The organism is Micromonospora sp. NPDC005707 (genome assembly GCF_040631005.1).
Classification (GTDB): Bacteria; Actinomycetota; Actinomycetes; order Mycobacteriales; family Micromonosporaceae; genus Micromonospora.
On the sequence record NZ_JBEXYR010000003.1, the window covers coordinates 366,822 to 423,047 of the forward strand.

The following is a 56,226-nucleotide window of genomic DNA, read 5'->3' on the forward strand; positions in this document are numbered from 1 at the left end:
CGAGTTCCTGGACACCCCGGTCCGGCAGCTCTCCCTGGGCCAGCGGATGCGCGGCGAGTTGACCGCCGCCCTGCTGCACGGCCCCGAGGTGCTCTTCCTGGACGAGCCGACCATCGGGCTGGACGTGGTGAGCAAGCAGGCGGTCCGCGGCTTCCTGGCGGAGCTGGGCCGGGCCGGCGACACCACGCTGGTGCTCACCACCCACGACCTGGCCGACATCGAGCGGCTCTGCCGGCGCCTGGTGGTGATCGACCACGGGCGGGTGGTGCACGACGGGTCGATCGCCGCCCTGCACAGCCGGTACGGCTCCCGCCGGATGGTGGTCGCCGAGCTGGACGCCGCGCTGCCCGCGCCGCCGGTGCTGCCGGGTGCGCCGGTGCAGCGGGTGGAGGCGGACGGGCGCCGGCTGGTCTTCGCGTTGGAGTCGGCCAGCGTCGCCGAGGTGGTGGCCGGGCTGGCCGGCCTCGCCACGCTGCGGGACATCTCGATCGTGGAGCCGGACATCGAGGAGGTCGTGGCGCGGCTCTACCGCGCGCCGGCCGAGGTGGGCTGAGCGCCCGCGCTCACGGGTGTTCCATGACGAGCACGGCGAAGGTGCCGGGGGCCAGTGCCTCGTACCGGTGCGGGGTGTCGCCGGGGAAGGTGGCGTAGTCGCCCGGCCCCAGCTCGACCAGGTCGGTCTCGGGGCCGACGCGCATCCGCCCGGCGGCGACCACGACGTGCTCGACGCTGCGCGGGGTGTGCGCCTCGGCGAGCCGTACCGCCCCGGGTTCCAGCTCCATCACGTAGACGTCCCGCCGGGTGTGCGGCGCGCCGGCGGCGAGCAGGGTGGCCGAGAAGTCGGCGTGTTCGGAGCGGATCCGGGGCCCCTCGCCGGCCCGCACCACCCGGACGGCGGCGGTGGGCGGTTCGACAAGGCGGCTGAACGGCACGCCCAGCGCCACGCCGAGGGCCCAGAGCGTCTCCACGCTGGGATTGCCGGCCCCGGACTCCAGCTGCGACAGGGTGGACTTGGCGATGCCGGCGCGGCGGGCCAGCTCGGTCAGCGACAGGCCCGCCCGGTCGCGCTCGCGGCGCAGGGCGGCCGCGATCGTGGCGAGCGGGGGAGCGGGGTCGATCGCCATGTGTTCGCTCCAACGGTCGGTTTGTTCGGTTTGACGAACGCGGGTCCTTGCGTTCAGGATAATGGACCATGCGTACGGCATATCGAACGGGCGACGCCCGGGTGCTCCGCGACGTCGCCGCCATCGGCGCGGCGATGCTCGCCGTGGGCGCTTCCTTCGGTGCCGTGGCCGTGGCCGCCGGCCTGCCCGCCTGGGCCACCCTCGCCATGTCGGTGCTGGTCTACGCCGGCGGCGCCCAGTTCATGGCCGTGGGCCTGATCGCGGCCGGCAGCCCGCTCGCGGCGGTCCTCGCCGGCCTGCTCCTCAACGCCCGGCACCTGCCGTTCGGCCTGGCCCTCGGCGGCGCACTGGGCTCCCGGCGCCGGCAGCGATTGCTCGGCAGCCACCTGATGACCGACGAGGCGACCGCGTTCGCGCTGGCCCGCCCGGCCGGGCCGGGGCGGCGGCGGGCGTTCTGGCTCGCCGGGGTGCTGCTCTTCCTGGCCTGGAACGCCGGCACCGGCCTCGGCGTGCTGGCCGGCGGCGCGGTCGGCGACCCGGCCGCCCTGGGGCTCGACGCCGCCTTCCCGGCCGGGCTGGCCGCCCTGCTGCTGCCCAGCCTGCGCGACCGGGAGACCCGCCGGGTGGCGCTCACCGGCGCCGGGCTGGCCGTGCTTGCCACCCCGCTGCTGCCGGCCGGGCTGCCGGTGCTGCTCGCACTCGCCGCGCTGGTCCTGCCCCTGCTGGGCCGCCGGCGGTCGACCGGCGGGCCGGGCGACCCGGGTGCCGCACCGGACGATCCCGGCGGCGGATCGGCGGACGGCGACGGGGCCGGACGGGTCGTGCGGGCCGGGGAGGTCCCGTGCTGATCGCCGTGATCCTCGCCCTGGCTGCCGGCACCTACGGCTTCCGCGTCGCCGGCGTGCTGCTGCGCGACCGGCTGGACCTGCCCGACTGGTCCCGCCAACTGCTGCCGGTCGGCGCCGCCGCGCTGCTGGCCGCGCTCGCCGCCACCGCGACGCTGACCGAGGCCGGCGGCTTCGCCGGCTACGCCCGGCCCGCGGGCGTGCTGGTCGGCCTGCTGCTCGCCTGGCGCCGGGCGCCCTTCGTGCTGATCGTGGTCGCGGCGGCGGGCACCACCGCGCTGCTGCGCCTGCTCGGAGTGGCCTGACGACGACATCGGCCCCTCCCCGCCGAGGCGGGAAGGGGCCGACTCCGGGCGGGCCCGGTCAGATCTTGTCGCCGACGTTCACCCGGGGCGCGGGGGCGCGCATCTTGCGGAACGTGATCGACCGCATGATCGCGTAGAAGTAGAGCGAGCCGAGCCGCTCGGTGCTCTTGGGGTAGCGCTCGCGGACCAGCTTCTTGATCTTCCGCGCGATCAGCACCGAGTCGACCACCACACCGAGCGCCAGCGCGCCCCACAGCACGTTCGACAGCAGCCGGACGATCGGCGGCATGGCCTGGTTGGAGCCGAGCAGCACGATCAGCGCGCCGCCGAAGAACCAGGTGCCCACCGTACGCCGGGAGTCGACCACGTTGCGGGCCAGCAGCCGCTCCGGGCCCCGGTCGCGCGGGCCGCCCTCGCGCCGGAACTCGGCCGCGGACTCGGCGCGCGCCGCGCGGCGCTGCTCCCGGGCCTCCTCCTTGGTCAGCGGCTTCGCGGGCCCGGCGGGGCGCCGGCCGGCGGCCGGGCGCTTCGGGGTCTCGCGCCCCTTGGCGGGCGTGTAGCCCCGCGACTGGGCGGCGGCGGACGCCTCGTCGGTCGTCACCGGGGTGACGGACTCCTCGACGAGGTCGGTGGGCTTACGGCGAAACAGCGACGGCACGCCGGCAAGGGTAGCCAACCAGCCGCGCCCGGTGCACATCGCGGGTGCACCGGGCGCGGTAAGTCGGGTGTGACCTCAGGGACGCTCGACGTGCGCGCCCAGGTCCGCCAGCTTGGCCTCGAAGTCCTCGTAGCCCCGGTTGATCAGGTCGACGCCGTAGACCCGGGAGGTGCCCTCGGCGGCCAGGGCCGCGATCAGGTGGCTGAAACCGGCCCGCAGGTCGGGGATCACCAGGTCGGCCGCGTGCAGCTTGCTCGGGCCGGCGATCACCGCGGAGTGCTTGAAGTTGCGGCGGCCGAAGCGGCACGGGGTGCCGCCCAGGCAGTCCCGGTAGACCTGGATGTTGGCGCCCATCGAGTTCAGCGCCTCGGTGTAGCCGAGCCGCTGCTCGTAGACCGTCTCGTGGACGATCGACAGGCCACGGGCCTGGGTCAGCGCCACGACGAGGGGCTGCTGCCAGTCGGTCATGAACCCGGGGTGCACGTCGGTCTCCAGCGCCACCGCGTTCAACTCGCCGCCCGGGTGCCAGAACCGGATGCCGCCCTCCTGGCCCGGCCCGCCGCCGCGCGGCGGGCGGAGGTCGGTCACCTCGTACTCGCCGCCGACCGAGCGGAAGATGTTCAGGAAGGTCATCATGTCGGCCTGCTGGGCGCCGAGCACCTCGACGTGCCCCCGGGTGGCCAGCGCGGCCGCCGCCCAGCTCGCCGCCTCGATCCGGTCCGGGATCGGCCGGTGGGTGTAGCCGCTGAGCCGCTTCACACCCTGGATCTCGATCACCCGGTCGGTGTGCACCTTGATGATCGCGCCCATCTTCTGCAGCACGCAGATCAGGTCGATGATCTCGGGCTCCACCGCCGCGTTGCGCAGCTCGGTGACGCCCTCGGCCATCACCGCGGTGAGCAGCACCTGCTCGGTGGCGCCCACGCTCGGGTAGGGCAGGGCGAACTTGGTGCCGTGCAGCCCGTTCGGCGCCGACAGGTGCAGCCCCTCCGGGGTCTTCTCCACGGTCGCGCCGAACTCGCGCAGCGCCTGGAGGTGGAAGTCGATCGGGCGCGGGCCGATGTGGCAGCCGCCCAGGTCGGGGATGAAGGCGTGACCGAGCCGGTGCAGCAGCGGGCCGCAGAACAGGATAGGGATCCGGCTGGAACCGGCGTGCACATTGATCTGGTCGGTGCTGGCGCTCTCGACGTTGGACGGGTCGAAGACCAGCTCACCGTCCTCCTCGCCGTCGCTGACCTTGACGCCGTGCAGGCCGAGAAGCCCGCGGACGACCTCCACGTCGCGGATCCGGGGCACGTCGAACAGCCGGCTGGGGGTGTCGCCCAGCAGGGCGGCGACCATCGCCTTGGACACGAGGTTCTTCGCGCCGCGCACGCGGATCCGCCCTTCGAGCGGAGTGCCTCCGTGTACGACCAGGACGTCGTCGGTCAACGCAACCTCCAGCGCGTTGGTGCTGCCGTGTAGATGAGTCAGGTGCACGATCTGCATCGCTACCCGAAAGGCGGCCCGGTCAAAACGGTCCGCGTGCATCGTCGCCCCGGCAGCATAGCCCTCCGTGACGAGAATGGAATCGGTCACATCACCAGCGAGGGCACGAACCGGGGATTCCGGTGCGTTTCCGTACCAGTGATGTGACCGAGGGTGATCAGGCGCCCGGAAGGGCGAGCATCTGGTCCAGCGCGGCCCGGGCGTGTCCGGCGGTGTCCGGGTCCACGGTGATCTGGTTGACCACCCGGCCGGCGACCAGCTCCTCCAGTGCCCAGACCAGGTGCGGCAGGTCGATCCGGTTCATCGTCGAGCAGTAGCAGACCGCGCGGTCGAGGAACATGATCTGCTTGTCCGGGTGGGCCAGCGCCAGCCGGCGGACCAGGTTCAGCTCGGTGCCGACCGCCCACGCCGAGCCGGCCGGGGCCGCCTCGATGGTCTTGATGATGTATTCGGTCGAGCCCACCTGGTCGGCGGCGTTGACGACCTCGTGCCGGCACTCCGGGTGGACCAGCACGTTGACCCCCGGCACCCGCTCGCGCACGTCGTTGACGCTGTCGAGGGTGAAGCGGCCGTGCACCGAGCAGTGCCCCCGCCACAGGATCATCTTGGCGTCGCGCAGCTGCTCCGGGGTGAGCCCGCCGTTCGGCTTGTGCGGGTCGTAGAGCACGCAGTCGTCCAGCGAGAAGCCCATCTCCAGGACGGCGGTGTTGCGGCCCAGGTGCTGGTCGGGGAGGAAGAGCACCTTCTGCCCCTGCGCGAACGCCCAGTCCAGCGCGCGCTTCGCGTTGGACGAGGTGCAGACCACGCCGCCGTTCCGGCCGACGAAGCCCTTGATGTCCGCCGAGGAGTTCATGTAGGTCACCGGGACGGTGTCCGCCGCGACGCCCAGCTCGGTCAGCACGTCCCAGGCGGTCTCGACTTGCGACAGCACCGCCATGTCGGCCATCGAGCAGCCGGCGGCGAGGTCGGGCAGGATCACCTTCTGGCGGTCCGAGGTGAGGATGTCGGCGCTCTCCGCCATGAAGTGGACACCGCAGAAGACGATGTACTCCGCGTCGGGGCGGGCCGCCGCCTCCCGCGCCAGCTTGAACGAGTCGCCGGTCACGTCGGCGAACTGGATCACCTCGTCGCGCTGGTAGTGGTGGCCCAGCACGAAGACCTTCGTGCCGAGCGCGGCCTTCGCCGCGGCCGCCCGGGCCACCAGGTCCGGGTCGCTCGGCGCGGGCAGGTCACCCGGACACTCCACGCCACGCTCGGTGGCGGGGTCGCTGCCGCGGCCGAGGAGCAGCAGCGCAGTGGCGGTGTTGGAGGGCTCAACCCAGGTCGAAGTCACGCCCCCATGGTCCCACAGCGGGGCGGCCGTGCGGCCGCCACGGATGTGGCCTGCCACACTGCTGGGCATGCGCGTGCTGCTCTGCCCGGACAAGTTCGCCGGCACGCTGCCGGCCCCGGAGGTGGCCGCCGCGGTGGCCGAGGGCTGGCGGGAGGTCGCCCCGACCGACGAGCTGCTGATCCGGCCGCTGGCAGACGGCGGCCCGGGGTTCGTGGCGGTGCTCGGCGAGGCGCTCGGCGGCCGGCGGCTGCCGGTGCCCACCGTCGACCCGCTCGGCCGGCCCGCCACCGGTGAGATCCTGCTCACCGACGACGGCGTGGCCTACCTGGAGAGCGCGCAGGCGTGCGGGCTGCACCTGCTCTCCGCCGCCGAGCGGGATCCCAAGGCGACCACCTCCTACGGGCTCGGCCTGCTGGTCGCGGCCGCGGTGGAGGCCGGGGCGGCGACCGTGGTGATCGGCCTGGGCGGTTCGGCCACCAACGACGGCGGCGCCGGCATGCTCACCCCGCTCGGCATCACCCCGCTGGACGGGGCCGGCCGGGCCCTGCCGTACGGCGGGGCGGCCCTCGCCGCGGTGACCGCGCTCGACGGCGCGCCCCGGCTCCGCGGCGCGGCGCTGGTCGCCGCCACCGACGTCGACAACCCGCTGCTCGGGCTGCACGGCGCCAGCAACGTGTACGGCCCGCAGAAGGGCGCCACCCGCGAGGACGTGCTGCTGCTCGACGCCGCGCTGGAGCGCTGGGCGGCGGTGCTGGAGAAGGGCCTGCCGGGCTGCCCGTCCGGGCTCGGCGCGCTGCCGGGCGGCGGCGCGGCCGGCGGCCTCGGCGCGGCGGTCCTCGCGCTCGGCGGCCGATGCGAGTCCGGCATCGGCCTGGTCACCCGGGCCATCGGCCTGGACGCCGCGCTGGACGCCGTCGACCTGGTGATCACCGGCGAGGGCTCCTTCGACCACCAGTCGCTGCGCGGCAAGGTGGTCGCCGGGGTGGCCGGGGCGGCCCGCGACCGGGGGGTGCCCTGCGTGGTGCTGGCCGGCCGGGTGAGCACCGGGCGGCGGGAGGCCGCCGCGGCCGGCGTCACCGAGGCGCACAGCCTGGTCGAGCACTTCGGCGGGGAGGAGCGCGGGGGAGTGGAGGCGGCGATGGGCCGCCCGGCGGAGGGCCTGCGCGCGCTCGGGGCCCGCCTGGCCCGCCAGTGGAGCCGCTGAGTCCGCCCTGGCCTGCGGCGCGGCTCACGCGGCGCGGCTCGTGCCACCGGAGGTGCCGCCCGCCCGGGCGGCGTACGATCGGATCTGGACCACACCGGGAATCATTGGCGGACGCGCGGCGTTGGCCAGTGCGTCCGGACCCCATACCGCGCAGGGAGACTTCCACGTGACCACGCCAGCGCAGACCGAGTCGACCGAGGCCAAGGCCCCCAGCACCGTCGTCCTCACCGACGTCGCGGCGCAGAAGGTCAAGGCCCTGATCGAGCAGGAAGGCCGTGACGACCTGCGGCTCCGGGTCGCCGTGCAGCCGGGCGGCTGCTCCGGCCTGCGGTACCAGCTGTTCTTCGACGAGCGGTCGCTCGACGGTGACGTCGTCACCGACTTCGGCGGTGTCGAGGTCGTCGTCGACCGGATGAGCGCCCCCTACCTGGCCGGCGCCACCATCGACTTCGCCGACCGGATCGACGCCCAGGGCTTCACCATCGACAACCCGAACGCCGGCAGCTCCTGCGCCTGCGGCGACTCGTTCAGCTGAGTCGACGGGGCCGACGACGCCTGCCTGACGGCGGGACCATCCCTCCTGGGGTGGTCCCGCCGTTTTGTCGTGCCGTCCGGGTGTCCGGGCGGTGACGTCGGGGCGTGCGGGGGACGACCGGTTGTCGACCGACCCCGTCCGGCCGGGCGGGGCGACCGGTAGGCTGACCCGCGCCGTGCTCCCGACCACGAGGGTTGACATGAAGATCGCCGTGACCGGCTCGATCGCGACCGACCACCTGATGAGCTTCCCCGGTCGCTTCGCCGACCAGCTCATCGCCGACCAGCTGGACAAGGTCTCGCTGTCCTTCCTCGTCGACGAGCTGGTGCTCCGGCGCGGCGGCACCGCCGCGAACATCGCCTTCGGCATGGCCCAGCTCGGGCTGCGCCCGGTGCTGCTCGGCGCGGTCGGCGCGGACTTCGCCGACTACCGGTCCTGGCTGGAGCGGCACGGCGTCGACTGCGACTCGGTGCACGTCAGCGAGATCGCGCACACGGCCCGCTTCGTCTGCACCACCGACACCGACATGTGCCAGATCGCGTCGTTCTACGCGGGCGCGATGAGCGAGGCCCGCAACATCGAGCTGGCCCCGGTGGCGCAGCGGCTCGGCGGCCTCGACCTGGTGCTGGTCAGCGCCAACGACCCGGCCGCGATGATCCGGCACTCGGCGGAGTGCCGGGAGCGCGGCTACTCCTTCGTGGCCGACCCCTCGCAGCAGCTCGCCCGGATGGACGGCGCGGACGTCCTCGGCCTGGTCGACGGCGCCGACTACCTCATGACCAACGAGTACGAGAAGTCGCTGCTGCAGAGCAAGGCCGGGCTGACCGACGCCCAGCTGCTGGACCGGGTGAAGGTGCGGGTCACCACGCTGGGCAAGCAGGGCGTGGAGATCGCCGGGCGCGATCTCGGCACCATCCACGTGCCGATCGCCCGGGAGATCCAGGCGGTCGACCCGACCGGCGTCGGCGACGGCTTCCGGGCCGGCTTCTTCGCCGCGCTCAACTGGGGGGTCAGCCTGGAGCGCGCCGCCCAGGTCGGCTGCCTGCTCGCCACGCTGGTGCTGGAGAACTTCGGCGGCCAGGAGTACGAGGTCCGCCGGGACCTGTTCGTCAAGCGGCTCGCCGAGTCGTACGGCGACGCGGCCGCCGAGGACGTCCGCCCGCACCTGCAGTGACCGCCCTTCCGGGGATCCTCGCCCACCTCCGCTGAGCCGTGGGTCAGTGGCTGCGGCGCACGTCGTAGCCGGGCCCGTCCGGGTGCGCGGCCACGAACTCCTGGCCGCGCATCCGGCACCAGGCCGGGATGTCCACGGCCGCGGCGGGGTCGTCGGCGAGCACCCGGATGACCGCGCCGACCGGCAGGTCGGGCAGCCGGCGGGCGAGATTGATCACGGGCAGGGGGCAGCGCTGGCCCCGGCAGTCGAGCACCTCGTCCGGCTCGCTCACAGCCCGGTCACCCCCGCCTCGGCGCGCAGGCCGGCGACGATGCCGGGCAGCTCGGCCAGGAACCGGTCGACGTCGGCCTCGGTGGTGTCCCGGTGCAGCGACACCCGGACGTTGCCGTGCGACAGCACCCCCATGGCCTCCAGCACGTGCGACGGCCGCAACGTCGAGGACGTGCACGAGGAGCCGGACGACACGGCGAAGCCCCGCCGGTCCAGCGCGTGCAGCAGCGCCTCGCCGTCCACGTAGAGGCAGGAGAAGGTGACCAGGTGGGGGAGGCGGTCCACCGGGTCGCCGACCACCTCCACGTCCGGCACCTCGGCCGCCACCCGGGCGCGGATCCGGTCGACCAGCGGCCCGAGCCGGGCCGCCTCGGTCGCCGCGTCGGCCGCCGCCGCGCGCAGGCTCGCCGCCGCGGCCACCACCGCCGGCAGGTTCACCACCCCCGGGGTACGCCCCGACTCCCGCTCGTCGGCCGGGAACGGCGACTCCCAGCGGGTGCCCTTGCGCACGACGAGCAGGCCCACCCCGGGCGGCCCGCCCCACTTGTGCGCGCTGGCGCTCAGCACCGACCAGCCGGCCGGCAGCGGCGCCCGGCCGGCCAGCTGCGCCGCGTCGACGTACAGCGGCACCCCCGCCTCGGCGCAGAGCTCCGCCGCCGCGGGCACCGGCTGCACCGTGCCCACCTCGTGGCTCGCCCCGATCAGGGCGGCCAGGGCCACGCCGGGGGCGGCCACCGCCGCCGCCCAGGCGTCCAGGTCCACCCGGCCGAGCCGGTCCACGGGTACGCCCACCGCGTCGCCCCCGTCCGCCACGTGCCGCTCCGCGGCGTGCAGGACCGCCGAGTGCTCGATCGCCGAGTGCACCAGGGCCGCCCCGGCCCGGCGCCGCCCCGACAGGCCACCGAGCACGGCGGCGTGCGCGGCCGCCGTACCGCTGGGGGTGAAGGAGAGTTCGTCGGCGCGGACGCCGAGGGTCTGCGCGGCGGCCTCGCGGGCGGCGTCGAGGAGCTGGCGGGCCCGGCGGGCCTGGCCGTAGAGCTTGGCGGGGTCCGCCCACCCGTCGTCGAGCGCGGCCAGCAGCGCCTGCCGCGCGACCGGGTGCAGCGGGGCGGCGGTGGCCGCGTCCAGGTAGACCGGGGATGCGCTCACGAAGGTCCACGCTATCGCCCCGGTACGCCCAAGATCCCCCCGATGGGGGCGGACAGTGACCCCAAGACGGTCAGGCCCGCCATGGTCGAGTAATCTGCGACCGTCGGTGACGCCTTTGCCGTCGGTGTCGAGCGAAACAATCACCGCGGCGCGCTAGGGAGGCAGGACCAGGTGGTCGCAAGGAGTTCGGAGGTACGGCCGTCGGCCGTACGGCACAGCGCTTCCTCGGGGGCCGGCGGGGGCCGGCGGCGTGGTGCTGGTCGACTCGCCGGGCTCGGTCTCGGTGGAGCCGCGCTGCTGGTTCTGCTCACCGGCTGCGACGTCGGCAAGACGTTCGGCGGGTTCGGGTGGCCGCAGGGCGGCATCACGCCCGAGTCGCACCGGATGTACGACCTGTGGATCGCGTCCTGCATCGCGGCCCTCGCGGTCGGCGTGTTCGTGTGGGGCCTGATCTTCTGGTGCGTGATCCGCTACCGGAAGCGCGGCAACGAGCTGCCGGTGCAGACCCGCTACAACCTGCCGATGGAGTTCCTCTACACCATCGCGCCGATCCTCGTGGTGTCCGTGCTCTTCTACTACACCGCGGTGGTGCAGACCGACGTGGTGAAGGAGTCGAAGAACCCCGACGTCACCGTCGAGGTCGTCGCCTTCAAGTGGAACTGGCAGTTCAACTACCGCGACGGCCAGGGCCGCGACGCCAACACCGTCGCCTCGGTGCTGGGCACCAGCGAGGTCATCCCGGTGCTGGTCCTGCCGAGCGGCAAGTCGATCCGGTTCGAGGAGCAGTCCCGCGACGTCGTCCACTCCTTCTGGGTGCCGGAGCTGCTGTTCAAGCGTGACGTCATGCCGGGCAACGTGCGCAACACCTTCGAGGTCTCCAGCCTGGACCAGGAGGGCCACTTCGTCGGCCGCTGCGCCGAGCTGTGCGGCAGCTACCACGCCTTCATGAACTTCGAGCTGCGGGTCGTCTCGCCGGAGAAGTACGAGCAGTTCCTGGCGGCCAAGAAGGCCGGCAAGTCGACCCAGGAGGCGCTCCAGGCGATCGGTGAAGACCCGTACGCCACCGAAACCAAGCCGTTCAAGACGCGGCGCAACACGGCCAACTTCAACCCGTCCGACGCGACGGCCGGCGCGGGAAGCTGAGGGGTCCGGCATGAAGACCGAGTGGAAGATCTTCCTCATCATCGCGACGTTCCTCCTCGGCGCGGCGATTCTCTACGGCGCCTGGACGTACGGCGAGGGCGGCCGGGTCGAGTGGGTCGGCACCGTGGCGCTGCTGCTGTCCTTCCTGCTCTGCTCGATGTGCGGCGGCTTCTTCTGGTTCGTTTCGCGCCGCATCGACCTGCGTCCCGAGGACCGGGCGGACGGCGAGATCGCCGACGGCGCGGGCGAGATCGGCTTCTTCAGCCCGGGCAGCTACTGGCCGTTCGGCCTGGCCCTGGCCGCCGCGATCGCCGGTCTCGGGCTGGTCTTCTGGCAGTTCTGGCTGATCGGCCTGGGCCTCGTGACGGTCGTCTTCGCGGCCTGCGGCCTGCTCTTCGAGTACTACTCCGGCACCCGCCGCACCGCCGAGCACTGACCCGAACATCAGCGGAAGGCCCGCGCCCCCTCCGGGGCCGCGGGCCTTCCGCTTTCCCGCCCGTCACTCGCCCGCCACGTCTCTTGTCGCCCGCGCCGAACCTCACGATCGCCCGATGGCCAGCCCCGCCGAGCCGTTGGTCGAGCCGTTGGTGACGTCAGCTCGAAAGGCGCGCGAGCGCCACAGGCGGTCGACCGCCTCCCATTCAGTGCCTACGAACTTGATGTCGTAGGTGAATCACCACCGCACCGCTGTGGGCAGGCCGGCTGAGTCGTTCACCTCGTCAAGTTCGTAGTGGCTTCTGCGCCATGACGGGGCAGGCCCCGATGCTGCTAGGAACTTGATGTCGTTGGTGAATCACCGCCGCGCCGCTGTGGGCGGGCCGGGTGAGTCATTCAGGTCATCAAGTTCGTAGCGGCTCCTGCGCCATGACGGGGCAGGCCCCGACGCCGCTAGCAACTTGATGTCGTTGGTGAATCACCACCGCGCCGCTGTGGGCGGGCCGGGTGAGTCGTTCGCGTCATCAAGTTCGTAGTGGCTCCTGCGCCATGACCGGGCAGGCCCGGACGCCGCGAATCGCACGCCCGGGGCCTGCCGGATCGGCGGGTTGCTGTTCGCGGGCCGCCGCACGAGCGGTCAGTGACGAAGATCCGCCAACATGTTGTCGTCGACCAGACCGTGCGCGGGACTGGTGGAGCCTAAGTGTCAACGGACGCTGAGCTGACGGCCCGTCCGGCGTGGCGGTTGCGCCCGGCGCGCAGCGGGACCAGTACCTGCCGTTCTGGGTGATCCGGGACCAGTTGGCGGAGTGGGATTCGTCGGGTGCTGTCCGGTGCGGGGTCGGCCCGGGAGGCGGCAGAGCGGCCAGGCGGCGCGGCGGTCGGGCGGCGCGGCGGTCAGGCGGCCTGGCGGCGCGGCGGTCAGGCAGCCTGGCGGTCAGGCGGCGCGGCGGTCGGGCCGGCGGGTGTGGTGCCGCGGCGGTTGCCCAGGCGCGGGGCGCGGAAGGCGAAGGTGGCGATGAGCACAGCCGCTCCGCAGCCGGTGCAGACCAGCTCGGGGCAGTCGGCGCCGTGCCCGTCGACGCAGGGGGGCGCCTCGAACGCCACGACGCCCTCGCAGGTGTCGCAGTAGAGCTCGCGGTCCGACACGGGCGTCTCCTCTCGTTCCGGTGCCCGCCGGGAACCGGCGGCGCCATCGGCGGAAAACGGAAAATTACTCCCGTGTAGTTTGGCACGCCGGTCCGACAGAACCCGGACAGCACCCGGGCTCAGAGCGTGCCGGCCACCTCGAGCCAGCGCTCCAGGGCACCGGCCGCCGCGCCCGAGTCGACCGACTCGGTCGCCCGGACCAGGCCGGCGCGCAGCGCCTCGTGCAGGTCGCCGTCGAGCGGGCCCTGCGTGGCCAGCGCGACGGCGGCGTTCACCAGAACGGCGTCGCGGACCGGGCCGGTCTCGCCGGCCAGCAGCCGCCGGACGACACCCGCGTTGTACGCGGCGTCACCGCCGCGCAGGTCGGCCAGGGTGGCCCGGGGTACCCCGAGCTCCGGCGCGTCGAGCAGCGCCTCCCTGACAACCCCCTGCTGCGCCACCCAGACGCGGGTCGGCGCGCCGGTGCTGAACTCGTCCAGCCCGTCCTCGCCGCGCATGACGATCACCGAGTCGCCGCGGGCGGCGAAGACGGCCGCCATCACCGGGGCCATCCGCGGGTCGAAGCAGCCCACCGCGCCGGCCCGGGGACGGGCGGGGTTGGTCAGCGGGCCGAGGAAGTTGAACGCGGTGGGCACGCCGATCTCGCGGCGGACCGGGCCGGTGTGCCGCATCCCGGGGTGGAACCGGGCGGCGAAGCAGAAGCCGATGCCGGCCTCGGTCACGCAGCGCGCCACCTGTTCCGGGTCGAGATCCAGCGGGACGCCCAGGTATTCCAGCACGTCGGCCGTGCCGCACGAGGAGGAGGCGGCCCGGTTGCCGTGCTTGACCACGCGGACACCGGCCCCGGCGACCACCAGCGCGGCCATCGTGGAGATGTTCACCGTGTGGGCGAGGTCGCCGCCGGTGCCCACCACGTCCAGCGCGGCGGCCCGGATCTCCTCGGGGAGCGCCACCGGGACCGCCCGGGTCAGCATCGCCTCGACCAGGCCGCCCAGCTCGGCGGGCGTCTCGCCCTTGGTGCGCAGGGCCACGGCGAAGCCGGCGATCTGGGCCGGCGTGGCCGAGCCGGCCATGATCTCGCCCATCGCCCAGGCCGTGTCGGCGGTGGAGAGCTCCTCGCCGCGCAGCAGCGCGTTGAGCAGAAGCGGCCAGGTCCGTTCGCCCATGGCGGGCCTCCCGAGCGGGCGTGAGAGCGGGTGTGGCGTTCCGAGGCGCCGGTACCACGGCCGCGTCGCCGTGGCGCCGGGACGACGGCTCCGGGCCGCGGCGTCAGACGCGCCGGGGCGGGAGCCGTCGCGGGGTGGCTCAGGCCGCGGCGTGGGTGCGCCGCAGCAGCTCGGCGACGGTGGTGCCGGCGGTCACCGGGTCGAGCGGGTGGGTCAGCGTGGCGTCGACCTCGGCGTACGCGGCGAGCCAGCGGTCGGCGGCGCGGGCCAGCACCACGCAGGTCGGCGGGGCGTCGTCGCGGTCGTCCTTGATCTGGCGGGCGATGCCGAGGCCGCCGCCGGGGCTCGCCTCGCCGTCGAGCAGCAGCAGGTCGATCTCGTAGTCGTCGACCAGCCGGACGCAACCGTCGTAGTCGGCGGCCTCGACGAACTCGATCTCGATTCCGGGGGCGGGCCGGGTGCCGACGGCGAGTCGCATCCGGTCCCGGACCTTCGGGTCGTCGCTGTAGAGCAGGACGGTGCAAAGACGATCGCTCATCGTGACGTGACTCCCACCTCGTAGCTGCCCGCTGATCGTAGCGGGCGTCACATCCGTACCGGATGGGTGGTCAGGCGCTCGCTTCCGCGGCGCGCTGGCGGGCCTCCTGGCGGTCCAGCTCGCGGTCCAGCCGGCGGGCCTCCCGCTCGGACTGCTTGATCCACTGGACGACCAGCACGGCCAGCATGGTGACGCTGACGAACTCGCCGCCGGCCCACAGCACGCCACCGGCGACGACCTGGTCGTTGAACGGGTCCGACCAGCTCAGGTGCAGCGACGGGTACCAGTCGCCGCCGAGCAGCGTGGTGCTCTGCATGATCGTGAGCCCGAGCACGGTGTGGAACGGCACGGAGAGCAGCATGAGCAGCGCCCGCGCCGGGTACGGCCAGCGCCCGGGCAGCGGGTCCAGGCCGAGCAGCGGCCAGAAGAACACGCAGCCGGTCATGATGAAGTGCGCGTGCACGAGTTCGTGCGCCCACTCGTGCCGGAGGGTGATCTCGTAGAGGCCGGTGAAGTAGAGGGCGAACGGGTTCACCACGAAGATGGCGAACGCCACCAGCGGGAAGCTGTAGACCCGGGCGACCCGGCTGTGCACGATCGCCAGGAGCCGCTTGCGCGGGCGCACCGGCAGGGTGCGCAGGGCGAGCGTCACCGGGGCGCCGAGCGCCAGGAAGATCGGTGCGATCATGGACAGCACCATGTGCTGGATCATGTGCACCGACAGCAGGGCGGTGTCGTAGGCGCCCAGCCCGCTGACGGTGACCGCGGCGATGCCGCCGAGGCCCGGGAAGAGGAAGCTGACGGTACGCACCACCGGCCAGCGGTCGCCCCGCAGCCGCAGCCGGTACACCCCGTAGAGGTAGAGACCGGCGGCGAGCACGAGGCCGAGGGTGAGCCAGCTGTCCAGCCGGGTCTCGGTCAGGACGCGGGCCACGGTGAACGGCGGCGGGACGGCCTCGCCCCCCGCCGCGAGTGTCGCCGGAGCCACCGAGGTGGCGGCGAAGATCGGATCGACATGCAGCACGCTTTTCAGCGTAGGTCAGGCGAAGCGGGCGACCCCGATCGGGCCACTGATGGCACAGGTTTGCCACCCCGCTGATCGTCGGTCCCGGTCAAGGGCAATAATGACCGCGTGACTGCGGCCCCAGCCATTGACAAGAGCCGGATCCACTCCCTGACGCGGCCGAACATGGTCAGCGTCGGGACGATCGTGTGGCTCTCCAGCGAACTCATGTTCTTCGCGGCGCTGTTCGCGATGTACTTCTCGATCCGCGCGGCGGCGCCGGAGCAGTGGGAGAAGCACACCGAGATCCTCAACATCCCCTACGCGACCACCTTCACGGTGATCCTGGTGTTGTCCTCGGTGACCTGCCAGCTCGGTGTCTTCGCGGCCGAGAAGGGTGACGTCCACGCCCTCCGCCGGTGGTTCACGATCACCTTCGTGATGGGCCTGATCTTCGTGCTCGGCCAGGCGAACGAGTACCGCAACCTGGTGCACGAGGGCGTCAAGATCAACGAAGACGGTTACGGGTCGATGTTCTACCTGACGACCGGCTTCCACGGCCTGCACGTGACCGGCGGTCTCGTCGCGTTCATCATCTTCATGATCCGTACCACCATGGGCCGGTTCACCCCGGCGCAGGCGACCTCGGCGATCGTCGTGTCCTACTACTGGCACTTCGTCGACGTCGTGTGGATCGGGCTCTACGCCATGATCTACTGGCTTCAGTGATCTTGGCGCGTCACGTATCGCGCCGCTACTCCGTCCCCTGAGACAAGGTCCAACCGGTTAAGGACACAGGTCATGACTTCTGACAACGACCGCCGACGCGGTCTGCTCGCGCGCCTGCGCGGGCGGCCCGTAGCGCGCAGCAGGGGCCGCCGCCGGCTGGGTGCCGCGGTCCGGCTGGCCGCCGCGCTGATGCTGGCCGGCGGCGCCTACACCGCCTTCGCCCCCGGTGTGCAGGCGCAGGACAACCCGCCCCTGAGCGCCGCCGCCAACGAGGGCAAGGCGCTGTTCGACGTGAGCTGTGTGACCTGTCACGGTCGCAACGCCCAGGGCGTCGAGGGACGCGGGCCGAGCCTGATCGGCGTCGGGTCGGCCTCGGTCGAGTTCCAGGTCAGCAGCGGTCGGATGCCGATGGCCCGGCAGGAAGCCCAGGCCATGCGCAAGCCCCCGCAGTTCACCGACGAGCAGGTGCGCCAGCTCGGCCAGTACATCCAGGAGCTCGGCGGCGGCCCGCAGGTGCCGCAGGGCAACAACCTGCACCAGAACGCCGACATGGCCGCCGGTGGCGAGCTGTTCCGGATCAACTGCTCGCAGTGCCACGCGTTCGGTGGTGGCGGCGGCGCCCTCTCCTCGGGCAAGTACGCGCCGAGCCTTCGCCCGGCCAGCGACCGGCAGATCTACGCCGCCATGCTGAGCGGCCCGCAGAACATGCCGGTGTTCGGCGACAACCAGATCACTCCGGAGCAGAAGGCGGACATCATCGCCTACATCCAGGAGACCCTGAAGCACGACCAGGACCAGGGCGGCTTCAACCTGGGCCGGTACGGCCCGTCGACCGAGGGTCTCGCGATCTTCCTGGTCGGCATCGTCGCGCTGGTCTTCACGAGCCTGTGGATTGCGGGCAAGTCGTGACCGAGCGGATCATTCGTTTCAGTGCTGTGGCGCCGACCCCCGGCGCCACCCGTAGCGAGGTGACGGCATGAGCACCCACACCGAGCACCAGGCCCAGCAGGGCCCGGAGCCGCTCGACGTGAACGACCCCCGGCTCTCCCGGTTCGACATCGTCGAGGAGGGCGCGCGGCGGGACGACATCGAGATCGTCCACTACGAGGCCCAGGTGGTCCCCGGCAGCAAGGCGGAGCGCCGGCTGACCCGCACGGTCGCGTCGATGTTCTGGCTCACGTTCCTGGCCGGCCTGGCGTTCCTGGTCATCTACATCTGGTGGCCGTGGAAGTGGGAGGCCGGCCGCGGCGGTGACAAGTACTACACCCCGCTGCTCGGCGTGACCCTCGGCATCGCCCTGCTCGGCATCGGCTTCGGCATCCTCACCTGGGGCAAGAAGCTGCTGCCGAAGGAGGTCTCGATCCAGGACCGGCACGACCAGCCCGGTTCCCCGGAGGATCGGAAGATCACCGGCGAGACCATGCTGTACATGGCCGACGAGCTCGGGGTGAAGCGCCGTCCGCTGCTCGGCGTCTCGCTGATGGCCGGTCTGCTGCCGGTCGGCGCGGTCGTCGCGGCGCCGCTGGTCGGTGGCCTGATCTCGCAGCCGCACAAGAACAACCAGATGTTCACCACCGGGTTCAGGCCGGCCTCGGACGGCAAGAAGATCCGGCTGATCCGGGAGGACGGCCGGCCGATCCGCCCGGCGGACATCAGCGTCGGCGGTCAGCTCACCGTGTTCCCGGGCATCGAGGGCGGCGTCAGCAACAAGCACGCCGACTCGCCGACCCTGCTCATCCACCTGCGCGAGGACGACGCGCAGAAGTCACGCGCCGCCAACGCGCGCAAGGGTCACGGCGACTACATGTGGGGCAACTTCGTCGCGTTCTCCAAGATCTGCACGCACGCCGGCTGCCCGGCCAGCCTCTACGAGCAGCAGACCAACCGCCTGCTCTGCCCCTGCCACCAGTCGCAGTTCCTCATCACCGACAACGCCATGCCGGTCTTCGGCCCGGCGAACCGGCCGCTGCCGCAGCTGCCGATCGAGGTGGACGAGGAGGGCTTCTTCGTGGCGAGGTCCGACTACACCGAGACCATCGGTCCCGACTTCTGGGAGCGGCCATGAAGCGCCGAAAGTTCGATGCGGCCGCGCTGCCGGCCAAGACCGCCGGGGCGGTGGACGACCGCTTCCAGGTGGCCACCCCGCTGCGCAAGCTGCTGAACAAGGTCTTCCCGGACCACTGGTCCTTCCTGCTGGGCGAGATCGCGCTCTTCTCGTTCATCGTCCTGCTGCTGACCGGTGTCTTCCTGACCTTCTTCTTCGAGCCGGCGATGACCGAGGTGGTCTACGACGGCAGCTACGCCCCGCTGCGGGGCACCCCGATGTCGGCCGCGTACGCCTCGAGCCTGGACCTGTCGTTCGACGTCCGCGGCGGTCTGATCATGCGGCAGATGCACCACTGGGCGGCGCTGCTGTTCATGGCCTCGATCGTGGTGCACATGCTCCGGATCTTCTTCACCGGCGCGTTCCGCAAGCCGCGTGAGACGAACTGGATCATCGGCTCGCTGCTGTTCTGGGTCGGCTTCCTGGCCGGATTCACCGGCTACTCGCTGCCGGACGACGGCCTCTCCGGCACCGGTTTGCGGATCGCCTCGGGCATCATCCTGTCGATCCCGGTGATCGGCTCCTGGGTGAGCTCGTCGATCTTCGGCGGGGAGTTCCCGGGCACCATCATCATCAGCCGCTTCTTCATCGCCCACGTGCTGCTCATCCCGGGTCTGCTGGTGGCGCTGATCAGCGTCCACCTGGGCCTGGTCTTCAAGCAGAAGCACACCCAGTGGCCCGGCCCCGGCCGGACCAACGAGAACGTGGTCGGCGAGCGGATGTTCCCGCGCTACGCGCTCAAGCAGGGCGGCTTCTTCATGGTCGTCTTCGGCGTGATCGCGCTGATGGGTGGCCTCTTCCAGATCAACCCGATCTGGTACTTCGGCCCGTACGAGGCGTGGGTGGTCTCGGCCGCCAGCCAGCCCGACTGGTACGTCATGTTCCTCGACGGCTCGACCCGCCTCATGCCGGCCTGGGAGATCTCCATCCCGATCGGCGACGGGTACGTCATCCCGCCGCTGTTCTGGCCGACGGTCGTGCTCCCCGGCATCCTGGTGGGCCTGTCGACGATGTACCCGTTCCTGGAGGCGCGCCGCCTCAAGGACTACCGGCACCACAACCTGCTCCAGCGGCCCCGGGACGTACCGGCCCGGACCGCGGTGGGCGCCATGGCGGTCGCCTTCTACGTCGTGCTGACCCTCTCCGGCGCCAACGACGTCATCGCCGACAAGTTCCACATCAGCTTGAACGCGATGACCTGGGCCGGCCGGATCGGCCTGCTGGTCGTCCCGCCGCTGGCCTACTACGTCACCTACCGGCTGTGCCTGGGTCTCCAGCAGCACGACCGGGAGGTGCTGGCCCACGGCGTGGAGACCGGCATCATCAAGCGGCTGCCCGACGGCCGGTTCGTCGAGGTCCACCAGCCGCTCACCCCGACCGACGGGCACGACGGCCACGGCCCGGCGCTGGACTACGTCGGCTGGGTGGTGCCGAAGAAGATGAACCGGCTCGGCGCCCTCGGCCCGGCCATCCGGGGCTTCTTCTACCCGATCGAGAGGCCGGCCGAGGCGCCGGTCTCGCCGGGACACCCGCCGGTCGAGCCCCGACCGGAGCGGGAGGAGATCAGCAGCGGCGAGAGCCGCCGCTGACCCGCCCGGATACGACTGACCGTGGCGCCCGCCGGATCACCGGCGGGCGCCACGGCCGTTTTCCGGGCTCGCCGTCCCGTTCCGCCCGAGGGACGCCGGTCGGCCCCGCTCCGGTGTCCCGCCACCCCCTGACACGGACGGGTGGAATCGCAGGAATAACCCCGGTCAGCCGGGTATCCGTGCGGTCCGACGTCTCAAGGGGGGGGAAAGCATGTTGGGAATCAAACGCCTGGGCCTGCTGGCCGCGCTGGTGCTCGTGGGACTGGCGCCAGCCGCCGCGGCCCAGGCCGCGGCGCAGCCGTCGACGCAGGACACGCAGTACCTGCAGGCGGTGCACCAGGTGAACCTGTTCGAGATCACCGCGGGTAACCTGGCGCAGCAGAAGGGCCAGAACCAGCAGGTCAAGGACCTGGGCAAGATGTTCGTGACGGACCACACCCAGCTGGACCAGACGGTGCAGTCCACCGCCCAGCAGCTGAACGTCCAGCTGCCGGCCGACCCGACCGCCGACCAGCAGAAGGTCCTCGACCGGCTGAACAACCTCAGCGGCGCCGAGTTCGACAAGGCGTGGGTGACCGCCCAGTTGGCCGGCCACGTCCAGGCCATCCAGGCCACCCAGACCGAGATCTCGCAGGGTTCCGAGCAGTCGGTGATCCAGCTCGCCCAGGACGCCCTGCCGATCCTCCAGGCGCACTACGACGAACTGGTGGCCCTCGCACAGACCCTGGGCGTCCCGGTCCCGCAGACCAGCGCCAGCGGTACGCCCAGCCCGGGCGGCACCACGTCGACGGGTCCGGGTGGCACCGAGTCGCCGGCTCCGGGCGGCACCGGCACCGAGGAGCCCGCTCCGGGCACCACGGAGACCCCGGCGCCCGGCCAGAGCTGACGCGTACGACCGACGGTGGCCGGTCCGCCCTGCGGGGGCGGGCCGGCCATCCGCGTGCGGGTCAGTCGGCGCTGGCCAGCCCGATCGCGAACGCCTCCTCCAGGTCGTGCTGCGAGTAGGCGCGGAACGCGATGTGGGACTCGGTGTTGATCACGCCCGGCACCTTGGAGATGCTGCCGGCGATGACCTGGGCGATCTGCTCGAACTCGCGGACCCGGACCATGGCGATCAGGTCGACGTGCCCGGCCACCGAGTAGACCTCGCTGACGCCCGGCAGGTTGGCCAGCGTCTCGGCGACCTCGGGGATGGAGTCGGTGGCGCAGTCGATCAGCACGATCGCGGTGATCACGGGACATTTCTCCGTTCGTCGGCGTCGAGGCCCATGCTAAGGGCTGGGTGGGTCACCGGGCCGCCGGGACGGTCAGGTCGGCGCCCGCCCGGATCACCCGGCTGAGGCGTTCCCCCGCGGCGACCGTCGCGCCGGGCCAGACGACCGAGCGGTCCACCGTGCCGCGGACCACCGCGCCCGCGCCGACCACGGAGCGCGTCACCCGCCCGTCAACGGTGGCGGACGGGTCGACCAGGCCGCCGGGGCCGGCCGCGTGCAGGTTGGCCGCCAGGTAGTCGGCCGGGGTGCCGGTGTCGTAGAAGGTCCCCGGGTAGGGGACCACGGTGAGCGCGCCGACCGCCTCCGCCGGCCGCCACACCGCCCGGACCAGGTCGCCGAAGGTCGGCGGCAGCTCCCGGACCAGCCGCCACGGCAGCAGCGAGAACCCCACGAACCGGTGGCCGTCGAAGGTGCCGGGGGCGGCCGGGTCGTCCGCCGGCTGGCCGAGCAGGCGTACGCTCCGCCCGTCCCAGCCGTCCAGCAGCGCCGCCACGTCCGGCCCCGGCGGGGCGTCCGGGTCGGTCAGGTACGCGTCGGCGTTGCCGACCAGCACCCCCCGCCCGGCGATCCAGTCCCGCAGGTTGCCGAGCCCGCCGGCGGTGCCGAGCGGGTCGCCCGGCTCGACCGACAGGTGCGCCCGGGCGCCCACGTGCGTCACCACCTGCCCGCCCAGGTAGCAGGCGTTCACCGCGACCCGGTCCGGCCCGGTGAGGCCCAGCCCGGCGAGCCGGTCCAGCGCCCGGTCGAGCAGTGGCACGTTGCCGACCGGGCAGAGCGCCTTGGGCCGGTGCGCGGTGAGCGGGCGCAGCCGGGTCCCCTCCCCGGCGGCGAGCACCACCGCGCAGACGTCCACGGCGGCCCGCCAGCCGGGTCCGGCCGCGTCGGGGGCGGTCACGCGGCGGGTGGCGCCGCCGGCGGGACCTCGCCCGCGCGCGGGCCGATCCCGTAGTACCGGAGCAGGTTGGCGGTGGCCCGGCTCAGCCGGGGCAGGTCGTCCAGCGGGTGCCAGGCGGCCTCGAAGACCTCGGCGCCGTCCACCGTCAGCTCGGTGCTGGAGGCCGGCACCTCCGTCTCGAAGACCACGTCCACCCAGCCCTTGGCGTGCACCACGGCGTTCGGCACGGCCGGGCGGAGCCGCTCGGGGGCCAGCCGGATGCCGGATTCCTCGTACAGTTCGCGGGCCGCGCCGACCACCGGCGCCTCGGCGCGCTGCAGCAGCCCGGCCGGGAGGGTCCAGCTGTGGCCGGGCGGCTGGCGCAGCAGCAGGATCCGCCCCGCCCCGCCGGCCTCGGAGTCCCGGACCAGGGTGACCGCGCCGACGATGTACTTCGGCACGGCGAGCCGGACCAGCCGGCGCCGCAGCGGGACCGGGAGCCGGTAGAAGATCTGGTAGCCGAGGGCCCGTCCGGTGGCACGCGCGCGGGGGATCATGCCTGTAAGGCTAGTGGCCGGGCGGCGCCGGCGGATGAGCGGAGCTCGCTACTGCCGGTGGTCGACCAGATCGATCAGCTGCCGGACCACCGTGTCGGGCTCCACGGTGCGGTCGAAGACCGCCACCAGCAGGGTCTCCAGGTCGGGGTAGCCCAGTTCCTCGGAGAGCCGCAGCAGCGGCAGGTCGCTGGCCAGGCCCCGGTCGTGCTTGCGCAGCGCCAGGCCGATGGTGGCGCGGCCGAGGCGGACCTTGTCGGCGATCGAGATGCCCGGCTCGGTGTGCTCGGCGAACCAGCGGTTGATCTGCATCTGCGCGTGCGGGGACTTGACGAAGCCGAGCCACTCCCGGCGCGGCCCGCGCGGTGCCACGTCGACCTCGAAGCCGCTCTCCGCGTCGCTCTCGGTGAAGATCTCCACCACGTCGCCCTCCTCCAGTTCGGAGGAGAGCGGGGCGAGCCGGCCGTTGATCCGCGCGGCGAGGCAGTGGTCGCCCCGCTCGGTGCCCAGCTCGTAGGCGAGGTCGACGGGGGTGGCCCCGGCCGGCAGCACCACCTGCCGGCCGTCGGCGACCACCTGGATCTGCGCCTCGGCCAGGTCGCAGCGCAGCGACTCCATGAACTGGATCGGGTCGACCGTCTCCTGCTCCCAGTCGAGCACCCGGCGCAGCCAGGCCAGCTCGTCCACCCGGTCGTCGGCGCGGCCGGTGGCGCGGGGGAAGCGGTAGTGGGCGGCCACGCCGTATTCGGCGGAGTGGTGCATCTCCTCGGTGCGGATCAGCACCTCGACGGTTCTGTCCTGGGGGCCGCAGACGCTGGTGTGCAGGGACCGGTAGAGGTTGTTCTTCGGGGAGGCGATGAAGTCCTTGAAGCGCCCCGGCACCGGCCGCCAGAGCCCGTGCACCGCGCCGAGCGCGGCGTAGCAGTCGGTGGCCGGACCGTCCACCACGATGGCGATGCGGGGCAGGTCGTAGGGCGCGGTGTGCTCGCCGGCCACCGTGTCCTTCCAGATCGAGTAGAGGTGCCGGGGGCGGGGGCCGACCTCGGCGTCCACCCGGCTGCGGCGCAGGGCCACCCGCGTCTTCGTCACCACGTCGTCGAGGTAGGCGTCCCAGCCCGGCCGGTCGTGCACGAACCGGGCGATCCGCGCGTGCTCCTCCGGTTGCAGGTGCAGCAGCACCACGTCGTCCAGCTCGCGTTTGAGGGTCTGGATGCCCAGCCGGTCGCAGAGCGGGACGAGCACCTCCTGGGTCTTGCGGGCGATCCGCTCCCGGGAGGCGGCCGAGCGGACCCCGAGGGTGCGCATGTTGTGCAGCCGGTCGGCCAGCTTGATGATCAGCACCCGGACGTCCTTGCCGGCCGCCACGATCATCTTGCGGACGGTCTCCGCCTCGGCGGCCTTGCCGTAGAACGCCTTGTCGAACTTGGTCACCCCGTCGACCAGGTGGGCCACCTGGCCCCCGAAGTCCTCCTGCAGCGCCTGGAGGGTGTAGCGGGTGTCCTCCACGGTGTCGTGGAGCAGCGCGGCGACCAGGGTGGTGGTGTCCATGCCGAGGTCCGCGCAGATCTGGGCGACCGCGAGCGGATGGGTGATGTACGGCTCGCCGCTCTTGCGGAACTGGCCGCGGTGCATGTTCTCGGCGATCGTGTAGGCCCGCCGCAGCACCGACGCGTCGGCGCTGGGATGGATGCCGCGATGGGCGCGGACCAGCGCGGTGACGGGATCGTTGTCGGTGGTGGGCCAGGTGAGCAGGGAGCGCAGGCGCCGGGAGAGCGGCAGGTCGCCGGGCTGGGTCGGGAGGGCGCCGCCCAGGGCGGCGCCGTGTCCGGCGTCGACGTCCACCTGGGACACCTCCTCACCCCGGCCCCCGGGGGTGCCGGGGCCGGCGACCGGGAGCAGACCCGCGAATCGGGCAGGACTGCACTTCTCTAACAGCCTAAGGGAGTTGACGTAGTCCGATCGGACACTTGGTCATGAGCGTTCGGTCGAGAGTTGGTGGGACGCGCCGTTTTCCGCCTTGGTCAGCAGGTCGCGGAACCGGCCCGCGCCGGCGACCGGCGAGGCCCATCCGGCCGACGTCTCGACCAGCCGGGTCTCCGGTCGCTCCAACCAGGACAGGATCCGCTCGGTCTCCTCGGCGGTGGCCGCCGGCACCGGACCGTGCCCGGGGAGGACCGTCTCGGCGGTGGCCCGGATCGCGGTGATGGTCGGTCGCGGGTGGACACCCGGCGGGGACACCCCGGCGCCGGCCAGCCGGCCGTGGCGCACCAGGGCCAGCTCCCAGCCGCCCCGGGCGGCCGGGCGGGCGGCGGCCAGCTCGGCGATGCCCGTCAGCGCGGCCAGGCGCTGCATCCGGACCGCCGCGCGCAGCACCGCGGCCAGCCGGCTGCGCACCACGGCGGCCTCCTCGTAGCGCTGGGCGGCGGAGAGCGCCTCGATCCGGGCCAGCAGGGCGTCCACCACCACCTGCGGGTCGTCCCGGGTGGCGGTGCGGAACGGGACGGCGGCGCGGTGGTCGTACTCCTCGGGGGTGATCAGGTGCTCGCAGGGCGCCGGGCAGCGACCCAGCTCGGCCAGCGCGCAGGCCGGCATGGTGGTGCGCCGGGACAGCCGGTGGGTGCACTGGCGCAGCGGCACCGCGTCGTGGAACCCGGCGGCGGCCAGCTCGGCGGCCTGCTTGGACCGGAACGGGCCGAGGTAGGCCGAGTCGGTGGGGGCGAGGTCGCGGACGATCGACAACCGCGGGTAGGCCTCGTCGGTCAGCTTCAGCCAGACCTGGCGCTCCGGGTACTTCGACCGCCGGTTGTACGGCGGCGCGTGCGCGGCGATCAGCCGGAGCTCGCGCACCTCGGCCTCCAGCGAGTGGGCGCACTCGACCGCCTCCACCCGCTCGGCGGCGGCCAGCATCTCCGAGATCCGGGCCCGTTTCTCGGCGGCCGTGAAGTAGCTGCGCACCCGGGTGGCGATGTCGCCGGAGGTGCCGACGTAGAGCGGCCGGTCGTCGGCGGCCCGGAAGATGTAGACGCCGGGCACCTTCGGCAGCCCCTCGGCGAGGTGCCGCTTCCGGCGCTGCGTCGGGGTGACCGCCCGGGCGAACTCGATGGCCTCGCCGATGGTGTCCACCCGGTGCCCGCCGAGCCGGCCGATCAGCCCGTGCAGCACGTCGACGGTGGCCTTGGCGTCGTCCAGCGCCCGGTGGGTGGGCTGGGTGGCGGTGCGGAAGTAGGCCGCCAGGGTGCCCAGCTTGCGGTTGGGCACCTCGTCGCGGGTGAGCACCCGGCGGGCCAGCGCGGCGGTGTCCAGCACGCGGGGGTTGGGCCAGCGGTAGCCGTGCTTCGCGCAGGCGGCCTTGAGGAAGCCCACGTCGTAGGGGGCGTTGTGGGCGACCAGGACGGCGTCGGTGACGAACTCCAGGAAGCTCGGGAGCACCCGCTCGATCGGCGGCGCGGGAAGCAGCATGGCCTGGGTGATCCCGGTCAGCACGGTGATGAACGGCGGGATCGGGACCCCCGGGTTGACGAGGGTGGCCAGCACGCCCAGCTCCTCGCCGCCGCGCACCTTCACGGCGCCGATCTCGGTGATTCCGCCGCCGTCCGGCGCGCCGCCGGTGGTCTCCAGGTCGACCACCACGAAGGTGGTCGCGTAGAGCGGCAGCGCGGGGTCCACCCCCGTGCCCGCCACCCGGTCCAGGCCGGCCAGGGCCTCCTGGACGTAGTCCGCTCGCGTCACGCGGGCACGCTAGCGGCGGGGTCCGACACTCCCGTCCCGGCAGCCCCACCGGTCACGCCGGCGGTAGGATGAGAGATCGGCTCACTCACCGGGCGGTGGGCCCGTTCGGGGTGGGAGACTTGCCACATGCCCCTCACCGAGCCGCACGACGACCACTTCTCCGCGGAGGAGTCGCTGGTCGGCGCGCACGACGCCGGTGAGACCCCCGCCGCGCCACCCGAGCCGGAGCCCACCCTGCCCGAGCCGGTCCGGCAGCGGATCGTGACGCTCACGGCCGCGGTGCTGCCCGGGCTGGCCGCCGACGAGGTGCCCGTGCCGCTGCGCCGGGTGGCCAAGTTCGCCCCCAACCGGCGCGCCCGGCTCGGCGCCCCGGCCATCGCCGCCCAGCTCACCGCCGACCCGCTGTTCCGGCAGCGGGTCACCGCCCGGGTGCTCGCCGACGCCGGCGACCTGGGCGCGGCCGTCGTGGAGGGGACCGCCCCGGCGGCGGCCGACCCGGTCGAGGTGGCCGCCCTGGCCTACCTGGCCCGGCCCCGGGGCTGGCGCGAGCTGATCGAGGCCAGCGGCGCCGCGGTGCGCGCCGAGGCGGACAGCGCGGTGGTCGCCGAGCTGGTCCGCGAGGCCGAGCAGCGGGCCACCCGCGCCGAGCACGACCGGGCCGTGGCCCGGGTCGAGGCGGAGAAGCTCCGCGACGAGCTCGCCCGGGTCCGCGAGGAGCTGGGCCAGCTCCGCGAGGAGGCCCGGCAGATCACCCGTACCCTGCGGGAGACCCAGGCCCGGGAGCGCAAGGCCACCGAGATGCTGGCCACCGAGCGCGGCCGGGCCGCCCGCGCGGCCGCCGACGCGGACGCCGAGCTGCGCCGGGCCCGGGCCCGGCTGGCCGAGGCGGAGGCCGCGGCCGGGGTGGCCCGGGTCAGCGCCAAGGAGGCCCGGTCGGTCGACGAGGCCAGGCTGTGGCTGCTGCTGGAGACGATCGGGCAGGCCGCCGTCGGGCTCCGCCGCGAGCTGGCCCTGGACCCGGTGGACAAGCTGCCCGCCGACTTCGTCGCCGACGCGTTCGCCGACCAGCCCGGTGCCACCCCCGCCGGGGCCGCGACCCGGGCCCGGGACACCGACGACCCCGCCCGCCTCGACCAGCTGCTCGCCCTGCCCAGGGCGCATCTCGTGGTGGACGGCTACAACGTCACCAAGCGCGGTTTCGGCGAGATGTCGCTGGAGCAGCAGCGCAAGCGGCTGATCACCGGGCTGGGCGGGATCGCCGCGCAGACCGGGGACGAGGTCACCGTGGTCTTCGACGGCGCCGAACGGATCCACGGGCTGCCGCCCGCGCCGCGCGGGGTGCGGGTCCTCTTCTCCCGCAAGGGAGAGACGGCGGACGAGTTGATCCGCCGCCTGGTCCGCGCCGAGCCGGCCGGGCGGCCGGTGGTGGTGGTCTCCTCGGACCGCGAGGTCGCCGACGGGGTACGCCGGCACGGCGCCTACCCGCTCGGCGCCGACTCGCTGCTGCGGCGGCTCGCCCGGTCCTGACGGCGATGATCGGGTTCGGGGTGGGTGCTGCCTCGTTGTCCGGTTCTGTCACACCCCCGGCCTAGCCTTCTGGTGACCGACGGTGGTGGGCACCTCTCCTGTCCGCCACCGGCGACCCGTCAGGAGGCGTGGATGCTCATCGACTGCGACACGTGCGGGATCCGGGGCGCCGGGTGTTCCGGCTGCCTGGTGACCGCGTTGCTCGACACCGGCGCCGCGGCGGCCGACCTGGGCCCCGCCGAGCACCGGGCGATCGAGGTGTTCGCCCGGGCCGGCTTCGAGGTGCAGGTGCTGTCGGCCCCGCCCGCTCCCCGGCGTCGGTCCCGCCGCCGGGTCGCCTGATCCCGCCCGGCCACCACGGCCACCCTGCCGCCCACGGGCCTTAGGATGAGCCCTCACGGCGGGAGGGGAGCGGCATGGACCGGGTAGGGCGCGACGGGGTGGTTCGGTGACCCCGCGCGGCTGGGCGGTGCTGACCCTGGCCGGGCTGGCCGTCGCGCTGCTCGTCGCCGGGGCGCTGCTGGTGCCGTGGACCCGGCCGCCGGCGCCCCGCGCCGACCAGCTCGCGGCGCTGCGCGCGCTTCCCGTCGACCAGGTGGCCCGGGGCCGGGCCTTCCACGGCGCGCTGCGCCCGGCCGGCTGGTCGGCGCTCGCCGTCGGCCTCGTGGTGGCCCTGCTGCTCGGGCTCACCCCGCTCGGCAGCCGCCTGGTCGAGCTGGCCGGCCGGCCCCTCGGCGGTCACTGGACCGCCCAGGCGGTGCTCGGCGGGCTGGCCGTGATGTTCCTCGCCGACCTGCTCACCCTGCCCTTCGCCGCCTGGCGGCAGACCGTGCTGACCCGCTACGGGCTGAGCACCCAGGGCTGGGGCGGCTGGGCCGTCGACCTGCTCAAGTCGTACGCGGTCAGCGCGGTCATCGGCGCGCTCGTCCTGCTCGGCTTCTACACCGTGGTCCGGCTCTCCCCGCGCTGGTGGTGGGCGTTCGGTGCGGCCGGCGCCGCCGCGCTCGTGGTGCTGCTGTCGTTCGTGCTGCCCGTGCTGGTCGAGCCGGTGTTCAACCGGTTCACCCCCATGGAGCCCGGCCCCCTGCGCACCGAGCTGACCAGCCTGGCGGCCCGCGACGGGGTCCCCGTACGCGACGTGCTGGTCGCCGACGCCTCGCGGCGGACCCGGGCGGTCAACGCGTACGTCTCGGGGCTGGGGCCGACGCGGCGGGTGGTGGTCTACGACACCCTGCTGCGCGAGGCGGACCCGGCGGAGGTGACCAGCGTGGTCGCCCACGAGCTGGGGCACGCCAAGGACCGGGACGTCTGGACCGGCACCCTGACCGGTGCGCTGGGTGCCGCCGCCGCGGTGGTGGCCCTCTACCTCATCGGGTCCTGGGCGCCGCTGCTGCGGCTGGCCGGCGTCGACTCGATCGCCCAACCGCGGGCGTTCCCGCTGCTGCTCGCGCTGGTCACGGTGGCCGGCCTGCTGGCCACGCCGGCGCAGGCGCTGGTCTCCCGGCGGGTGGAGGCCCGGGCCGACGCGCACGCGCTGGCGCTCACCGGTGACCCGGCGACCTTCGAGGCGATGCAGCGCCGCCTGGCCGGGGTGAACCTGGCCGACCCCGACCCGCCCCGCTGGGAATACCTCTGGTCGGCGTCCCACCCGTCCACCGTGGAGCGGATGGCCGCCGCCCGCGCCTACGCCAGGGAGTCGGGCCGATGAGCCGCACCTTGCTGATCACCAACGACTTCCCGCCCCGCCCCGGCGGCATCCAGTCGTTCGTGCACCACCTGGCGGTGCGGCAGCCCCCGGGCTCCGTGGTGGTCTACGCGTCGAGCTGGCGCGGCGCGGCGAAGTTCGACGCCGACCAGCCGTTCGAGGTGGTCCGGGAGCGCACCAAGGTGCTGCTGCCCACCCCGCTGGTGGCCCGCCGGGCGGCGCGGCTGGCGCGGGCGTACGACTGCGACACGGTGTGGTTCGGCGCGGCCGCGCCGCTGGGGCTGCTCGCGGCGGGCCTGCGCCGGCGGGCCGGGATCCGCCGGGCCGTGGCGCTCACCCACGGCCACGAGGCCGGCTGGGCCACGCTGCCCGGCGCCCGGACGGCGCTGCGCCGGATCGGCCGGGGCGTGGACGTCACCACCTACCTCGGCGAATACACCCGGGTCCGGCTGGCCCGAGTGCTCGACGGGGTGACCGAGCTGCGCCGGCTCGCGCCGGGCGTCGACGTGGACACCTACCACCCTGCCGTCGACGGCGAGCGGGTGCGGCTGCGGCTGGGGCTGGCCGACCGGCCGGTGGTGGTGTGCGTCTCGCGGCTGGTCCCGCGCAAGGGGCAGGACATGCTCATCCGGGCGATGCCGGAGATCCGCCGCCGGGTGCCGGACGCCGCGTTGCTGGTCGTCGGCGGCGGGCCCTACCGGGCGACGCTGGCGAAGCTGGCCCGGCAGACCGGGGTGGAACGCGACGTCGTGTTCACCGGCTCGGTGCCGTCGGCCGAGCTGCCGGCCCACTACGCCGCCGGTGACGTCTACGCCATGCCCTGCCGGACCCGCAACCGCGGCCTGGACGTCGAGGGCCTGGGGATCGTCTACCTGGAGGCCAGCGCTACCGGGCTGCCGGTGGTGGCCGGCGACTCGGGTGGCGCGCCGGACGCCGTCCGGGAGGGCGAGACCGGCTACGTGGTCCGCGGCCGGGACGTGGCCCAGCTCGCCGACCGGGTGGCGACCCTGCTGGCCGACCGGGACCTGGCCCGCCAGCTCGGCGCGGCCGGCCGGGCCTGGGTGGAGCGGGAGTGGCGCTGGGAGACCCAGGCCGAGCGGATGGCGGCCCTGCTCGCCGGCTGACCCCGGGGCGGGCCGGCCGGGCCGGAGCGGCGGTTCAGGTCCGAACCCGGCGGCCCCGGCGTCGTGCCGGGGCCGCCGGTGAGAAGCGGGTGGGTCAGGTGCGGGCCAGGGCGGGCTCCGCCGGTGCCGGTTGCGGCGACCGCCGGGCGAGCCGGCCCGGCCACCAGGTGCGCGCCCCGAGGTCCAGGGTCAGCGCCGGGGTCAGCAGGCTGCGCACCAGCAGGGTGTCGAGCAGGATGCCGAGCGCCACGATGACGCCCATCTGCACCGACGGCACCAGCGGCAGCACCAGCAGCGCGCCGAAGGTGGCGGCCAGCACCACGCCCGCGCTGGTGATCACCCCGCCGGTGACGGTGAGCGCGCGCAGGACGCCCGGCCGGTGCCCGATCCGCGCGACCTCCTCGCGGGCCCGGGTCATCAGGAAGATCGTGTAGTCGACACCGAGCGCCACGAGGAACAGGAACGCCTGCAACGGGACCCCGACGAAGAGCCGCGGGTGGCCCAGGGCGTCGAGCACCAGCCCGGCCGCGCCCATGGCGGCCGCGTAGGACAGCACCACGCTGGCCATCAGCAGCAGCGGCGCGACCAGCGACCGGAGCAGCAGCACCAGGATGAGCAGGACGACCGCGAGCACCAGCGGGATGACCACCCGGTTGTCCCGGTTCACCGTGCGCTTCTCGTCGAGCATCGTGGCGGTCCGCCCGCCGACCAGGGCCCGCGCGTCGGGCACCGCGTGCACGGCGGCCCGCAGCCGGGTCACCGTGTCCCGGGCGTCGTCGCTGTCCGGCGCGCCGGCGAGCACGGCCGGCACCCGGACCCACCGGCCGTCCGCCGAGCGCTCCGGAGCGCCCACCTCGGCGACGCCGGGCACCGCGCGGGCGGCGGCCACCACCCGGTCGGCCGTACCGGCGGCGGCCAGGATCTCGGCGGGCGCGGCCGAGCCGCCCGGGAAGTGGGCGGCGATCAGCCGCTGCCCGGCGACCGAACCGACCTCGGTGGTGAACGACTCGTCGTCGGGCAGGCCCAGGCCGAGGTTGCCGATGCCCAGGGTCAGCGCGGCCAGCGCGGCGGCGGTGCCGAGCCAGACCGCCCGGGGCCGGCCGGCGACCAGGCCGGCGATCCGCCGCCACACCCCGTGGTCGGCGGCGCGGTCCCGGGTGTCGGCGCCCGGGGTGTACCGGGGCACGAACGGCCAGAACAGCCACCGGCCGCACAGCACCAGCACGGCCGGCAGCAGGGTGGTCATGGCCAGCAGTGCTGCCGCGATGCCGACCGCGCCGACCGGGCCCAGGCCGCGGGTGGACGGCAGGTCGGCCGCGAGCAGGCAGAGCAGTCCGATCGCGACGGTCGCCGCCGAGGCGCAGACCGCGCCGGCGGAGCGGCGTAGCGCGACCGCCATGGCGGCGTGCCGGTCGGCGTGCCGGCGCAGCTCCTCCCGGTAGCGGGCGATGAGCAGCAGGGCGTAGTCCACGCCGACGCCGAAGACCAGCACGGTGAGGATGGTCTGGCTCTGGAAGTCGACGGCCAGCCCGGCGTGCCTGGCCAGCAGGTAGACCACCGCCCCGGCGAGCTGGTTGGCCACGGCCACCGCGACGAGTGGGATCAGCCACAGCACCGGGCTGCGGTAGGTGATCAGCAGGAGCAGGGCGACGGTGAGCGCGGTGGCCAGCAGCAGCGCGCCGTCCATTCCGGAGAACGCGTCGAAGACGTCGTGCTCGGCGGCCGCGTCCCCGGTGAGCGCGGTCCGCAGGCCGGGTGGCGCGCGGTCGGCCAGCCGGTCCTTGAGCGCGTCGACGGCCTCGGCGCGCCGCTCGTCGTCGAGGCTGACCGGCAGGGACAGCAGCAGCGCCCGGCCGTCGGCGGCGGCGACCGGCGGGGACACCGCGCCGCCGTCGGCGTACGCGGCGAAGGCGGCCCGGTCAGCCTCGACCCGGGCCCGGTCGGCCGGGGTGAGGCCGCTGTCGCGGACGTAGACGGCGATCGCGAGGGGATGCCGCGAGTCGGGGAAGGCCGCCTCGGCCCGTTGCGCCGCCCGGCTGCTCTCGGCGCCGGCCGGCAGCGCGCCGAGCGTCGAGTTGTCCTGGACCTCGCCGAGCTTCACTGCGAGGGGGCCGGCCGCCACGAGCAGCGCCAGCCAGAAAAGGAGGACCGCGTACTTGCCGCGGCGGCCGGCGGGCAGGCCGGCCAGGCGTTGTGGGGACATCCGAGTTCCCTTTCGTCGTCACGGTTGCGGGGTCGGTGACCCCGCCTTCGATCCTTCGGTCCGATCGCGCGGGGGTCAGGGGTGTCAGCGCGCCGGCCGGGGTGGTGCCAGCACCACCGATCGGTGGCGGCCGGTGCCGCAGAATGAGTCCGTGGACGGCGTACGCGGACTGCTCCGCACCTGGATCCGGCCCGGCGCGGTGACCGCCGCCCAGGGGCTGCTGATCGCCCTGCTGTCGTTGAGCACGCACGTCGCGCTCTTCGTGCTGTCGCTGGTGTCGCTGTTGCTGATCCCGGTGTTCGGCGTGGGGTTCGCGCTGTTCCCGGTGGCCACCGCGCTGGTCCGGCTGTGCGCCGGCCTGCACCGCCGGCTGGCCCGCTGGGGCGGGGTCGAGATGGTCACCCCCTACCTGCCGGCGCCGGTGGGGGCGCAGTTCGGCACGTGGCGGCGGTTCCGCTGGGTGGTGAGTGACCCGGCCACCTGGCGCGACCTGTCCTGGCTGCTGCCCGGCGCGGTCACCGGCGCGGTGTGCCTGGCCGCCTTCGCCCTGCCGCTGTACGGCCTGGAGGGGATGCTCGGGCTCCCGCTGGTGCTGCACCTGACCGTCGGCTTCGGTTACGGCCCGTTCTGGCCGATCGACAACCTCGCCGAGGCGCTGCTCTGCATCCCGCTGGGGGCGCTGTTCCTGGTCGGTGGGCTGGCCGCCGGGCGCTGGCTGGTCTGGCTGCACCTGGCCTTCGCCCGGTTCTTCCTGCCGCCGACCCGCACGGCCGAGCTGGCGCTGCGGGTCCGCCAGCTCACCGTCACCCGGGCCGACACGGTGGACGCGCAGGCCGCCGAGCTGCGGCGGATCGAGCGGGACCTGCACGACGGCGCCCAGGCCCGGATCGTCGCGCTGAGCATGAGCATCGGCCTGGCCGAGCAGCTCGTGGGGGACGACCCGGAGGCGGTGCGGCGGCTGCTCGCCGAGGCGCGGGAGACCAGCGGGCAGGCCCTGGCCGAGCTGCGCGGGCTGGTCCGCGGCATCCACCCGCCGGTGCTCGCCGAGCGCGGCCTGGCGGGCGCGGTACGCGCGCTGGCGCTGGCCGTGCCGCTGCCGGTGGCGGTGACCGTCGACCTGCCGGGCCGCCCGGCCGCACCGGTGGAGTCCGCCGCGTACTTCGCGGTGGCCGAGGGGCTGGCGAACGTGAGCAAGCACAGCGGGGCGTCCCGGGCCTGGGTCGAGCTGGGTCACACCGACGGGCGGCTGACCATCGTGGTCGGTGACGACGGTCGGGGCGGGGCCGACGCGGCGGCGGGCGGCGGCCTGGCGGGGATGGGGCGCCGGCTGGCCGCGTTCGATGGGACGATGGTGGTGACCAGTCCGGCCGGTGGGCCCACCGTCATCAGCATGGAGCTGCCGTGCGAGTTGTCATCGCCGAGGATCTCGCCCTCCTCCGGGACGGGCTGATCCGCATCCTGGAGGCGTTCGGCTGCCAGGTGGTCGCGGCCGTCGACAACGGGCCGTCGGTGCTGCCGGCGCTGACCGCGCACCGCCCGGACGTCGCCGTGCTCGACGTCCGGTTGCCACCCACCTTCACCGACGAGGGGTTGCAGGCCGCCATCCGCGCTCGCGCCGAGATCCCCGGTCTGCCGATCCTCGTGCTGTCCCAGCACGTCGAGCAGCTCTACGCCCGGGAGCTGCTCTCCGACCGGCTCGGCGGGGTGGGCTACCTGCTCAAGGACCGGGTGTCCCACGTGGATCAGTTCATCGACGCGGTGCGCCGGGTGGCCGGTGGCGGCACGGTCATGGACCCGGAGGTGATCGCCCAGCTGCTGGCCAGCCGGTCCGGGGCCGGGCCGCTGGACGAGCTGACCGCCCGGGAGCGGGAGGTGCTCGGCCTGATGGCCGAGGGCCGGTCCAACGCGGCGGTGGCGGCCCGGCTCTTCGTCACCGAGAAGGCGGTCAACAAGCACATCAACAACATCTTCAGCAAGCTGCGGATGCCGCCGTCCGGCGACGACAACCGGCGGGTCCTGGCGGTGCTGGCCTACCTGCACGGTGAGGACGGCCGCCGGCCGCGCACCCCGGCCTGACCGGGCTCAGGAGGCGGTGTCGGTCAGGACGGGGGAGCGGTCCAGGTGCGGCCCGGCCGGCCCCGGGCGGCCGAAGTGCCAGCCCTGCCCGGCGTCGCAGCCGATCGCGCGCAGCCGGTCCGCCTGGTCGGCCGTCTCCACCCCCTCGGCGGTGACGGTCAGGCCGAGGGCGTGCGCCAGGGAGACCAGCGAGGCGAGGATGCGCTCGTCGGTGCGGCTGCCCGGGTCGCCGGCCGGGGCGCGCAGCCCGGCCACGAACTCGCCGGCCACCTTCAGCTCGCTCACCGGCAGGTCCCGCAGGTACGCCAGGTTGCAGTAGCCGGTGCCGAAGTCGTCGATGGCCACCCGGACGCCGAGGTCGGCCAGGACCCGCAGGGCGCGGACCGGCTCGGCCACGGTGCTCATCATGGTGCTCTCGGTGATCTCCAGCTGAAGCCGTTCGGCGGGCAGGCCGGTGCGCCCCAGCACCCCCTGCACCTCCTGGACCAGGCCGGGCCGGTGCAGCTGGCGGACGGCGAGGTTGACGCTGACGAACGGCGCGCCGGCCGGCCCGGCCGCCCAGGTGCCCGCCTCGCGGCACGCCTCGGCCAGCACCCAGCTGCCGAGCTGGACGATCAGGCCGGTCTCCTCGGCCAGCGGGATGAAGCTGTCCGGGCGGAGCACGCCCAGCTCCGGGTGGCGCCAGCGGACCAGCGCCTCCATGCCCACCACCCGGCCGTCGCGCAGCCCGGTCAGCGGCTGGTAGTCGAGGTAGAACTCGCCCCGGTCCAGCGCGGCGGGGATCGCCGCGGAGAGGGCGTACCGGGCCAGGTCCCGGCGGTTGCGGTCGGCGTCGAACAGCGACCAGCGGGCCCCGCCGGCTGCCTTGGCCCAGTGCAGGGTGCTGTCGGCGGCGCGCATCAGCTCCAGCGGGGAGGTGCCGGCCACCGGCCGTTCCACGATGCCGATGCTGGCCGACACGGTCAGCTCGTGCCCGTCGACCAGCGCCGGCTCGCTCACCGCGGCCAGGGCCGCCTCGGCCACCTTCACCACGTCCTCGGTGCAGCCCGTGCGCTCGACCAGGATGACGAACTCGTCGCCGCCCAGCCGGGCCACCAGGTGCTCGCCGAGCGCCCGGCGCAGCCGCCGGGCCACCGACACCAGCAGCGAGTCGCCGACCTGGTGGCCGAGGGAGTCGTTGACCACTTTGAACCGGTCCAGGTCGAGGAAGCAGACCCCGATCCGGTCGGCGCCCCACCCGGGCGCGGTGATGGCGGCGGTGAGCCGCTCGGTGAACAGCGTCCGGTTGGGCAGGCCGGTCAGCGGGTCGTGGGTGGCCTGGTGCCGGAACCGGGCCTCGCTGTCGCGCAGCGCGCGTTCGGCCGTCGCCCGGGCCATCATGGCGGCCCGCCGGATGGCCTCCTGCTCGTCCAGCGTGCGGTCGCGCAGGGCGCGGGCGTACCCGGTGGCGACGGTGGCCAGCAGCCGGGCCATCCGGTCCTCGACGTCGTCGACGGCCAGGTCGAGGTCGCGGACGAGGCGGAGCTGGATCACCTCGATGGTGCGGCCGAGCCCCTCCGCGGAGGCGATGTGCGACTGCACCAGCTCGGCGCCGACCTGCTGGCCGATCCGCAGGTCGAACGGGTCGGCGCGCAGCGCCAGCGCCAGCCGCTCGGTGAGCCGCTGGAGCAGCGCCTCGAGCTGGGCCTGGGTCATCGGCAGGTAGCTGGTCCCGGAGACCGCCTTGGCCCAGGCCCGGGCGAAGGCGCCGGGGCGGGAGCGGGTGGTGGCGGTGGCCCCGTCGTCACCCACCGAGCCGCCCGACGCCACCCATGAAGACCGCCTGCGCGGCGTTCTCCGCGTGCTCCGGGGCGTCCGGCCGCCACTGCGGCACCCAGACCACGCCCGGGTCCACCAGCTCGAAGCCGGCGAACAGCGCGGTCAGCTCGGCGCGGCTGCGGATGAACAGCTGGTTGTCGGTGCGCCGGTAGACCCGCTCGGCCTCGGCCCGCTCGCCGGTGCCGGCCCGGCCGTCGTCGCTGGCCTGGGACATGACCAGGTAGCTGCCGGGGGCCAGGGCCGCGCGCAGTGTCCGCAGGAACTCCTCCGGGCGGTCCGCGTCGGGGATGAAGTGCAGCACCGCCACGATCATCACGGCGACCGGCTGGGAGAAGTCCAGCAGCCGGAGGACGTCCGGGTGGCGGAGGATCGCCTCCGGCCGGCGCAGGTCCTCCTGGACGACCGCGGCCCGGTCGTTGCCGGCCAGGATCTCCTGGCTGTGCGCCACCGCGACCGGGTCGACGTCGACGTAGACCACCCGGGACTCCGGGTCGATCCGCTGGGCGATCTCGTGCACGTTGCCCACGGTCGGGATGCCGGAGCCGATGTCGAGGAACTGGCGTACGCCGGCGTCGGCCAGGAACTGCACCGCGCGGCGGAGGAAGGCCCGGTTGGCCTGGGCCATCAGCGGGGCCTCCGGCACCGCCTGGACCATGGCCCGGGCGGCGGCCCGGTCGGCCGCGAAGTTGTGCGAGCCGCCGAGGTAGTAGTCGTACATGCGGGCCACGCTGGGGCGCTCGATGTCGATGGTCTCGGGTGCCCAGTCCGGCCGCTGCATGCGCTTGCCCCTTTGTGTCGGCGACGCGCGGGGGTCACCGCCGCGCGGATCACCCGGGTATTCTGCCCGCCCGCCGTCGCGGTGCAAAGACCGCCGTCGCTCCGTTTCCGGCCCCTCACCGTACGCGGTCGCGGGATGCCCGGAATGCCGGAGAGGCCCGCGTCCGGGGTGCGGACGGGGCCTCTCCGGCGTCGAGCTGGCGGGACGCGTCAGAACTTCGGCGCGTCCGGGGCCTCCAGCAGCCCCAGGCGCAGCGCGGTCATCAGCGCCTGGGCGCGGTTGGCGGCGCCGAGCTTCTCGTAGAGCTTCGAGATGTGCGTCTTGGCGGTCGACTCGCTGACGAACAGCTGCTTGGCGATGCCGGCGACGCTCATGCCGTCGGCCAGCAGCCGCAGCACCTGGCCCTCGCGCGGCGAGAGCTGCGGGCCGGACGGGGCCAGCCGCCGCTTCATCGCCTCGGCCAGGTCGGCCGCCGTGAACGCGCTGGGGGAGGAGGCGGCGTGCCGGGCGGCGGCCACCACCTCGTCGGCCGGGGCGGTCTTCGGCACGAACGCGCTCGCCCCCGCCTCCAGGGCGCCGAAGAGCTGGTCGTCGCCGGCGTACATGGTGAGCACCACGATGCCCATGGACGCGCTGGACTTGCGCAGGGCGCGGGTGGCCTCCAGGCCGCTGCCGTCGGGCAGCCGCAGGTCCATGATCACGACGTCCGGCTGGAGCGCGCCGGCCTGGCGCACACCCTCCGCGGCCGTGGCGGCCTCGCCCACGACCTCGAACTGCCGGTCCCGCTCGAAGGCGTGCCGCAGACCCTTGCGGATCAGGTCGTGATCGTCGACAAGGAGAACCTTGGTCCGGGTGGCCGGTGTCGGGCTAGTGGTCATCCTCGGGTTACTCCCCTTCTCCTGCTTCGCTGCCGCGCACCCTACCGCGCCGGGGCGAGGAGCCGAGTACCACCGCCACGGTCGTGCCGCTGGGTTGCCGCGGCCTGATCTCCAACCGGCCCCGGATACGTTCCGCCCTCTCGGCCATGATCGCAAGACCATAGTGCCCGTCGGGGCGCTGGTCACCGATGCCGTGACCGTCATCCGACACTTCGATCTGCGCGTACGGGGGGTCCACCTCACAGGTGACCCACAGGTTCGCCGCCCCGGCGTGCTTGCGCGCGTTGGTGACCGCCTCCTGCGCGATGCGCAGCAACTCGGCCTCGGTGGCGGCGGGCAGCCGGGCGGTGGACTCGTCCAGGGACAGGTGCACCCGCAGGCCGCCGGAGGCGCCGACGGTCCGGGCGTACTCGGCGATGGCGGCGGCCAGGCCGCCGTGTCGGTCCACCTCGCTGCGCAGCTCGAACAGGCTCAACCGCAGCTCGGTGATCACCCGGGTGACCTCCTGGCGCAGCGTGCGCAGCGAGTCGGCGGTCTCCTCGGCGTCGTCGTGCACGGTGGCGAGGGCGTTGTCGATGCCGTACCCGACCATCACCAGCTCCTGGGCGACCCCGTCGTGGATCTCCCGGGCCAGCCGCTGCCGCTCCTCGTTGGTGGCCAGCGAGCGCACCTCGTCGAAGAGCAGCGCGGCCTCCAGGCGCAGCGCCGCCGGGCCGGTCAGCGCGGTCACCCGGGACACCACCGGCGGCGGGTACGCGTGCGCGGCGTCCGCCTCGACGACCACGAGGCCGACCGTGCGCACCCCGGCGACCAGCGGCACGATCAGCGCCGAGACCTCGCCGGAGGCCCGGGAGCGGGCCTGCGAGCGGGCCGAGGTGGTCGGCTGCTGGCTGGCCCAGGCGTCGGCGATGGCCGAGTCCGCGTCGAGCGTGGTCTCCCAGTCCACCCGGTCCGCGCCGATCTGGGCGAGCACCACGAGCCGGCCGCCGCCGCTGGCCGACAGCACCGCGCCCCGGTCGGTCTTCGCGACCACCCGCAGCTCCTCCAGCAGGTGCTCGGAGATGCCGCCCGGGTCGAGGGTGGCGCCGGGAAGCTGGCGCGCGACCGTGCGCAGCTGGGTGAGCAGCCGGGTGGCCTCCGCGTACGGCTGGGGCTTGCCCTCGCCGCGGACCCGCAGCACCCGCTGGAGCATGCCGGCGGTGTAGAGGCCGAGGCCGGCCAGGATCAGCCACTGCGCGCAGACCGCCAGGTAGCCGGGCTGGCCGAGCTGCGGCTCCCCGCCCACCTCGGTGAAGGCCGCGCTGACCACCAGCGTGGCCGCCGCGACCACGAGCAGCGCCGCGCCCTCGCGGAACCGGCGGCGCAGGGCGGTCACGGTGACCGGCACGGCGAGGTACGGCAGCACGGCCGAGGCGCCCAGCCCGCCGGTGACCCCGGTGAGGTGGGTGTCGGCGGCGACCTGGCTGGCGGCCAGCCCGAGGACCACCACCTCGGCGAAGCGGCTGATCGGGGCGAGCAGGCCGTGCTGGGGGGCCAGCACGGCGGGCAGCCCGGCGACGCCGAGCAGGGCGATCCACCACAGCTGGGTGGCGTCGCCGGTGGCGAACAGGGTCAGGGCGGCGACCAGCGCGAGGAGGACCACGCGCGCCGCCGCCGCGAGGGGCTGCGTCTGCGGCTGGCTGGGTGTCGAGGCGGGCACGTGACGGATGGTAGTCAGCCCCGGTAGATGTCCGCGATCTCCGCCGCGTACGTCTTGTGGACGACCTGCCGCTTGACCTTGAGCGAGGGGGTCAGCTCGCCGGTCGCCTCGGTGAAGTCCTGCGGCAGGATCCGGAACACCTTGATGGCCTCGGCCTTGGAGACCGACTGGTTGGCCTGGTCGATCGCGGTCTGCACCTCGGCCCGCAGCGCCTCGTTGCCGCGCAGGTCGGCCACGCTGGTGTCCTCCGGGAGGCCGTGCGCGGCCAGCCACTTCGGCAGCGCCTCCTCGTCGACGGTGACCAGCGCCGCGATGAACGGCTGCCGGTCGCCGACCACCAGGCACTGGCTGACGAGCGGGTGCGCCCGCACCTGGTCCTCCAGCACCGCCGGGGCGACGTTCTTGCCGCCCGCGGTCACGATGATCTCCTTCTTGCGGCCGGTGATGCTGAGGAAGCCGTCCTCGTCGAGCTGCCCCAGGTCGCCGGTGCGGAACCAGCCGTCGGCGCTCAGCGCCTCGGCGGTGGCCGCCTCGTTGTGCCAGTAACCCCGGAAGACGATCTCCCCGGAGATCAGGACCTCGCCGTCGTCGTCGATCCGGATGGTGACGCCGGGCAGGGGCCGGCCGACCGTGCCCATCCGGGTGTGCCCGGGCAGGTTCGCGGCGGCGGCCGGTGCGGTCTCGGTGAGGCCGTAGCCCTCGCAGATGGTGACCCCGATGCCGCGGAAGAAGTGCCCGAGCCGGGTGCCGAGCGGGGCGCCGCCGGAGATCGCGTCGCGGCAGCGACCGCCCATCGCGGCCCGCAGCTTGCGGTAGACCAGCTTGTCGAAGACCGCCTGCTGGGCGCGCAGGCCCAGGCTCGGCCCGTCGGGGGTCTCCAGGGCCTCGCTGTAGGCGATGGCGACCTTCTCGGCCCGGTCGAAGATCTTGCCCTTCCCGTCGGCCTCGGCCTTCTGCCGCGCGCCGTTGTAGACCTTCTCGAAGACCCGGGGTACGGAGAGCACGAACGTCGGCTTGAACTCCTGCAGCTCGCCGACCAGGTTCTTGGTGTCCGAGCAGTGCGCCATGGTGGCCCGGGCCTGCACGACGCCGACCTGGATGAGCCGGGCGAAGGCGTGCGCCAGCGGGAGGAAGAGCAGGGTGGAGGCGCCCTGGCGGAACAGGTTCGGCAGCACCGGCACGGCGTTGGCGATGTCGGCGTAGATGTTGCGGTGGGTCAGCACGCAGCCCTTGGGGCGGCCGGTGGTGCCGCTGGTGTAGATGATGGTGGCGACGTCGTCGGCCTTGAGCGTCGAGCGGCGTACCTCGACGTCGGCCGGGTCGACCGCCGCGCCGGCGGCGACCAGCTCGTCCACCGCGCCCAGCTCGATCTGCCAGACCTCGCGCAGCTCGGGCAGCCGGTCGCGGACCCCGGCGACCAGGGTGGCGTGCCCGGTGCTCTCCACCACCACGGCGACCGCGCCGGAGTCGGAGAGGATCCAGGCGGCCTGTTCGGCGCTGGAGGTCTCGTAGATCGGCACGGTGACCGCGCCCGCGGCCCAGATCGCGTAGTCGAACAGGGTCCACTCGTAGCGGGTGCGGCTCATCAGCCCGACCCGGTCACCGGGCGCCACGCCGGCCGCGACCAGGCCGCGGGCGACCGCGACGACCTCGTCGCGGAACTGCCGGCAGGTCACGTCGATCCAGGCGCCGCCGGTGCCCTCGGCGCGCCGGACGAACTGCACGGCGTCGGGGGCGACCTCGGCGTTGTCCCAGACCGGGTCGGTCAGGTTGGCCGCGTCGCCGACGGTGACGATCGGCGGAACGGAGAACTCGCGCACCTGCACTCCCTCGTGCTCGCACCGGCCGGGCCGGCCGTGGTCGGCTTTGTCGAAACCTACCCGCCCGCTCCCGTCGAGCGGGCAGGGAGGTTCCCCGCCCGGCTGGTGGGACACGACCCCGCCGGGCACGCCGCGACGGGCGGGGGTCAAGCGGCGCGGGCCGGTCCGCCGCCGGGTAGCCTCCCCCCATGGCGGACTCCTCCACCCAGTCGATCGTCGTCGGCGCGTCACCGGACCGGGTGGCGGCGGTCATCTGCGACTTCCCCCGCTACCCGGAGTGGGCCGAGGCGGTGCGGCGGGCCGAGGTGATCGAGGAGTACGAGGACGGTTACGCCAGCCAGGTCCGGTTCACCATCGACGCGGGCGTGATGGCCGACGAGTACGTGCTGGCCTACGAGTACGCCGAGGACATCTCCCGGATCGAGTGGCACCTGGTGGCGCCCTCGAAGATGCAGAAGTCCCAGCGCGGGTCGTACGACCTCGTCGACAACCCGGACGGAACGACCACGGTGACCTACACCCTCGAGGTGGAGCTGTCCGTGGGGATGCTCGGCATGTTTCGCCGCAAGGCCGAGAAAATGATCATGGATGCGGCGTTGAAGCAGCTCAAGCGCCGGGTAGAAGCACTCGGTGCGGCTGACTGACCCGACCGTCGTCCCGGTTGTCACGGTGAAGGAGCCGAACCATGGGCACCACTGATCCGGGTTCGGCCCGGGAAGAGGCCGAGCGCCTCGTCGCCATGCTGCTGGCCAGCGCGAAGCTGGCCGCCGCCACGCCCGGCTCCGGTCCCTGGGGCCCGCTGGGTGGGATCCTCTCGGGTGTCCTCGGTCACACCCCGGGCGGGGAATCGTCCACCGCGCCCGGCGCCGGCCCGCGGTTCGCCACCGGCTCACCCGAATGCTGTGTCTGCCCGGTCTGCCGGGGTATCGCGGCGTTGCGCGACCCGAGTCCGGAATTCGCCGAGCGGCTCGCGACCGGCGCCGGCGACCTGGCCGCCGGGGTGGCCAGCCTGCTGCGCGCGTTCACCCCGGCCGAGCCGGCCGGGCCGGGAGGCCCCACGGCGGCCGGCGGCTCCGACGGGGCGGCCACCGGAACCGCGACGGGGGACCACGTGTGGCGCGAGGCGACCCGCACCGGGCATGATTCTCAGCCGGCACCCGAGCAGGACGTGTGGTCCGCCGCCACCCGGGGGGAGGGCGCGGCCGATCCCGACGGGCCGGACGTGCCGGCGTCGAGCCGGCCGCCGGCCGGCCGTCCCGTGGTGCCCGCCTCGCGGACGTCCGGCGAGGTGGGCGAGGACGCACCAGGCGACGGAGCCTGAGCACCGGACATCCCGGATCGCACGGCCGGTTCGGCCGCGCCGGGCAGCACAGCAGAGGGGAGTGGCAGCGGTGACGCTGACCATCGGAGTCGACGTCGGTGGCACGAAGGTGGCCGGCGGTGTCGTGGACGACACCGGCAAGGTTCTCGTGCAGGCCCGACGGGACACCCCCGCCGACGACGTGGCCAAGACCCGCGACGTCATCACCGAGCTGGTCACCGAGCTGGCCGTCGGCCGGACCGTCGACGCGGTCGGCATCGGCGCGGCCGGCTGGATCGACGCCTCCCGCTCCACCGTGCTCTTCGCCCCCAACCTCGCCTGGCGGGACGAGCCGCTGCGCGACTACGTCAGCAACGCCACCGGCCTGCCGGTGATCGTGGAGAACGACGGCAACGTCGCCGCCTGGGCCGAGTTCCGCTACGGCGCGGCCCGGGACGCCGACGACTCGATGGTCATGTTCACCATCGGCACCGGGGTGGGCGGCGGGATCGTGCTCGGCGGCGAGCTGGTCCGCGGCGCCCACGGCATCGCGGCCGAGCTGGGGCACATGCTCACCGTGCCGGACGGCCACCAGTGCGGCTGCGGCCGGCTCGGCTGCATCGAGCAGTACGCCAGCGGCAGCGCCCTGGTCCGCTTCGCCCGCGCCGCCGCCCGCCAGGAGCCGCACCGGGCCACCGCCCTGCTGGAGCTGGCCGGCGGCGAGGCCGAGGGGATCACCGGGCCGATGGTGACCGCCGCCGCGAAGGGCGGCGACCCGGTCTCCACCGAGGCCTTCGCCCAGGTCGGCCGCTGGCTCGGCACCAGCCTCGCCGACATGGCGCAGATCCTCGACCCGCAGGTGCTGGTGGTCGGCGGCGGCGTGATCGACGCCGGCGACCTGCTGCTCGGCCCGACCCGCCGGTCGTTCACCGACGCCCTGGCCCAGCGCAGCCGCCTGCCCGTTGCCGAGGTGCGCCCGGCCGAGCTGGGCAACACCGCCGGCGTCATCGGCGCCGCCGACCTGGCCCGGCGGATCTGACGTGCCCGCGGCAGGCGTGCCGCTGCGGGTGCTCTCCTACAACATCCACAGCGAGCGGGACGACACCGCGGCGCTGGCCGAGGTGGTGCGGGAGGCCGAGCCGGACGTGGTGATCGTCCAGGAGGGGCCGCGGCGGTTCCGGTGGCGGCAGAAGTGCGCCACGCTGGCCGACTCGTTCGGGCTGGTCGTCGCGGCCGGCGGCCTGCCGTCGCTGGGCAACGTGCTGCTCACCAGCCTGCGTGTCCGGGTGACGGCCACCCGCTGCCAGCGCTACCCGCTGACCCCGGGTCGGCACCTGCGCGGCGCCGCGTACGCCGAGTGCCTCGTGGGTGGCGCCCGGTTCCTGCTGGCCGGCTCCCACCTCTCCACCGACCCGGCGGAGCGTCCCGCCCAGGCGGCCGCGTTCAAGCGGGAACTGGCCGCCGCGACGCTGCCTGTGGTGGCCGGCGCCGACCTGAACGAGGGGCCGGACGGGGCGGCGTGGCGGACCGTCGCGGAGGGACTGACCGACGCGGCCGTGGCCGCCGACCGGGCCGACCGGCACACCTTCTCCTGCGCCGACCCGCGGCGGCGCATCGACGCCCTCTTCGTCGACCCCCGGATCACGGTGGTCGACTACGACGTCGTGGACACCCCGCGTACCCGCCGGGCCAGCGACCACTTCCCGGTCCTGGTCGACCTGCTGCTGCCCGCCGGCGACTGAGCCCCCGCCCGCCACGGCCGGCCCGTGGGGGCTGGACAACGGCGGGCATTGTCGGCAGGATTTCGCACCGACCCGGCACTCGTGCCGCACAAAAGGAGATTCCCCGGTGTCCTCCTCCACCGACCTCGGCCGTCCCGATCCGGACCCGGCGGTCGCCCCGACCCGGGACGGCCGTCCGGTCTCCGACCGGGGCGACACCGTCTGCGTCATCGGCGCCGGGGCCAGCGGCCTCACCGCCGTGAAGAACCTCCGCGAGGCCGGCTTCGGCGTGGACTGCTACGAGCGGGAGACCGGCGTCGGCGGGGCGTGGAACTGGCGGCACGACCGCAGCCCGGTCTACGCCAGCACGCACCTCATCTCGTCCCGGCCGTTCACCCAGTTCCCGGACTTCCCGATGCCGGACGACTGGCCGGACTACCCGCACCACGCCCAGCTGCTGTCCTACTTCGAGCGCTACGCCGACCACTTCGACCTGCGCCAGCACGTCTGGTTCGGCACCGAGGTGGTGCGGGTGGAGCCGGTCGAGGGGGACCGGTGGGACGTCACCACCCGCAGCACCGGCGGCTACGGCCCGGAGCGCACCTCCCGCTACGCCGCCGTGGTGCTGGCCAACGGGCACAACTGGTCGCCGAAGCTGCCCCGCTACGAGGGGTTGGAGCAGTTCCGCGGCGAGGTCATGCACGCCTCGTCCTACAAGGACCCGGCGCAGCTGCGCGGCAAGCGGGTGCTGGTGGTCGGCGCCGGCAACACCGGCTGCGACATCGCGGTCGAGGCGGCCCAGCAGGCGTCCCGCTGCTGGCACTCCACCCGCCGCGGCTACTGGTACGCCCCGAAGTACGTCTTCGGCCGTCCCGCCGACCAGGTCAACGACACCCTGCTCGCGCTGCGGGTGCCGCTGCGGGTGCGGCAGTGGCTCTACCACTGGACGCTGCGGCTCACCGTCGGCGACCTGACCCGGTTCGGCCTGCCCCGGCCCGACCACCGGGTCTACGAGACCCACCCGATCGCCAACAGCCAGCTCGTCTACTACGTGGGCCACGGCGAGGTCACCCCGGTGCCGGACATCGCGCGGTTCGGCGACCGCACGGTCGAGCTGGCCGACGGCCGCGAGATCGACCCCGAGCTGGTCGTCTTCGCCACCGGCTACCTGCCGCGCTTCGAGTTCCTGGAGGGCCGGGTGCTCGGCGACGCCGACGGCTCGGGGCGGCCCCGGCTCTGGCTGAACGCGTTCGCCGCCGGCCACCCCACCCTGGCCGTGGTGGGCCTGGTGCAGCCCGACTCCGGCATCTTCCCCATCTCGCACTGGCAGAGCGTGCTCTTCGCCCGGCTGCTCACCCTGCGCGCCACCCGCCCCGACCGGGCCGCCGCGTTCGGCCGCAAGGTCACCGCCGGCCTCGGCGAGCGGTACTCGGGGAAGGTCAAGGACAGCACCCGGCACTGGTTCGAGGTCGGGCACGCCGACTACCTGCGCGCGCTCCAGCGGGCGCTCCACGACCTGGAGGGCAAGTGACTGCCGATCGCATGCGGGTCGTCCGGGGCTGGGAGTGGGCCCGTCCGGAGCGGCCGGCCCGCCGCGAGGTCGTCGCCGCGGTGCCCGAGCAGGACCAGGCGAAGCCTCCGCTGCTGTTCGTGCCCGGGTTCGGGCACGGGGCGTGGGCGTTCGCCGAGCACTGGCTGGGGCACGCCGCCGGCCGCGGCTTCCCGGCGTACGCGCTGAGCCTGCGCGGGCACGGCGGCAGCGAGCCGGCGCCGGGGGCGACGCTGCGGGCGTACACCCATGACGTGGTCCAGGTGGCGGCGAGCCTGCCGCGGCAGGCGGTGCTGGTGGGGCACGGCGCCGGTGCCCGGGTGGTCGCGCACGCGCTCGCCCGCTACCCGGCCCGGGCGGCGGTGCTGGTGGCGCCGGTGCTCGGCGGCTGGGGCACCCTCGGCACGGCGCTGCGCCGCAACCCCGCCGGGACCGTGCCCGCGGTGTTCGGCGCCGGGCTGCGCCTGAACCGCCGGCAGCTGTTCAGCCGGGAACTGCCCGACGCCGACGCGCGCCGGCACCTCGCCCGGCTGGGCCGGGCCGGCCGCCGGGCGCAGTGGCAGCTGCTCACCGGGCGGCAGCCGGAGCCGGCGGTGGGCCGCCCACCGGTGCTGGTGCTGGGCAGCCCCGACGACCGGGTGGTGCCGCCGGCCGCGCTGACCCGGGCGGCCCGCCGCTACGCCTCGGCCCCGCTGCTGTTTCCCGGCATGGGGCACGACCTGATGCTCGACGCCCGCTGGCGGGAGCCGGTCGACGCGATCCTCGACTGGCTGGAGAAGGACCCGGCGCCCGCCCACGGGTGAGCGCGGGCGCGGGTCACTCGGTGCCGGTGAGCCGGGTGACCAGCGACCCGCTCTCGTCCAGGGCGCGCAGGTAGGACCTGGCCCAGGCGTGGATGTCGTTGCGGCCCAGGTGCTCCCGCATGGCCCGCATCCGGGCCGCGACGTCCTCGGGCGCGGCCCGCAGGGCGGCCAGCAGCGCGGCCTTGAGCCCGTCCAGGTCGTGCGGGTTGACCAGGTACGCCTCCTCCAGCTCGGCGGCCGCCCCGGCGAACTCGCTGAGCAGCAGCGCCCCGGTGCCGTCGACCCGGGCGGCCACGTACTCCTTGGCCACCAGGTTCATCCCGTCGCGCAGCGGGGTCACCGCCATCACGTCGGCGATCCGGTAGAGGGCGACCAGCTCGGTGCGGTCGAAGGGCTGGCTGAGGTAGTGGATCGCCGGTTCGCCGACCCGGCCGAACTCGCCGTTGATCCGGCCGACCTGGTGCTCCACCCGGTCGCGGAGGATCTGGTACTGGGCCACCCGGTCCCGGCTGGGCACCACCACCTGCACGAGCACGGTGTCCCGGACCTTGACGTCCCCGCTGGTCAGCAGCTCGTGGTAGGCCTTGAGCCGCTGCTCGATGCCCTTGGTGTAGTCCATCCGGTCGACGCTGAGGATGACCCGCTCCGGGTCGCCGAGATCCTGGCGCAGCCGCCGGGCCCGGTCGGCGACGTCGGGCCGGGCGGCGAGCGCACCCATCTCGGCGGCGTCGATGGAGACCGGGAACGCGCCGATCCGGACCACCCGCTCGCCGACGCCGATCCGCCGGTCGGTGGCGGGCAGGTCGAGCACCTTCGTCGCGAGCTGGGCGAAGTTGTGCGCGGCCTGGGCCCGCTGGAAGCCGATCAGGTCGGCGCCGAGCATCCCGCGCAGCAGCTCGGCCCGGCGGGGGAGCTGCATGAACAGCTCCGGCGGCGGGAACGGCACGTGCAGGAAGAAGCCGATCCGCAGGTCGGGACGGAGGTCGCGGAGCAGCCCCGGCACGAGCTGGAGGTGGTAGTCCTGCACCCAGACCAGGCCGCCGGGCTCCGCCACCTCGGCGGCGGCCTCGGCGAACCGCTGGTTGACCCGCTGGTACGCCTCCCACCAGCGCCGGTGGTACTCGGGCTGCTCGACGGCGTCGTGGTAGAGCGGCCAGAGGGTGGCGTTGGCGAAGCCCTCGTAGTGGTCGCGGAAGTCGTCGCCGTTGAGCGCGACGGCGCGCATCCGGACCCCGTCCACGTCGGGCAGGTGCGGGGCCGGGCCGGTGCCGCCGGCCCAGCCCACCCAGGTCGCCGGGGTGTGCCGGAGCAGGGGGTGCAGGGCGTTCATGAGGCCGCCGGGGCTGCGGCGCCACTCGAAGGCGCCGTCCGGCGCCACACTGTCGTCGATGGGGAGGCGGTTGGCCACCACCACGAGGGGACTCTGTCGCATCTCGGGCATTCCGATCTGCAGAGGACCGGCGACCGGAGGAGGCGCACGACCCGGACAGCCGGTGCGGGAAGTGACGTTCAGCGGTATTCCTACTGACAGTAAGTTACACCCCTGTTACGCGGTCGGCCCGGTACGCGCGTGTCCCGCCATGCGGGCGGCGGGTGCCCGCCGGGTCAGACGACCGCGCCGTCGTCCGGGTCGTGCTCGTCGGAGTCGCCGGGGCGCAGCCGCCAGATCAGCATCACGAAGCCGGCCAGGATGCCGGTGAAGCCGAGCAGGGTCACCACCGACGGGTCGACCACCGACAGCACGGTGGGCGACAGGAAGAGCAGGAACCCCACCACGATGCAGAGCACGCCCAGCACCGCGTACTTCGAGAAGCGCGGCAGCGGGGGCGGCGGTGGCGGGGTGAAGTGCTCCTCGTCCTCGTCGCCGGGCAGGTCGGCGCCGAAGGTGTCCAGGCCGTCCAGGAGCGAGGGCTCGTCCTGCCGCCCGCGGCTCAGCGAGACGCCGGAGACGTCCGCCGCGTAGGGCAGCCGGCGCACGTCGGTGGCGGTCGGGCCGGCGGTCTCCTCGGCGCGGCCCGGCGCGCCGCCGGCCGGGGTGGTCGGGTCCACCGGCTCGTCGACGTCCTCGGAGGCCGGCCAGGGGTGGCTGCCGGCGCTCGGCGCGGTGTGGAAACCGGCGACGATCTTCGCCCACTCGGCCTCGATGTCCGGCTCGTCGTCCCGGGCCGGCTCGCGGCCCTCCTCGTCGGTGAGCTGGGTGAGGTAGTCGCGGGCGGTGGTCAGGTGGGAGCGGTCGACGTAGAGCCGGTCGATCGGGCGGGACGGGACGGTGGTGGTGCGGGTCACCGGGTTGAGGTCGGCCGAGGGCTGGAGGTAGGCGGCGATCCCGCCCGCGGCGAGCACGTCGAGCAGATGCTCACCGACGCGTGGATCGACGTCGCCCGCGACCGCGTACTCGGCCGCGTCGAGCCCGTTGTCCCGCCGTCCCCGACGGGGCCCACCCCCTGACACCGGACACCCCCTTCGCCGCATCGTCGTGCCCTGAATCCTGACACGTCGGGACCCGGTTCCGGGAGTGCGTTGTGGCGTGCCGCTCCCTGTTCGTACGCTCTTCCCCGACAGTCCCGCTCGCCGACGGCGCCCCGGGCACGGTCCCGGAGGCCCGGTGATCGTGACCCGCCACCGCTCCCGCCTGGAAGGACCCCGGTGCTGTACTGGCTGCTGAAGTACATCATCCTCGGCCCGCTGCTGAGGTTGATCTTCCGCCCGCAGGTGGAGGGGCTGGAGAACGTCCCGGAGGCCGGCCCGGTGATCCTGGCCAGCAACCACCTCTCGTTCTCGGACTCGATCTTCACCCCGCTGATCGTCAAGCGAAAAGTTACATTCATCGCGAAAGCCGAATACTTCACCGGTAAGGGCCTCAAGGGCTGGCTGACCAAGATGTTCTTCGTCGGCTCCGGCACCATCCCGGTCGACCGCACCGGCGGGCGGGCGGCCCGCGCCGCCCTGGACACCCAGCTCGGGGTGCTGCGCTCCGGCGGCATCGCGGGCATCTATCCGGAGGGCACCCGCTCGCCCGACGGCCGGCTCTACCGGGGCAAGACCGGGGTGGCCCGGCTCGCCCTGGAGAGCGGCGCCCCGGTCGTGCCGATGGCCATGCTCAACTCCGACGCCATCCAGCCGACCGGTCAGATCATCCCCAACCTGGGCCGGGTGCGGATCCGCTTCGGCGCCCCGCTCGACTTCTCCCGCTACGCCGGGATGTCCGGCGACCGGTTCGTCGAGCGCGCCGTCACCGACGAGATCATGTACGAGCTCATGGAACTCTCCGGCCGCGAGTACGTGGACGTGTACGCGCAGAAGGCGAAGGCCCGGCCGCTCCGGGAGCCGGTGCCCGCCTGACGTCAGCCGGCCCCGGCGATCCGGAGCAGGCCGGCCGCGGCGTGCCGTTCCGCGAAGGCGCGCACCCGTCCGAGCGTCTCCGCGGCGGCCGCCGGATCGACCTCGGCCAGCGGCCCCACCGCGAGGGCGGCCGCGATGACGTGGTCGGTGGCGTCGGTCATCTCCGCGTAGCTCTCCGCCGCCGCGCTGAACAGGCTCGCGGCGCGCCGGGGGTCGCCGTCCCGTCGGGCCAGCGCCGCGTCGGCGGACCGGCCGGCCGCCCGCGCCCAGCGCGTCGTGCGTGGGGCGCGGGCCAGCAGGTCCCGCACCAGGAGCGCCGCGTCACCACCGAGCACCCCCGCCACGTGGCCGACCGCCGGCACCCACTCCGCGAACGGGATCATCCGGGTCCGCCGCCAGTCGGCGTCGAGTTCGGCGAGCAGCTCCAGCGCCTCGTCGCGCCGGCCCTGCACCGCCCGGCACAACGCGGCGTGCGCCACGGTGGACCGCAGCACCCGGAGGAAGCCGCTGCGCCGGGCGGCGACCAGCGCCTGGTCCACCAGGTCGGTGCCGCCGTCCGTGCCGTCACCGGGGGGCGCGTCGCCCAGCGCGCGGATCCAGCCGGAGACCGCCACGATGTGCAGGTCCCATTCGTCGGTCGGGCGTCGGGTCGACCCCTCGGCCATCCGCAACGCCGCCGTCCAGTCCCCGCTGTAGTAGGACCGGGTCCACTGGTCGGCGAAGCTGACCGTGAGGCCGTGCTCGCCGGCCAGGTCCAGCGACCGTTGCTCGTCGACGAGGCGGGCCGAGCCGGTCAGGTCGCCCTCCTCCTGCAACGCCCAGGCAAGGTTGTGCACCGCACGCCGGCGGCTGGTCAGCCGCTCCACCCGGCACTCCTCGGTCACCTCGGCGAGCTCGGCGTACGCCCCCTCGACGCCGGCCTGGTAGCGCGCCACCGCCAGGGTGATCCGGGCGTTCGCCCGCGCCTCACGCAGCTCCAGCCGCTCGGCCAGTTCGGCGGCGGCCCTGGCGGCGGCGCACGCGGGCTCGGCCTCCGCGTCGAGCATGTGCATCCGCGCCAGCTCCAGCAGGGCACCGACCTTGTCCTCGCTGTCCGGCAGCTCGGCGTGCAACCGGATCGCCCGGTCCAGGCAGCGCAGCGTCTCCGACCGGTCCGCCCGGGCCCACGCCGCGGTGGCCAGCAACCGCCACGCCTTCGCCGCGCCCGGCAGGTCGCCCGCACCCGCCAGCCGGTCCGCCAGGGAGGTGAGCAGATCGGAGCCGCCGCCCACCAGGAACCCGTCGCGGTCCCGGTAGAACGCCAGCTCCGCCTCGAACAGCTCCAGCGACGGATCCGGTCCGCACTCCACCGCCAGCGCGCGGCCGACCAGCGTGGCCGCGGTGTCCAGCGCGTGCAGCGCGTACGCCCGGCGGGCGGCCCGGTGCAGCGCGGTCCGGGTGGCCCGGGCGTACGGCGCCGGGTCCAGGCCGACCGTGCGGGCGATCTCGTGCGCCGACCACCGGTGGTTGGCCAGCACCTCGGCCAGGTCGTGCTGCCGTCCGTCGGCGAGCTGCTCGAGCCAGTCGGCGGTGCGCTGGTGCCGGGCTACCCGTTCCGCCCGGGGCAGTCGCTGGTAGCACACGTCCCGCACCAGGATGTGCCGGAACCGGTACTCGGGCTGGCCCGGCATGGTCGAGGCGGGCAGCTCGTAGACGAGGTCGCGGCGCTGGAGACGGTGCAGTGCCCGCTCCACCCACTCCCCGGGCCGGCCCAGGGCCAGGGCCACCGGCGCCGCCCAGAACTGCACACCCACGACCGAGGCCGCCTGGAGGACCGCCCGGTCGGCCGCGTCGAGCAGATCCAGCCGGTTGGCGATGACCGCCTGGACGGTACGCGGCATCCCCGTCCCGCCCATCGGGTCCAACGGCGGGAGGGCCGTCGTCCGGTCGACGAGCCCGCCGTCGAGCAGCATCCGCGCGTACTCCTGGGCGTACAGCGGATTGCCGTCGGCGAACTCGAGCAGCGGCCCGCGGGCCTCCTCCGGCAGGGTGGCGTGGCCGAGCAGCAGTGAGTAGAGGGTGTCGATGTCCCCGTCGTGCATGGGCGGCACCGAGATGGACATCGCGCCGCTGATCGTGCCCGTCCACGCCGGATGCCGCTCCCGCAGCTCCGGGCGGGCGGTCGCGATCACCAGCAGCGGCACGTTGCGGGCGGCCGCGCCGAGCTGCTCGACGAAGGAGAGCATCGTCTCGTCCGCCCAGTGCATGTCCTCGAAGACGAGCACCGTGGGGCCGGTCGCGGCCAGCGTGAGCAGGAACCGCCGCCACGCCGCCTCGGTCTCGGCGGAGGTGAGCCGCTCGCCGGACACGCCGACCAGCGGGCCCAACGCCTCGGCCAGCCGCGCCGCGTGCGGGTCGGCCAGCCGGCCCAGCCGGTCCCGCAGGCGTTCGCGCATGGCGGCGGGATCGTCGGAGTCGGGCAGCCCGATCCAGCTCCGGACGATGTCGGCCAGGGCGGCGTAGGTGACGTTCTCCCCGAACGGCGGGCAGTGGCCGATCAGCCAGGTCACCCGCGCGCCGGGCAGGTTCGCCGCGTGCCGGGCCAGCTCGCGCAGCAGCCGGCTCTTGCCCACCCCGGCCGGACCGAACACGGTCAGCAGCTGGGAGGTGCGCTCGGTGACGGTGCGGTGCAGCGCGCTGACCAGCAGGCCCCGCTCGTGGTCCCGGTCGACCATCGGGGTCAGCTCGGCGGTCTGTCCGTCGCGCCGGGGCCGGGCGCGGACGGCCAACCAGATCCGGGTGACCGCGGACCGCCCCCGCAGCGTGACGGGCGCCTGGTCGGCGTACTCCATCTCGTGCCGGGTGGCCGCCCAGGTGCTCTCGTCGACCACGACGCCGCCGGCGGGGGCCAACCCCTGCAACCGGGACGCGGTGTTGACCACGTCACCGGTGACGAACGCCTGGCCGCCGTCGCGGGCGGCGGCCAGGTCGACCAGGGCCTCGCCGGTGGCGATGCCGACCCGGAAGCCGAGCGGCGGGTGCGGGCCGGCCGGCTGCCGGGCCAGGCTCCGTTGCAGCTCCAACGCCGCCCGTACGCACCGCAGCGCGTCGTTGTCCGTCGCCACGGGCGCCCCGAACAGCGCCATCACCGCGTCGCCGATGTACTTCTCGACCACACCGCCGTACTGGTGCACCAGCCGGCGCACCGTGCCGAAGTACGCCTGCTGGAGCCCGCGAGCCTGTTCCGGGTCGGCCCGTTCGGCGTAGGTGGTGAAGTCCACGATGTCGATGAAGAGCACGCTGACCTGCCGGCGGTCCTCCTGCACGGAGACGGCGTGGTCGCGCAACGGCTGCCCACAGTTGGTGCAGAAGTTCGCCTCGGCGTTGTTGGCGTGACCGCAGCCCGGGCAGGTCGCCGCGAGGGGCCGGCCGCAGCCGCCGCAGTAACGGTCGTCCGGCCCGGCGGTCCGGGAACAGTGTCCACAGGTGAGGTCGATGTCCAGCTCCGTACGCGTGAGGTCCCCATCGTCTCGCGCGACCGCGCAGTCGGGTACCCGACGGGTCGGCGGGACGTCACGGCTGATCGGCCGGGTCTAGTCTTCCGTACCAGGAAGTTCCGTCGACAGGGAGAGTGCCGTGCACGTCCGGCTGTCCGCCTCCTGGACCGATCCACGAGGGACGGTGTGGACGCCGGGAGACACGGTCGACGTCGACGCCGTCACCCTCGCCGAACTGGAGGAAAAGGGAATGGTAGAGCAGCCGGGCACGGGATCGACCGAGACCACGACGACCACACCGACCAAGGAGACCGACCCGAAGAAGATCGGCCCCGGCCCGAGCGCGCCGCCGGCCGACACCACGGGGAAGTGACGCCGACGATGGGGCCGGCGGTGACCCGCCGGCCCCATCGGCTGTCCACCGCGGGTCAGGCGACCGCCGCGACATCGGACCGCCGCCGCGCGCCGGCGCCGAGGGCGCGGGAGAGCAGCGGTACGACCAGCGCCAGCGTGGCGAGAATGCCGACCGCGGAGACGACCAGCAGCCAGCGGGGCCCGATCGCCCCGAGCAGTGACGCCCCGGCGAGGTATGCGAGCACCTCGGCCGCGTACGGGAACATGTAGACCGTCCCGAAGACCACGCCCAGCCGTTCGGCCGGCACGTTCTGCTGGATGAGGGTGTCCGCCGCCACGTGGTGCCAGCCGGCCCCCGCCCCGGCCAGGGCCTGCCCGAGCAGGGCGACCCCGATCGCCGGGCTCACTCCGGTGGCCAGCGTCCCCACGCCGAGAGCCAGCAGGGCCGAGTACAGCAGCAGGTCCATCCTGGTGCGACGGCCGGCCCGGGTGAGCAGTGCCGGCCCGGCGACCATGCCGACGCCGTACGCGGTGCCGAGCAGACCGATCATCACCTCGGTGGCGCCGAGTTCGGTCCGGCCCAGCGGGATCACCGCGAGGTTGTCCAGGGCCGCGAACGTCACCAGCACCAGGAACCCGATCGAGACGGCCCGGACGACGCCGCTGCCGCGCACGACCCGCAGCCCGGCGCCGAGCACCTGGCGGAACGGTTCGGTCCGGGACGCCGCCGGTGCGGAGAGCGGCCGTACCCCGCCGATCAGCAGCGCGGACAGCACGAAGGTGGCCGCGTCGACGAGCAGTGTTGTGGTCAGCCCGACCGTGGCCAGGAGCAGGCCGCCGATGGCGGGGCCGGCGGCGAAGCCGATGTTCATGCCGACCGCGAGTTGCGCGTTGGCCGCCGGCAGCCGGTCGGCCTCGACGAGCCGGGGCAGCAGGCTGCGACCGGCCGGGGTGAAGGCGGTGGCCGCCACGGTCGCGGCCGTGACCGCCGCGAGCAGCACCGGCAGCGGCGGCATGACCAGCGCCACCGTCAGATAGAGCAGCGCCTGGGCGACGTCGCAGCAGACGATCAGCCGGCGCTGGTCGAACCGGTCGGCGAGCGCGCCGAGCAGCGGCCCGAGCAGTCGCGGCGCGGTCGTGGCCAGCAGCAGCAGGGCGACGGCGGTGCCCCCGTGCGTGTCGTACGCCGCGATCAGCAGGGCGGTGCGGGCGAGCTGGTCGCCGGCGTACGACACCAGGCGCGCCGACCAGTAACGACGAAAGGCGATATTGCCGCGGATCAGTGACATGCCCGTCAACTCCTCGCTCCGGCGGATCTGTCCGGTGGGGCCCCACGGCAGGGGCGTGCCGGGCAACCCTGGCAGCGGGCGTCGACGAAGGACAACGGCCCTTTGGGCAGTGATTAGTATACATATGTCTATTTTGCGCCGATCGTCCCTTCCCTAGTGTCGGTGCTGCGCCAGCAACCAGGACGACAACCACGGGAGGCACGATGTCCACCTCGACGAACGCCAAGGCCGACACGACGACGGGCTGGGCCGGCCCGGGCTACTGGGCGGGGCCCGGCTACTGGGCGGGTCCCGGCTTCTGGGCGGGTCCCGGCCGCGGGGCGGTCGACCCGACCCGTCGCTGGGCCGGACCCGGCTACTGGGCGGGTCCGACCCGCTGAACCGCGCATCAC

Annotated in this window: 53 protein-coding genes (1 of these 53 cut by a window edge); 28 read left to right on the forward strand and 25 right to left on the reverse strand. The window is 74.0% G+C overall.

What is annotated here, in order from left to right:
- A protein-coding gene (locus ABZ452_RS06885) for an ATP-binding cassette domain-containing protein (protein WP_357939723.1) crosses the window boundary here: on the forward strand, positions 1 to 553 show its 3' portion. It extends 416 nt beyond the left edge of the window; only the last 553 of its 969 coding nucleotides appear in the window; the start codon falls outside the window, past its left edge; the stop codon is at positions 551 to 553.
- 10 nt (positions 554 to 563) lie between these two features.
- On the opposite strand, the gene ABZ452_RS06890 is transcribed toward ABZ452_RS06885, so the two are convergent.
- On the reverse strand, positions 564 to 1,124 hold the full coding sequence (locus ABZ452_RS06890; protein ID WP_357939725.1) for an XRE family transcriptional regulator: 561 nt from the start codon (positions 1,122 to 1,124) through the stop codon (positions 564 to 566).
- 68 nt (positions 1,125 to 1,192) lie between these two features.
- Here ABZ452_RS06890 and ABZ452_RS06895 point away from each other — a divergent pair, with 68 nt between their 5' ends.
- Together ABZ452_RS06895 and ABZ452_RS06900 are read left to right on the forward strand one after the other, a co-directional pair.
- The gene (locus tag ABZ452_RS06895; protein WP_357939727.1) at positions 1,193 to 1,972 is read left to right on the forward strand and encodes an AzlC family ABC transporter permease; all 780 of its coding nucleotides are present in this window, start codon (positions 1,193 to 1,195) and stop codon (positions 1,970 to 1,972) included.
- Complete coding sequence (locus ABZ452_RS06900) at positions 1,966 to 2,274, forward strand: AzlD domain-containing protein (RefSeq protein WP_357939729.1); 309 nt, start codon at positions 1,966 to 1,968, stop codon at positions 2,272 to 2,274. Before ABZ452_RS06895 ends, ABZ452_RS06900 begins: the two co-directional genes overlap by 7 nt.
- A 58-nt stretch (positions 2,275 to 2,332) precedes the next feature.
- Here ABZ452_RS06900 and ABZ452_RS06905 read toward each other — a convergent pair whose 3' ends face one another.
- From ABZ452_RS06905 to nadA, 3 genes are all read right to left on the reverse strand, one after another.
- Positions 2,333 to 2,932: a DUF3043 domain-containing protein gene (locus tag ABZ452_RS06905; protein WP_357939731.1), complete on the reverse strand. Its 600-nt coding sequence runs from the start codon at positions 2,930 to 2,932 to the stop codon at positions 2,333 to 2,335.
- Positions 2,933 to 3,007: 75 nt separating this feature from the next.
- Positions 3,008 to 4,363, reverse strand: a complete 1,356-nt coding sequence (gene murA, locus ABZ452_RS06910; RefSeq protein ID WP_151463225.1) for a UDP-N-acetylglucosamine 1-carboxyvinyltransferase — start codon at positions 4,361 to 4,363, stop codon at positions 3,008 to 3,010.
- A 214-nt stretch (positions 4,364 to 4,577) separates the two neighbouring features.
- Positions 4,578 to 5,753, reverse strand: a complete 1,176-nt coding sequence (nadA, locus tag ABZ452_RS06915; protein ID WP_357939734.1) for a quinolinate synthase NadA — start codon at positions 5,751 to 5,753, stop codon at positions 4,578 to 4,580.
- Positions 5,754 to 5,796: 43 nt separating this feature from the next.
- Between nadA and ABZ452_RS06920 the strand changes: the two genes are divergently transcribed.
- The 3 genes from ABZ452_RS06920 (at position 5,797) to ABZ452_RS06930 (ending at position 8,666) form a co-directional block, all read left to right on the forward strand.
- The gene (locus ABZ452_RS06920) at positions 5,797 to 6,957 is read left to right on the forward strand and encodes a glycerate kinase (protein WP_357939736.1); all 1,161 of its coding nucleotides are present in this window, start codon (positions 5,797 to 5,799) and stop codon (positions 6,955 to 6,957) included.
- A gap of 166 nt (positions 6,958 to 7,123) precedes the next feature.
- Positions 7,124 to 7,492 (forward strand): iron-sulfur cluster insertion protein ErpA, encoded by a 369-nt coding sequence (erpA, locus tag ABZ452_RS06925; protein WP_107079767.1) that lies wholly within the window; start codon positions 7,124 to 7,126, stop codon positions 7,490 to 7,492.
- Positions 7,493 to 7,691: 199 nt separating this feature from the next.
- Positions 7,692 to 8,666 (forward strand): carbohydrate kinase family protein, encoded by a 975-nt coding sequence (locus ABZ452_RS06930; protein WP_357939738.1) that lies wholly within the window; start codon positions 7,692 to 7,694, stop codon positions 8,664 to 8,666.
- 43 nt (positions 8,667 to 8,709) lie between these two features.
- Here ABZ452_RS06930 and ABZ452_RS06935 read toward each other — a convergent pair whose 3' ends face one another.
- Both ABZ452_RS06935 and ABZ452_RS06940 read right to left on the reverse strand, forming a co-directional pair.
- Positions 8,710 to 8,937, reverse strand: coding sequence for a sulfurtransferase TusA family protein (locus ABZ452_RS06935; protein WP_357939740.1), 228 nt, complete (start codon positions 8,935 to 8,937; stop codon positions 8,710 to 8,712).
- Positions 8,934 to 10,085 (reverse strand): aminotransferase class V-fold PLP-dependent enzyme, encoded by a 1,152-nt coding sequence (locus tag ABZ452_RS06940; RefSeq protein ID WP_357939742.1) that lies wholly within the window; start codon positions 10,083 to 10,085, stop codon positions 8,934 to 8,936. Before ABZ452_RS06940 ends, ABZ452_RS06935 begins: the two co-directional genes overlap by 4 nt.
- A gap of 171 nt (positions 10,086 to 10,256) precedes the next feature.
- On the opposite strand from ABZ452_RS06940, the gene coxB reads away from it, so the two are divergent.
- Positions 10,257 to 11,228, forward strand: coding sequence for a cytochrome c oxidase subunit II (gene coxB / locus ABZ452_RS06945; protein ID WP_357939744.1), 972 nt, complete (start codon positions 10,257 to 10,259; stop codon positions 11,226 to 11,228).
- A 10-nt stretch (positions 11,229 to 11,238) separates the two neighbouring features.
- Positions 11,239 to 11,664 (forward strand): cytochrome c oxidase subunit 4, encoded by a 426-nt coding sequence (locus ABZ452_RS06950; protein ID WP_357939746.1) that lies wholly within the window; start codon positions 11,239 to 11,241, stop codon positions 11,662 to 11,664.
- Between the two features lie 920 nt (positions 11,665 to 12,584).
- On the opposite strand, the gene ABZ452_RS06955 is transcribed toward ABZ452_RS06950, so the two are convergent.
- From ABZ452_RS06955 to ABZ452_RS06970, 4 genes are all read right to left on the reverse strand, one after another.
- Complete coding sequence (locus ABZ452_RS06955) at positions 12,585 to 12,812, reverse strand: hypothetical protein (RefSeq protein ID WP_357939748.1); 228 nt, start codon at positions 12,810 to 12,812, stop codon at positions 12,585 to 12,587.
- A 119-nt stretch (positions 12,813 to 12,931) separates the two neighbouring features.
- On the reverse strand, positions 12,932 to 13,978 hold the full coding sequence (gene trpD / locus ABZ452_RS06960; protein ID WP_357939750.1) for an anthranilate phosphoribosyltransferase: 1,047 nt from the start codon (positions 13,976 to 13,978) through the stop codon (positions 12,932 to 12,934).
- Between the two features lie 139 nt (positions 13,979 to 14,117).
- Positions 14,118 to 14,516, reverse strand: coding sequence for a hypothetical protein (locus ABZ452_RS06965; protein WP_357939753.1), 399 nt, complete (start codon positions 14,514 to 14,516; stop codon positions 14,118 to 14,120).
- Between the two features lie 70 nt (positions 14,517 to 14,586).
- The gene (locus tag ABZ452_RS06970) at positions 14,587 to 15,540 is read right to left on the reverse strand and encodes a cytochrome c oxidase assembly protein (protein WP_357939755.1); all 954 of its coding nucleotides are present in this window, start codon (positions 15,538 to 15,540) and stop codon (positions 14,587 to 14,589) included.
- Between the two features lie 108 nt (positions 15,541 to 15,648).
- Between ABZ452_RS06970 and ABZ452_RS06975 the strand changes: the two genes are divergently transcribed.
- From ABZ452_RS06975 to ABZ452_RS06995, 5 genes are all read left to right on the forward strand, one after another.
- On the forward strand, positions 15,649 to 16,248 hold the full coding sequence (locus ABZ452_RS06975) for a heme-copper oxidase subunit III (RefSeq protein WP_151463215.1): 600 nt from the start codon (positions 15,649 to 15,651) through the stop codon (positions 16,246 to 16,248).
- Between the two features lie 72 nt (positions 16,249 to 16,320).
- On the forward strand, positions 16,321 to 17,157 hold the full coding sequence (locus ABZ452_RS06980; RefSeq protein WP_357939758.1) for a c-type cytochrome: 837 nt from the start codon (positions 16,321 to 16,323) through the stop codon (positions 17,155 to 17,157).
- Between the two features lie 67 nt (positions 17,158 to 17,224).
- Complete coding sequence (locus ABZ452_RS06985) at positions 17,225 to 18,313, forward strand: Rieske 2Fe-2S domain-containing protein (RefSeq protein WP_357939761.1); 1,089 nt, start codon at positions 17,225 to 17,227, stop codon at positions 18,311 to 18,313.
- Positions 18,310 to 19,941 carry a cytochrome b N-terminal domain-containing protein gene (locus ABZ452_RS06990; RefSeq protein ID WP_357939763.1) on the forward strand — a complete coding sequence of 544 codons (1,632 nt, stop codon included), beginning with the start codon at positions 18,310 to 18,312 and terminating at the stop codon, positions 19,939 to 19,941. Before ABZ452_RS06985 ends, ABZ452_RS06990 begins: the two co-directional genes overlap by 4 nt.
- Before the next feature lie 211 nt (positions 19,942 to 20,152).
- Positions 20,153 to 20,827 (forward strand): DUF4142 domain-containing protein, encoded by a 675-nt coding sequence (locus ABZ452_RS06995; RefSeq protein WP_357939765.1) that lies wholly within the window; start codon positions 20,153 to 20,155, stop codon positions 20,825 to 20,827.
- Positions 20,828 to 20,888: 61 nt separating this feature from the next.
- Here the strand turns inward: ABZ452_RS06995 and ABZ452_RS07000 are convergent, their stop codons facing one another.
- The 5 genes from ABZ452_RS07000 to ABZ452_RS07020 form a co-directional block, all read right to left on the reverse strand.
- Complete coding sequence (locus tag ABZ452_RS07000; RefSeq protein WP_355339608.1) at positions 20,889 to 21,176, reverse strand: Lrp/AsnC ligand binding domain-containing protein; 288 nt, start codon at positions 21,174 to 21,176, stop codon at positions 20,889 to 20,891.
- 52 nt (positions 21,177 to 21,228) lie between these two features.
- Entirely contained in the window at positions 21,229 to 22,110 is an 882-nt protein-coding gene (locus ABZ452_RS07005) for a sugar phosphate nucleotidyltransferase (protein ID WP_357939767.1), read from the reverse strand.
- On the reverse strand, positions 22,107 to 22,646 hold the full coding sequence (locus ABZ452_RS07010; RefSeq protein ID WP_357939768.1) for an NUDIX domain-containing protein: 540 nt from the start codon (positions 22,644 to 22,646) through the stop codon (positions 22,107 to 22,109). Before ABZ452_RS07010 ends, ABZ452_RS07005 begins: the two co-directional genes overlap by 4 nt.
- A gap of 48 nt (positions 22,647 to 22,694) precedes the next feature.
- Complete coding sequence (locus ABZ452_RS07015; protein WP_357940060.1) at positions 22,695 to 24,485, reverse strand: RelA/SpoT family protein; 1,791 nt, start codon at positions 24,483 to 24,485, stop codon at positions 22,695 to 22,697.
- 129 nt (positions 24,486 to 24,614) lie between these two features.
- Positions 24,615 to 26,372, reverse strand: coding sequence for a DEDD exonuclease domain-containing protein (locus ABZ452_RS07020; protein WP_357939769.1), 1,758 nt, complete (start codon positions 26,370 to 26,372; stop codon positions 24,615 to 24,617).
- A 126-nt stretch (positions 26,373 to 26,498) separates the two neighbouring features.
- On the opposite strand from ABZ452_RS07020, the gene ABZ452_RS07025 reads away from it, so the two are divergent.
- The 4 genes from ABZ452_RS07025 (at position 26,499) to ABZ452_RS07040 (ending at position 30,728) form a co-directional block, all read left to right on the forward strand.
- Positions 26,499 to 27,899: an NYN domain-containing protein gene (locus ABZ452_RS07025; RefSeq protein ID WP_357939770.1), complete on the forward strand. Its 1,401-nt coding sequence runs from the start codon at positions 26,499 to 26,501 to the stop codon at positions 27,897 to 27,899.
- Positions 27,900 to 28,031: 132 nt separating this feature from the next.
- Positions 28,032 to 28,241, forward strand: a complete 210-nt coding sequence (locus ABZ452_RS07030) for a hypothetical protein (protein WP_357939771.1) — start codon at positions 28,032 to 28,034, stop codon at positions 28,239 to 28,241.
- Between the two features lie 106 nt (positions 28,242 to 28,347).
- Positions 28,348 to 29,607: a M48 family metallopeptidase gene (locus tag ABZ452_RS07035; RefSeq protein ID WP_357939772.1), complete on the forward strand. Its 1,260-nt coding sequence runs from the start codon at positions 28,348 to 28,350 to the stop codon at positions 29,605 to 29,607.
- Entirely contained in the window at positions 29,604 to 30,728 is a 1,125-nt protein-coding gene (locus ABZ452_RS07040; RefSeq protein WP_357939773.1) for a glycosyltransferase family 4 protein, read from the forward strand. Before ABZ452_RS07035 ends, ABZ452_RS07040 begins: the two co-directional genes overlap by 4 nt.
- Positions 30,729 to 30,822: 94 nt before the next feature.
- Here the strand turns inward: ABZ452_RS07040 and ABZ452_RS07045 are convergent, their stop codons facing one another.
- Complete coding sequence (locus ABZ452_RS07045) at positions 30,823 to 32,931, reverse strand: MMPL family transporter (RefSeq protein WP_357939775.1); 2,109 nt, start codon at positions 32,929 to 32,931, stop codon at positions 30,823 to 30,825.
- A 151-nt stretch (positions 32,932 to 33,082) separates the two neighbouring features.
- On the opposite strand from ABZ452_RS07045, the gene ABZ452_RS07050 reads away from it, so the two are divergent.
- A complete protein-coding gene (locus ABZ452_RS07050; protein ID WP_357939776.1) occupies positions 33,083 to 34,381 on the forward strand; it encodes a histidine kinase in 1,299 nt (432 codons plus the stop codon).
- Positions 34,333 to 35,007 (forward strand): response regulator transcription factor, encoded by a 675-nt coding sequence (locus tag ABZ452_RS07055; RefSeq protein ID WP_357939778.1) that lies wholly within the window; start codon positions 34,333 to 34,335, stop codon positions 35,005 to 35,007. The genes ABZ452_RS07050 and ABZ452_RS07055 overlap by 49 nt, the downstream gene beginning before the upstream one ends.
- A 6-nt stretch (positions 35,008 to 35,013) precedes the next feature.
- Here the strand turns inward: ABZ452_RS07055 and ABZ452_RS07060 are convergent, their stop codons facing one another.
- From ABZ452_RS07060 to ABZ452_RS07080, 5 genes are all read right to left on the reverse strand, one after another.
- Entirely contained in the window at positions 35,014 to 36,702 is a 1,689-nt protein-coding gene (locus ABZ452_RS07060) for a bifunctional diguanylate cyclase/phosphodiesterase (protein WP_357940062.1), read from the reverse strand.
- Positions 36,703 to 36,790: 88 nt separating this feature from the next.
- Complete coding sequence (locus ABZ452_RS07065) at positions 36,791 to 37,603, reverse strand: SAM-dependent methyltransferase (protein ID WP_357939780.1); 813 nt, start codon at positions 37,601 to 37,603, stop codon at positions 36,791 to 36,793.
- Positions 37,604 to 37,812: 209 nt separating this feature from the next.
- Positions 37,813 to 38,481 (reverse strand): response regulator transcription factor, encoded by a 669-nt coding sequence (locus ABZ452_RS07070; protein ID WP_007072219.1) that lies wholly within the window; start codon positions 38,479 to 38,481, stop codon positions 37,813 to 37,815.
- Between the two features lie 7 nt (positions 38,482 to 38,488).
- On the reverse strand, positions 38,489 to 40,180 hold the full coding sequence (locus ABZ452_RS07075) for a GAF domain-containing sensor histidine kinase (RefSeq protein WP_357939782.1): 1,692 nt from the start codon (positions 40,178 to 40,180) through the stop codon (positions 38,489 to 38,491).
- 14 nt (positions 40,181 to 40,194) lie between these two features.
- Positions 40,195 to 42,000, reverse strand: a complete 1,806-nt coding sequence (locus tag ABZ452_RS07080; protein WP_357939785.1) for an AMP-dependent synthetase/ligase — start codon at positions 41,998 to 42,000, stop codon at positions 40,195 to 40,197.
- A 188-nt stretch (positions 42,001 to 42,188) separates the two neighbouring features.
- Here ABZ452_RS07080 and ABZ452_RS07085 point away from each other — a divergent pair, with 188 nt between their 5' ends.
- The 6 genes from ABZ452_RS07085 to ABZ452_RS07110 all read left to right on the forward strand — a co-directional run bounded on the left by ABZ452_RS07085 (position 42,189) and on the right by ABZ452_RS07110 (position 47,373).
- Positions 42,189 to 42,644 carry an SRPBCC family protein gene (locus ABZ452_RS07085; protein ID WP_357939787.1) on the forward strand — a complete coding sequence of 152 codons (456 nt, stop codon included), beginning with the start codon at positions 42,189 to 42,191 and terminating at the stop codon, positions 42,642 to 42,644.
- 41 nt (positions 42,645 to 42,685) lie between these two features.
- Positions 42,686 to 43,321 carry a hypothetical protein gene (locus ABZ452_RS07090; protein WP_357939789.1) on the forward strand — a complete coding sequence of 212 codons (636 nt, stop codon included), beginning with the start codon at positions 42,686 to 42,688 and terminating at the stop codon, positions 43,319 to 43,321.
- A 70-nt stretch (positions 43,322 to 43,391) separates the two neighbouring features.
- Positions 43,392 to 44,339 carry an ROK family glucokinase gene (locus ABZ452_RS07095; RefSeq protein WP_357939791.1) on the forward strand — a complete coding sequence of 316 codons (948 nt, stop codon included), beginning with the start codon at positions 43,392 to 43,394 and terminating at the stop codon, positions 44,337 to 44,339.
- Position 44,340: 1 nt separating this feature from the next.
- Complete coding sequence (locus ABZ452_RS07100; RefSeq protein WP_357939793.1) at positions 44,341 to 45,042, forward strand: endonuclease/exonuclease/phosphatase family protein; 702 nt, start codon at positions 44,341 to 44,343, stop codon at positions 45,040 to 45,042.
- A 106-nt stretch (positions 45,043 to 45,148) separates the two neighbouring features.
- On the forward strand, positions 45,149 to 46,552 hold the full coding sequence (locus ABZ452_RS07105; RefSeq protein WP_357939796.1) for an NAD(P)-binding domain-containing protein: 1,404 nt from the start codon (positions 45,149 to 45,151) through the stop codon (positions 46,550 to 46,552).
- Between the two features lie 11 nt (positions 46,553 to 46,563).
- A complete protein-coding gene (locus tag ABZ452_RS07110; protein ID WP_357940064.1) occupies positions 46,564 to 47,373 on the forward strand; it encodes an alpha/beta fold hydrolase in 810 nt (269 codons plus the stop codon).
- A 13-nt stretch (positions 47,374 to 47,386) separates the two neighbouring features.
- Here ABZ452_RS07110 and ABZ452_RS07115 read toward each other — a convergent pair whose 3' ends face one another.
- Together ABZ452_RS07115 and ABZ452_RS07120 are read right to left on the reverse strand one after the other, a co-directional pair.
- Positions 47,387 to 48,805: a trehalose-6-phosphate synthase gene (locus ABZ452_RS07115; RefSeq protein ID WP_357939798.1), complete on the reverse strand. Its 1,419-nt coding sequence runs from the start codon at positions 48,803 to 48,805 to the stop codon at positions 47,387 to 47,389.
- A gap of 173 nt (positions 48,806 to 48,978) precedes the next feature.
- Entirely contained in the window at positions 48,979 to 49,824 is an 846-nt protein-coding gene (locus ABZ452_RS07120) for a DUF308 domain-containing protein (protein ID WP_357939800.1), read from the reverse strand.
- A 195-nt stretch (positions 49,825 to 50,019) separates the two neighbouring features.
- On the opposite strand from ABZ452_RS07120, the gene ABZ452_RS07125 reads away from it, so the two are divergent.
- A complete protein-coding gene (locus tag ABZ452_RS07125; protein WP_357939802.1) occupies positions 50,020 to 50,715 on the forward strand; it encodes a lysophospholipid acyltransferase family protein in 696 nt (231 codons plus the stop codon).
- Positions 50,716 to 50,717: 2 nt separating this feature from the next.
- Here ABZ452_RS07125 and ABZ452_RS07130 read toward each other — a convergent pair whose 3' ends face one another.
- Positions 50,718 to 54,197 (reverse strand): adenylate/guanylate cyclase domain-containing protein, encoded by a 3,480-nt coding sequence (locus tag ABZ452_RS07130; protein WP_357940066.1) that lies wholly within the window; start codon positions 54,195 to 54,197, stop codon positions 50,718 to 50,720.
- A 133-nt stretch (positions 54,198 to 54,330) separates the two neighbouring features.
- On the opposite strand from ABZ452_RS07130, the gene ABZ452_RS07135 reads away from it, so the two are divergent.
- Positions 54,331 to 54,564 carry a hypothetical protein gene (locus ABZ452_RS07135; RefSeq protein ID WP_151461220.1) on the forward strand — a complete coding sequence of 78 codons (234 nt, stop codon included), beginning with the start codon at positions 54,331 to 54,333 and terminating at the stop codon, positions 54,562 to 54,564.
- A 55-nt stretch (positions 54,565 to 54,619) separates the two neighbouring features.
- On the opposite strand, the gene ABZ452_RS07140 is transcribed toward ABZ452_RS07135, so the two are convergent.
- On the reverse strand, positions 54,620 to 55,834 hold the full coding sequence (locus ABZ452_RS07140; RefSeq protein ID WP_357939804.1) for an MFS transporter: 1,215 nt from the start codon (positions 55,832 to 55,834) through the stop codon (positions 54,620 to 54,622).
- Between the two features lie 203 nt (positions 55,835 to 56,037).
- Here ABZ452_RS07140 and ABZ452_RS07145 point away from each other — a divergent pair, with 203 nt between their 5' ends.
- On the forward strand, positions 56,038 to 56,214 hold the full coding sequence (locus tag ABZ452_RS07145; RefSeq protein WP_357939806.1) for a hypothetical protein: 177 nt from the start codon (positions 56,038 to 56,040) through the stop codon (positions 56,212 to 56,214).
- Positions 56,215 to 56,226 lie beyond the last annotated feature (12 nt).

Bases quoted from the DNA above. Each gene is read 5' to 3' on its own strand.
- ABZ452_RS06890 (WP_357939725.1), bottom strand. From the start codon at position 1,124: ATGGCGATCGACCCCGCTCCCCCGCTCGCCACGATCGCGGCCGCCCTG.
- ABZ452_RS06895 (WP_357939727.1), top strand. From the start codon at position 1,193: ATGCGTACGGCATATCGAACGGGCGACGCCCGGGTGCTCCGCGACGTC.
- ABZ452_RS06920 (WP_357939736.1), top strand. From the start codon at position 5,797: ATGTGGCCTGCCACACTGCTGGGCATGCGCGTGCTGCTCTGCCCGGAC.
- ABZ452_RS06930 (WP_357939738.1), top strand. From the start codon at position 7,692: ATGAAGATCGCCGTGACCGGCTCGATCGCGACCGACCACCTGATGAGC.
- ABZ452_RS06950 (WP_357939746.1), top strand. From the start codon at position 11,239: ATGAAGACCGAGTGGAAGATCTTCCTCATCATCGCGACGTTCCTCCTC.
- trpD (WP_357939750.1), bottom strand. From the start codon at position 13,978: ATGGGCGAACGGACCTGGCCGCTTCTGCTCAACGCGCTGCTGCGCGGC.
- ABZ452_RS06965 (WP_357939753.1), bottom strand. From the start codon at position 14,516: ATGAGCGATCGTCTTTGCACCGTCCTGCTCTACAGCGACGACCCGAAG.
- ABZ452_RS06980 (WP_357939758.1), top strand. From the start codon at position 16,321: ATGACTTCTGACAACGACCGCCGACGCGGTCTGCTCGCGCGCCTGCGC.
- ABZ452_RS06985 (WP_357939761.1), top strand. From the start codon at position 17,225: ATGAGCACCCACACCGAGCACCAGGCCCAGCAGGGCCCGGAGCCGCTC.
- ABZ452_RS06990 (WP_357939763.1), top strand. From the start codon at position 18,310: ATGAAGCGCCGAAAGTTCGATGCGGCCGCGCTGCCGGCCAAGACCGCC.
- ABZ452_RS06995 (WP_357939765.1), top strand. From the start codon at position 20,153: ATGTTGGGAATCAAACGCCTGGGCCTGCTGGCCGCGCTGGTGCTCGTG.
- ABZ452_RS07010 (WP_357939768.1), bottom strand. From the start codon at position 22,646: ATGATCCCCCGCGCGCGTGCCACCGGACGGGCCCTCGGCTACCAGATC.
- ABZ452_RS07025 (WP_357939770.1), top strand. From the start codon at position 26,499: ATGCCCCTCACCGAGCCGCACGACGACCACTTCTCCGCGGAGGAGTCG.
- ABZ452_RS07030 (WP_357939771.1), top strand. From the start codon at position 28,032: ATGCTCATCGACTGCGACACGTGCGGGATCCGGGGCGCCGGGTGTTCC.
- ABZ452_RS07040 (WP_357939773.1), top strand. From the start codon at position 29,604: ATGAGCCGCACCTTGCTGATCACCAACGACTTCCCGCCCCGCCCCGGC.
- ABZ452_RS07045 (WP_357939775.1), bottom strand. From the start codon at position 32,931: ATGTCCCCACAACGCCTGGCCGGCCTGCCCGCCGGCCGCCGCGGCAAG.
- ABZ452_RS07060 (WP_357940062.1), bottom strand. From the start codon at position 36,702: ATGACCCAGGCCCAGCTCGAGGCGCTGCTCCAGCGGCTCACCGAGCGG.
- ABZ452_RS07065 (WP_357939780.1), bottom strand. From the start codon at position 37,603: ATGCAGCGGCCGGACTGGGCACCCGAGACCATCGACATCGAGCGCCCC.
- ABZ452_RS07070 (WP_007072219.1), bottom strand. From the start codon at position 38,481: ATGACCACTAGCCCGACACCGGCCACCCGGACCAAGGTTCTCCTTGTC.
- ABZ452_RS07085 (WP_357939787.1), top strand. From the start codon at position 42,189: ATGGCGGACTCCTCCACCCAGTCGATCGTCGTCGGCGCGTCACCGGAC.
- ABZ452_RS07090 (WP_357939789.1), top strand. From the start codon at position 42,686: ATGGGCACCACTGATCCGGGTTCGGCCCGGGAAGAGGCCGAGCGCCTC.
- ABZ452_RS07110 (WP_357940064.1), top strand. From the start codon at position 46,564: ATGCGGGTCGTCCGGGGCTGGGAGTGGGCCCGTCCGGAGCGGCCGGCC.
- ABZ452_RS07115 (WP_357939798.1), bottom strand. From the start codon at position 48,805: ATGCGACAGAGTCCCCTCGTGGTGGTGGCCAACCGCCTCCCCATCGAC.
- ABZ452_RS07140 (WP_357939804.1), bottom strand. From the start codon at position 55,834: ATGTCACTGATCCGCGGCAATATCGCCTTTCGTCGTTACTGGTCGGCG.
- ABZ452_RS07145 (WP_357939806.1), top strand. From the start codon at position 56,038: ATGTCCACCTCGACGAACGCCAAGGCCGACACGACGACGGGCTGGGCC.